Raw genomic sequence first — 43,176 nt, 5'->3', positions numbered from 1 at the left:
GACCGCCGTCGACTTCGCGCGTCACGGTTGCCTTGCCATCACCGATCTCGATCTTCGAGGCGAAGGTTGCCTGCGCGGTGCCAAGCAGTGCCGCCAGCATCTGGCCGGTCTGGTTGGAATCGTCATCGATCGCCTGCTTGCCAACGATGACAAGACCCGGCTGTTCGGCGTCGGCGACGCCCTTCAGGATCTTGGCAACGGCGAGCGGCTCGACGGCATCGTCGGTCTCGACCAGGATCGCCCGGTCCGCGCCCATGGCAAGCGCCGTGCGCAGCGTCTCTTCAGACTTGGCAGGACCGATCGACACGACAACGACTTCCTCGGCCTTGCCGGCTTCCTTCAGCCGCAGCGCCTCCTCCACCGAGATCTCGTCGAACGGGTTCATCGACATCTTCACATTCGCGAGCTCGACGCCTGTGCCATCCGGCTTCACGCGGATCTTCACGTTGTAGTCAACCACCCGCTTCACGGGGACGAGAATTTTCATGGGGTCCTTCCTTCGGTAGATGATTCACGCGCTATGTCAGGCGACGATCTTTAGCGTAAATGTAGTGATGGAGTGGGCCTCGCCCGCGTGAGTTAGCTCAGCCGCAGGATCGATGACAAGCAGTGGTGTATTCATCATGATACCAAGCATGTCTTCTCCTTCCCGAAGCTCTTCAATCAGAAGACGTCGGCGTCGAGTGCCATCACAGTGGCCGCGCCGCTGCGAACGGCCGCGTCGAGCGCCAGGGTCTGCGGAAGCAGCCGGGAGGCGAAGAAGCGGGCAAGCGAAAGCTTGCGTTGCTTCAGCCAACTGCTCGCACCAACGGAGGCTGCGGCTTTCGAGGCCATGCGCACCCAAAGCCAGCCGAATGAGACGAGCGCGAAAAAGCGCAGGTAGTCGGTGGCGGCGGCTCCGGCCTCTTCCAGATCGGCATCTTTGGCCAACAGGTATTCGGTCAGCTTTTCCAACCGGGCAAGAGCCTCGCCGACAGCGGCGCTCACCATCTCGAGTTCGGCCGGTACAGCGGGTGCCGTCAGATCGCCACGGATCAGCTTGAAGAAGCGCCGCGGCAGGTCTCCGTCTTCCATCGGCAACTTGCGTCCGACGAGGTCCATGGCCTGCACGCCGTTGGTGCCTTCGTAGATCTGGGTGATGCGCGCGTCGCGCACATACTGCTCCATGTCCCATTCGCGGATATAGCCGTGACCGCCAAAAACCTGTTGCGACAGGACGGCCGTCTCGAAACCGAAATCAGTAAATGCAGCCTTGACCACCGGTGTCAGCAGCGCCACGAATCCGTCGGCGTTTTGGCGGACCGTCTCATCGGGATGGCGCGCGCCGATGTCCATCTGCATGGCGGTCCAGATTCCAAGAGCCCGACCCGCGTCCGTCAAAGCGCGCCCGGTGAGCAGCATTTTTCGCACGTCGGCATGATCGATGATCGGTACGGGACCGCACCCGCCGTCAGCGGACCGGCCCTGAAGTCGTTCGCGGGCATAGGCGACCGCCTTCTGATTGGCGGCTTCACCAACGCCAAGGCCCTGAATGCCGACGAAGAGGCGCTCGGCATTCATCATCGTGAACATGGCGTTCAATCCGCGCCCTGCTTCGCCGACCAGCCAGCCGATAGCGCCGTCATAGTTCATGACGCAAGTGGGCTGGGCATGAATGCCCATCTTGTGCTCCAGGGACCCGACCGACATACGGTTGCGTTCGCCAAGCGAGCCGTCTTCGTTGACGAGGAATTTGGGCGCGAGAAAAAGGCTGATGCCCTTCACGCCCTTGGGCGCATCAGGCAGGCGGGCGAGGACGAGATGGATGATGTTGCCACCGAAATCCTGATCGCCTGAGGAGATGAAGATCTTCGTGCCCCTGATGGCATAAGAGCCGTTGTCGAGCGGCTCGGCACGGCTTGCGAGCAGGCCGAGGTCGGTTCCAGCCGAGGATTCAGTCAGAGCCATGGCGCCGGTCCATTCTCCGGAGATCATCTTGGGCAGATACTTCTGCTTCAGTTCCTCGCTGCCGTGGTGGGCGATCGCCTCGACCGCGCCACGCGTAAGGCCGGGGAACAGACCGAAGGAGAGGTTTGCAGAGGATAACATCTCGTCAAACAGGATCTGCAGCGCGCGCGGCAGCCCCTGGCCACCAAATTCAGGATCACCGGAAAGCCCGCCCCACCCGGCCTCGACAAAGGCCTGGTATGCATCGGCAAAGCCTTTCGGCGTGGTCACCAATCCGTTTTCAACATGGCAGCCTTCCTCGTCGCCGGAACGGTTGAGCGGTTCGAGCACTTCGGCGCAGAACTTCCCGGCTTCCTCGAGCACGCTTGTTGCCAGATCTGTGTCGACTTCCTCAAAGCCGGGAAGGGCTGTTATCTGCGCGTTGAAGTCGAAAACCTCGCCGAGCAGGAATGATATGTCTTCGATAGGGGGAATGTAGCCAACCATAGGGGTTCCTTGCTTCCTTTCAGTTGCGCAGCGGCTTGCCGGTCGCAAGCATATGCTTGACGCGATCCCGGGTTGCGGGCGTTGCGAATAGTTCGCTGAAGGCATCGCGCTCTAGTGCGATGACCTCGTCTTCCGTGAGCGGCTTTAAGGGATCGGCGGAGGGGCCGCCGGTCAGCACATTGGCGAGCGCGCGGCCCACCACTCTGTCATGGGCAGTGATGCGTCCCGCCAGCGCCTCGACCTCGACGATGTTGTGGATCGCGAAGGTCCCGGAGGGTCCGGACATGACGATCGACGGCGCTTCCGGCGCGACATAGTTTTGCGCCAGTGCCAGCGCCTTCGCCTTGGCATCGGCTAGCAGACGACTGCGGTTCATGGTGATGCCGTCGGACGACTTCAGGAACCCAAGCTTTCGGGCCTCCAAGGCGCTCGCCGAGGTCTTGGCCGCGGAGATCAGGTTGAAGGCGGCGATCGCCGGCGCGACGGTGCCGCGCATGAAGGCAGTCGAGGCCGACAGGCGCAGCATCATTTCCTTGCATCCGCCCCAGCCGGGAATGAGTCCGATCCGAGTCTCCACCAGACCGATCGAAAGCTCGGCATGGGCTTGGATGGCGTCGCAATGCAGCAGAATCTCGCAGCCACCGCCGAGCGCCAGGCCCGCCGCCGCGCCGACGACGGGGAAGGGGGCATATTTTATTGCCTTAAAGGTGCGATGGCCGAGGTCGATGAAGGCCGAGAGCGCTTCGCTTCCGCCCTTCTCAACCGTTTCTAGGAAGATGCGCAGATCCGCGCCCGCGCTGAACACGGGCGCGTCGCTGCCTATGACCAGCGCGCGGAAATCGGCCTTGCAGCGTTCCAGGGACTCGCCGATCGCATCGAGCAGGGCCGGGCTGCAGGTGTTCATCTTGGTGCGGAATTCCAGGCAGGCGACGCCATCGCCGATGTCCCAGAGGCTCGCGGCCTCCCAGGACTCCAACGGCTTATGGCCGAGCCGGAGATCGGCGAGAAGAAGCGCGCCCTCGCTCTGCGCTACGGGCTCGATGCTGCCGTTCGGCAGGAGGTTGCAGCGACCACCATCGACCACCGAATAGAAGCCGCCCTTTTCCGCGGCGAGCGCCAGATAGGATGGAGCGGCGATGCCCCGGCCTTCGAGCCGCGCTTTCAGCCAGCCGGCGCCGAGGCGGTCGATCAGTTCGAAGGGACCGAGCTTCCAGCCGTAGCCGGTGCGCATCGCTTCGTCCACGGCCTCTGGCGTGTCGGCGATCTCGGGCACGAGAGACGCGGCATAGGCGAGCGACTTTTCCATGACGACCGCCGCATAGCGCCCGCCGAGGCCGGGATGCTCCATCAGGGCGCGCGGATCACCGCCCGAGGCATCGAGGCTTTTGGAGGAAATCGGCTTCTGCGGACGGTATTCGCCGGTCTTCAGATCCGTCGCATCGCGCGACTTGCGGTCGGGCGACAGGCGCACGAAACCGGCGCCGCTTTTACGCCCGAGGCGGTTTTCGGCAATCATTCTTGCAATAAGCGCTGGCTCTGCATCATAGTCCTTCATCGCATCGCTGGCAGGTGTGGCGTTCTGCAGGCTGCGGATAATCGTCGGCATCAGGTCGATACCAACGAGGTCCAGAAGCCCGAAGATGCCGGTGGAGGGGATGCCGAAGGGCTTGCTGATGATTGCATCCGCTTCCTCGACGTCAAGGCCGAGGTCGAAGGCTTCGTTCTGCGCAACCAGCATCCAGTAGTTGCCAATGCGGTTGCCGATGAAGCCGGGCGTGTCCTTGCAGGTGACGACGCTCTTGCCCAATTCGCGGTCCCCGAAATCGCGGATCGTCGCAGTTACCTCGGGCTTCGTCGCATGGCCCGACACCAGTTCCAGCAGCCGCATAGTGCGTGGGGGATTGAAAAAGTGGGTGATCAGGAAGTCTGCGGCAAACTTCTCCGGCAGACCCGCGGTCAGCGCTTGAAGGGGAATGGTCGAGGTGTTGGAGGAGACGATCGAACCGGCCTTCCTCAGCTCGTCGACGGCGCGGTAAAGAGGCTGCTTAATATCGATTTTTTCGGCGACAGCCTCGATGATCCAGTCCGCATCCGCGACAAGCCCCAGATCGTCGATGGTGGAGCCGGTACGGATACGTTCGGCAAAGGCGGGGTCCGTGAAGCCGCCAACTTTAAGCTGGCGGGCCACGCCGCCTTCGGCAAATTTCTTCTCGATGTCGAGCAGCACGACGTCGAGCCCCGTATTGGCGAGATGAGCGGCAATGCCTGAGCCCATGACGCCCGCCCCGATGACGGCAGCTTTCTCGATCGTGGCCATCATTACGCCGCCTCCAGTACCATGGCGATGCCTTGACCGCCGCCGATGCACTGGGTGGCGAGCGCATGGCGGCCGCCCTCCCGTTTCAGAAGGAGGGACGCCTTGCCGACCAGGCGCGCGCCTGTCGCGCCGAGCGGATGACCGAGCGCGATTGCCCCGCCATCGCGGTTGAGGCGAGCCGGATCGATATCGAGATCGCGGCAGCAGGCGAGCACCTGAACGGCGAAGGCCTCGTTCATTTCGATCACGTCTAGGTCGACCGCCGAAATGCCGGCGCGCTTCAGCGCCTTGCGGCTCGCCTCGACCGGTCCGATGCCCATGATCTCTGGCGCGCAGCCGGAAATCGCATAACCGGAGATGCGGGCGAGCGGCGCGAGGTTATGGCGCTTTACGAAGGCTTCCGAGCAGACGAGCGTGGCGGATGCGCCATCGGTTAGGGGAGAGGAATTACCCGCTGTGACCGAGCCGCCAGCCTTGAAGGCGGTCTTCAGGCCCGCGAGCTTTTCCGCGTCTGTCGCGCGCGGGCAACCGTCGATGGCTACATCCCCCACCGGCGTGATCTCGGCGACAAGCCGGCCGGCGGCGCGGGCTGCGATCGTCTTGGTCTGGCTTTCCAGCGAATAGGCGTCCTGCTCCTCGCGCGAAATGCCGTAGCGGTCAGCAAGGTTCTCGGCGGTCAGGCCCATGTTCAGGAAGGCAATGCGCTGGACGTCGCTCCAGGCCGGGTTCGGCAGGGGGTTAAAGCCCATCATGGGCACGCGGCTCATGCTCTCGACCCCGCCGGCGACAAACGCCTCGCCGGCGTCCATGGCAATCGCGCCGGCGGCCATCTGAACCGCTTGCATGGACGATCCGCACCAGCGGTTGACGGTCGAGCCGCCGACCGACTGCGGCAGGCCTGCGATGAGAGCCGCGCACCGGGCTATGTTGAAACCCTGCTCGCCTTCCGGGAAGGCGCACCCGAGATTGACGTCTTCGATCTCGGCCGGATCGATGCTGCAGCGGCCGATCAGCGCCTTGACGACGCTTGCCGCCAGATCGTCCGGGCGGACGCTAGCAAGCGCGCCGCGATGGGCGAGTGCAAAGGGGCTCCGTAGGTAGTCGACGATGTAGATCGCGGTCATAGTTCTTTTCCTATGCGTGACGAACACGTCACATGTGGGGATGTTTAGGCCACCGCCTTCGGCAGGACCCAGATGGAGTTATGCGGCGGATCGTTGATGTCGCAGGTCTTGCACTGCACGCATCTCTGTCGGCTCGAGGCCAAAGCGGCAAGCTTCGACAAGCGGCAGCCGCCGGCCTCCCATTCCTCGGGGTGACGAAGTTAAGTGGGGGACACGTCGATTGCTCGGACCACGCTCGGGCGTTTCAGCATCTGGTCGTAGAAACCGCCCAACGCCCGTGGCAGATCGATGTCCAGAGCTTTGGCCCAGTATGTGACATAAAACAGCGCAGCGTCGGCCACACCGGGCCGGGGGCCCGAGAGCCAAGAGGTCTTGCCCAACAGAGCGGAGACGTGGTCCAGACCGTCTGTCGCCACCTGAAGTCCATGTACGCGCAATTCTTCCTGAGCGGACGCAGACGAAACGAATTTGCCAGGCATGAGGGCTCGTGCAAAGCCGCACATGTGAATAGTGCCCACGATAAACTCCATCACCTCCGTCACCTGCGCCGCAGCGTCGGGATCGTCCGGAAGGAGCCCAGACTGGGGGAACCGCCATGCAAGCCAGAGCGCGATGGCCTGGAACTCGGTCAGCACCGTCCCGTCGTCACGGAGCAGGGCGGGCACCTTGCCCTTGGGATTGACTGCCAGGAAGGCATCGTCACGCTGCTGGCCGGATGACAGATCGATCGCCGAGACCTGGTGGGGGACGCCGATTTCCTCGAGGAGAATCCGGATACCCAGCGAGCAGGATCTGGGAGCGTGAAAAAGTTGCATAAAACTGACCTTTGTTTCGGAAGGTGATGCGATCGCGTGGATTAGGCCTGCGCCAGACTGAAGGCGAACTCGGTTTCCCAGGCCGCGAGTTCGGTAAGTTTCCATTCGCGCGGAGCCATCGGGAAGTGCCTGTGCCACGGGCGCGCCTCGCACATGTTCAGTTCCGGGATGAACACGTCCATGTCGGTGTAGAGCTCGATCAGCACCTGGTCGGGGTCATAGTGATAGCTGGCAATGTTGTGACCGGCGGTATGACGCGTCGGGCCCCATTTCACCGGAAGACCGCGCTCGGCCAACAGATCGCCTGCCATCGCGTGGCTGGCGTTGCCCTTGAGCTGGAAGGCTATGTGATGGACCCGCTGGTCCGGCATGCTCACCAGATTGACGACGTGGTGCTCGCGATTACAGGTGATGAAATTTGAGATGCCCGCAATCGTATCGGTGAACCAGAAGCCTAGGAAATCCATGAAGAACGCCTTCAGCTTCGGGCCGTCAGGCGAGATCACCGCCACATGTCCGAGCCGGAGGGGCGACACGCCGGTACGCTTGAAGCCGGCCGCGGGAGCATCAATGTCGGTATAAAGCTGCAGCGTGGTGCCGGGAACTGGCTCGACCTCGACCAGTTCGCGGATGCCCGGCTGACTGTCGGACTTGATCTGGGCGCCCAGGCCGAAGGCGCGCAGCTCGGCCACCAGCTCTCTGAGTTCGGTGCCGGGGTTGAGCTGGAAGCCGAGATGGCCCATCGCCTTGTGCTGCGCCTTGCGCAGGACGACGTTGTGGTGCTCGTAGCCGATGGACAGATAGCTCTCTCCATCGTGACCGGTCGCGGTCTCGCTCATGCCGATGGTTTCTGCATAGTGATCCCTGGCGCGCATGACGTCGGGCGTTTCAAGCGCGACGTAGCCCAGTTGGAACACTCTCGGGGCGAATTGTTTGTGCACGGTTTTCTCCATTTAGTAGGATTATGTTTGGCGCCCGCCGGAGCGCGGGTTGATGTCGGTTCCGCGATACCGGAGGTACCGGACCTGGTTGCCCAAGGACCCATGTCGCAGTGACGACGAGATCCACGCGGGAGCGGTTGCGTGGGATGGTTTGAAAATCCCAGCGTCTGCCGCGCCAGCTCCGGTCAAAACGTGTATCCGACCTTGACGGCGGCGCTGACGACGTCGTTGTCCTTGAAATTTCCGAACGAACCTGAAGCATCGCCGAACTGGTAATAGGTGACGGCGCTGGTTATCTTTACCCTGTCCCTGGTATAGATCGCGCCAAGGGTCGCGCCCCACAATCCGTCCGTTGCATCGATTGGCGCGTCGGCCGATATGCCGGTCTTGGGCTCGTAGGTCAGGGCGGTGAACCCCGCCCAGTTCTCGCTGAACACTTGTACCACGCCCAGTCTGTAGGTCGTCGTGTCGTTGAAGTGGGTGAGCGACCCCAGAGGATAGCCTGGCGGTCTGATCGTGGTTTTACTCCATTCGGCCCAGCGGACCGACGCGAAGAGGAGCGTCGAAAGACCGATGGGGGCCTGGAGATCGACGTTGACCGATTGCGGCGTCTCGACGCTCGTCCTCCCTGCGTAGGCGCCGGACGTGTCCAGATCGTAGTCGATTGCGGAATTGTACGTGACGGCGATCCGGATATGGGCTTCGGGAATTTCGAAGGCGCCCCCGACCACGTAGCCGACCGCCCAGGTGTCCTCAAACTCTATGTTGGCGAAGCCGGCGGGCAAGCCGGCTGCAAAGACCGAAATGTCCGTATTGCCGCCGAGGCGCTGGAGCCTGGGACCGCCGAACACGCTGAATCGATCCGTAAGTTTGTAGCGTAGCAAGCCCGTAATCGCGATCGACTCGACTTCCCCCGACAGGCCGGACAGCGGTCCGCGATCATACTCGAGTTTGCGCCCGTAGGGGTTGTCGACGATGACGGCCCCCGAGAACTGCTCGTTGATGTCGGCCTTGAAGGCGCCATTGTAAAACGGAAGCGTGGGCGCAGTGTCGCCCGAAGCAAACGGCGGTCCGGCGGCGGTGATTTGTCCGGCCACATCCGCACTGCCGAGGCCGAGCCCGAATTCGGCGTAGCGCCCCGTTTCGAAAAGGACGTCGTTCGGCTGCCCCAGAATATCGAAGCCTCCCGCAATCGCGGGTGTGACGGAAAGACAGCCGAAAAATCCGATCAGCAATTTAGTAGTCTTCATGCAGGTCTCCCTCCTCAGAGACGTCCGCCGTTATGCAAAGCCCACGGAAAGGGCGTTTCTCGCCTTTGCCGCACGCACTGCGCTGCCCCTCCACCCGTCCGCCTCGAGAGTGATCGGACCAGGCCGCGACCTTCGAGGTCTGGTGACCCGGTGGCGTGCGCGTCCTGGTCCGGCTGGATCATGCGTCCACGACTTGGAGCAAGTGCCCGCCAAAATCGACGGCGCCGTCGTCCGTGCGCATTTCGGCGCGCATGACGTCGCCCGGCGCGAGGTAGCGCGCGTGTGCGGTCGCCTCCTCGGCGAGCGCACCCTTCCGCTCCGAATCCTTGAAGAGCTTGGTCGTCAGAATCTGGGCGAGGGCGGCGCTGGCTTGCAGGATCACGCCGCCTGGCGTCCCGGTCAGCACGAGATCGCCCGCAGACAGGTCCATCAGGGACGCAATGTCGTTGAGGCAGGTTTCCGGCCGAAAGACGAAGTCACGGGTATGGGCCGACTGCCGAAGTTCGTCGTTCAGCCATAGACGGATCTCGATCCTGTCGAGCAGGTCAGCGACCTCGTCCGGCTCCGGAACGACCAGCCAGGGACCGCAGGGGCAGAAGGTGCGGGCGCTTTTGCCGCGGAACCACTGCAGGAAGGCTTCGCCGAACATCACGTCGCGGGCCGACACGTCGTTGCACAAGACCAGTCCGCCGATGAAATCGCCGAGGTTCTCTCTGGTGACTAGATCGCCTGCTCGCAAGGGTCGTTTGAGTACGAGCCCGAGTTCCACTTCATAGTCGAGCATTTGAACTCCGTCAGGCCGTATAACGGGATCGAACGCTCCCGACAGCGAGGATGCGGCCTTCATGAAGAGCAGATTTTTCTGGCTTGGCGCATGCCCTGATTCAATCGCGTGATCTGCGTAGTTCAGACCTTGGCAGATGATCTGCGCCGGCGCGGTGACGGGGCTGAGAATTTTTGCCGAGGAGATCGGGAGACGTTGGACGCCCGCGCGCGTCCTGAGCTCGGCGGCAGAGAGGCGAAGGATGTCGGCGGTCGAGACGAAGGTGCCCTCGAGCGGTGCGATCTCGTCTCCATCTACAATCCCCCACAAGGGGTCGCCGCCCGTCGTAAATCGGGACAATCTAACTACCATTTTTCATTTCCTTTGTTTGGAAGAGCGCTTCGAAGGCGGTTCGAGCATCCGCTCAGGGTGCCCTTGACGGTCGAACAGGGTCAGGCGCGGTCGTCGCCCTTGAGGTCCCCGTATCGCGCGCGATAATTCTCGATCGTGTCCATCGCGCCGCAGAACTCGACGTTGTGCCAGTCTGGATCGTAGAGGTAGCAGGCCACGTTGCCGCCGGTTTCGCCGTCTCCCAGGTGGGGATCGCTGTTATGGCGGACCGGACCGTAGTTCAACTGGAATCCGTCGGCCTGCCGCTGCTTGGCAAAGTCCAGGACATCCTCCAGTTGGTTTCCTTTCACCTCGAGCGCAAAATGGAAGAAGCTCATGCCAGAAGGGACGGTAATCCTGCCGGAGGGGTCGTGTTCCTCGACGAGCACGAGGCATTCCTCGTGGTCGGTCGCACTCATGTAGCAACAGCGAACGCGCCAGCCTTCCTTGAACGGATGCGGTTCCGGCTCACAGGTGCGGGCATGGACCATGCCGGCGACTTGCTCGTACCAGGCCCGGCTTCGCGCGATGTCGCGCACGTAGATCGAAAGCTGCCCCATGTGAGCGACGAGCGAAGGCTTGAAGACGCCGTAGTCTTCGGTCTTGTTGGAGAACCGTCGCCTCGTGAGCGTCGGCCACAACAGCACCATTTCACGAAACCATTTCCGCTTCAGCAAGCCCGCAAAACGCAGCTTGAATGGCGGAAGGACGTTCGGGGGAACGAAAGCGGCGTTGCTCATCTGCTGGTCTCCTCGATGATCTCGATCCAATGCTTGTCCGGGTCCTGCACGCAAAAGGCGCGCGACACTGGGCGTGCGGAGGCGAGCATGCGCCCTTCGCGGATCGGCAAGCCCATGCGACGTGCGCGGCTTCCGACGGCGTCGAACGCTCGTGCGTCCTTCACCGCCAGCGCAAAGTGCAGCATGGATTTATTGTCCATCTTCAGCTTGTGGTGCTTCACCAGGCAGATGTCGTGATGGTGGAAGCCGAAGGAGAAGAAATGCATCTCCTGCTGCGACAAACGCATTGCGGCGCTGCTGTCCGGATGGTTGAGAGCGGAGAACTGCAAGTCGAAGAGCTTGATGTAGAAGGCCTTTGAGCGCTCCAGTTCGGTGACGTAGAAGACGTGGTGCTGAAGGTTGGTGACGGGGATCCGAGCTGGCGCGTTCATGACTGGTTTCCTGACTGCTGGAACTGGGCTTTGAAGGCATAGCGAACGAGCTTTTCGTGGAGAGGGGCTGGGTCGCCCTCGGTTGCAATTCTTGCAAGCACTCCGAGCCGGGCGTCTTGAACGACGGATAGTGATGTGAGCGCGATGCCGGAGGCTTCCGCCTCCTGTCGCACCACGTCCTCGATCTCGAGCATTGACAAAGCCGGTTTGAAGATCTTGCCCACGGGTGTGACGGGCATCGAGGAAAGAATCCGGACGGATTTGGGATGCGCCGCGCGCTCGGGGATACGGTCGACGGCATGGGCAAGTAGGTCCGCTTCCGATGCCACCATCGCCGGCTTCAACTGAACATAGAGGATCGGCAGTTCACCGGCGCGCGCATCGGGCCGTCCCACTGCCGCGGCGAGTTGTACCGCCGGGTGATCCTGCACCGCATTTTCGATCAGCTTGGGATCGATGTTGTGGCCGCCGCGGATGATCAGCTCCTTCTTGCGACCCGTCAGCCAGAAGTAGCCGTCCGCGTCCTGGCGGGCGAGATCGCCCGTGTTCAGCCAGCGCTCGCCATCAATTTCGATCCAGAGACCCTTGTTGTGCTCGGCATTGATGTAGCCGGCAAAGACGTTCGGACCTCGGATCGCGAGCACGCCGACCTCTTCCGTCTCGGCGAACCCGACGAACGTGCCGGAATCATCAAGTCGGACCGACGCCATTTGCTGGTAGGGGAGGCGTAGGCCGATCGAGCCGATGCGCCGCTCGCCCTCCGGCGGATTGACGCTTGAAACACAAGCACCTTCGGTCAGGCCGTAGGCCTCCAGAATGCGGATTCCAATCGTGTTTTCGAACGTGCGGAACAGTTCCACGGGCATCGGAGCCGCTCCGCAAAAGCCGTAGCCGACACTTGAAATGTCGCGGCCACCGACCGGGACTTGCAGCAGCGCCGAAAATACTGTGGGAACGCCCGAAAAGGCCGCGATCCGATAGTGTTCGACCATCTCCCAAAAGGAAGGAACCACTCCTTCGCCGCGATAGCCGTACGGCGTGCCCAAAACGACATGTCCGCCTTGCGACCACGGCATTAGGCCGGTCACCAGTTGCCCGTTGACGTGGAAGAGTGGCAGGCCGCAGAAAATCGTCTTGCCCGGCGCCAACGCATCTCCTGTCATGGCTTGTGTTGACCAGGCGTCGAACACCTCGGACTGATGCGTGCGTGCGGCAATCTTGGGCAGTCCGGTCGTACCGCCTGTGCAGAAGTACGAAGAGATATCTTCTGGCCCGGGCGTGTCGAAGGTCAACCCTTCGCCACTCTCCACTGCCATTTGCTCACGCAGGTTGAGAATTGGGATGGACACTCCGTCGACGCCCACGGTTGATGACCCTGCCTCAGACGCTTCGTCGGTACCGTGGCGGAGATAAGGTGCGAGACCGACGGTCAGAATTCCTTGCAGGTCCGGCACGGTCGCGGCCGCCTTTAGCGCCTTCTGCCAGATATCAAACCCCGAAAAGGGCTCCAGAGTGACGAGCCACTTCGCCCTGCCGGCAGCAAGCAGCTCGGAGATCTGTGCCGCTTCAAGCAGCGGGTTGACTGCGAACGCGATGCCCGCAACCTCGCTCCCCCAGATCACGAAATGCGTTTCTGGCAGATTGGGGAGCACGAAGGCGACGACGTCGTCGCGGCCGACACCTAGCCGACGGAGTGCGTTGGCCGTCTTCGTGATGTCGGCCAGGAGCTCGGCATGCGTCCAGACGAAGGGCTCACGGAAGTCGTCAGAGCGTAAAAAGAAGGACAGGGCAGGCTGATCCGGCGCCACGGCGGCGCCGCGCGCCAGCATCTCGTAGGTGCTTGCCGGGAGGGCACGCTCGGGCAGCGGGAACTGCTCGAACGCCTCGACGTCGGGCAAGGCGACAATGGGACGGCCGAAGCCCCCGGGGTTGGTTGCAAGCATGGTGATCTTCCTCCCTATAAGGTCAGCGCGGGCGCGCCAGGCAGCAAGCCCGATTCAGCGGTGCGACCTGCTCCGGCTCGATCTCGAGCGCCCTGGATATCAACTTCGCAGTGTCGGATCCGTAATCTCGCGTCGCCCTTTCAGCAGGGATCACGCTTGTACGGACTGCTGAAAAACGGCTGCAGGTCATCATCGTCAGCATGGAAGAGCTCCATTCCGGAGAGCCTCGACGCTGAAGGAAATCAACTCTTCGGGCGTAATGAGCGAGCGCCTCAGATGGAACGTCTTGATGGCTTTCGGTTCCCAGAGTGCGGCAACCGACGTGCAGAGGCATTCGGCGGCGCGAAGACTGTCCTGCTGGCGAAATTCCCGTGCCCGGACACCCGCGTCGACCAATTCGGCGACGATGCTTCTCATGCGGGTGACGTGTGCTTCAAAGGCGGGCCAGTGTTCGTCATCGGCGACCGTGAGCAGCTCGAAGAGCTTTTCCTCATCCCGCATGAGGGCGAGAAAACCCCGATGAAGTCCGCACATGAACTCGCGAAGCGTCGCCGCGCCAGACTTCTTGTCGGAGCTCGATGGCGTGGCCGGAAATGTGTCCTCTAGCACGCGCGCAACCAGCGCATCGTACAATGCCAGCTTGGACGGAAAGAACCTGTAGACATTCGCCGGCGACATGCCGAGGTGGCTCGCGATGTCGCATACGTTCGTCTTGGCGGATCCGTGGATCGCGCACAATTTCTCCGCTGCTCCGAGAATGCGGGCTACGCTTATTTCCCGGGGCTCCTGTCGTCTTAATCGGCGGGAGGTCATGCCAGGGCGGTAGTGATCGCTCTCAAGCATCATCTCCTCCACGAGAATCCGTGCGGGAATGACCAGCCAACCTCAGCTCGCCGAGGTAGACGCTCTCAGATAGAACGCAGTCGCGCCAGACGCCGCCAAGGGCGTGGGTGACGTCGATGCGAAAGGTGGCGCCATCCCCGGCCAGCTTGTTGAAGCGAAAGTCGCCGAAACCATCGGTGGCCGTCTTCGCGAGGATCGTGCCGCCCTGGGACAAGGTCACATCCGCCGCCTCGACGCATTCTATGGTGCCGCCGAAGTCGGCGCTGACGCTTCCGCCGATGAAGCAAGTCTCCCACCGTTCCAGTCCCCGGTACCAGACGCGGGGTTTGGTCCCGAGGTTGGGCTTGAGCACCTTGAGTCCTTCCGCTTCCGCCATTTTCTTCATCGCGGCGTCATCCAGCTTCACCGCTTCGAAGACGTCCGTCGGGCAGGACTGCTGACAGCGGGGCTTGTCCCACCCCTGATCCAGAAGGTGGGCGTCGAACAACCATGTCTGAGGCACCTGTTGCTCTTCATTCCAGACGATCGCGCCATACGGGCAGGAACTGACGATGTCCTTTCGGCCGCGCGACTTCACCGGATCGATGATGACGATGCCGTCATCGCGCTTGCGGATGGCGTCGCCGGCGCGGCGAATGCAGGGCGCGTCGTCGCAGTGATTGCACATCACTGGCAGGTAGGTGGTCTCCACCATGGGCGCACTCCCCTGCGCACGGCGCAGGATGCGGATGGGGCTCGCGCCGACGGCGGCGGCCGGCGCCGCGTAGCCCGGGAAGTCGTTGCCGACGTGTTCATCCCGGTTGGCGATAACGCAGTTGTAGCAGTTCTCGCAGCGGCCGACGTTGATGATAAGATTCCACTTGCTCACAAGACTTCCTCCTGGGCCGCACGCGCCATCTTGAAGGCCTCGGCGTTCCGCCACTTCTCGATCTGCACGAGGCACGAGTTGGGGGCCATGCTGCTGGTCCCGCGGGTCTGCGATCTGTCCGGCGTCAGGGTGTTCAGGCAGCCCCCGATCTCGACGGTCTCCCCTTCAACGTCGATGAGCTGAAATTCCGCGCTCGCCTCGTAGGATTTGACGACGCCTGGGGTGACCAGGGGAGAAATGTCGGCGGCACAGATGACGGCGCCCCGAACGTTGAAGATTTTTACAAGGTCGTGATGGCGGATGCCCCGGGCCGCGGCGTCGGCCGTGTTGACGCGTAGCAGCCAGAAGCGATGGCCAGCTATCAGGGCGCGATGGTCGTCCACCTGGTTGACCGCGCTGTTCTTGCCGTCCATGCTGGTGTGGAAGCTGTAGCGGCTGTGCGTCGCGATCATCTGCAGTGGATAGCGTTCCGAAAGCTCGGCGCTGCGTCCTTCCCAGGACGGAATGTAACGGTTGACCGCCGGCCGGTCCGGATTGTCCGTCGTGTGCCGCTTGAATATCTCGGGCACGAATTCCAGTTTGCCGCTCGGCGTTTGCAGGCCCATGCCGAACTGCTCGGCATACTGGGACGGCATCGGCGCAGGTTCGGGCAGGTCCTTGCGCCGACCCTCGGCGAACCAGCGCATATCGACGGGCTGGCGCAGCTCCGGCTTTTCCGGCGGCACGACGTAGTAGCCCTTGCGACAGAACTTCTTCCAGGAGACGTGATCGGGCAGATCCGACGAATCGAAGACGCGCTTGACCCAGTCGAGCTCGCTGCAGCCCTCGGTGAAGACGGCGCCGAGGCCCAGCCGGGTCAGTATTGCGGTAAAAATCTCGTAGTCGGACTTCGACTCGCCCAGTGGCTCTATGCATTTGTGCTGGAGGGTGACGACGCGATGGTTGACGACGTTGACGCCGTGATGAGCGTAGCCTCCGGAGTTCGCCCATTCTCCGATGTCCCAGCGCTCAAGCGACGTACAGGCCGGGAGGATGACGTCGGCGAACTGGGCCTCGCCCTCCATCCAGATGGACTGGTTCACCACGAACTCGATGCTCTCGTGCCGGTAGGCGTCCACCCAGCGCCCGGACCGCGTCACCGTGCTGAGCGACGATCCGCCGTAGCGGTAGATCATGTGGATCGGCGAGTAGCCTGGCATCGGATAGGTGAACGGCGCGAACTGCGCCTCCTGAGCCATGCCGTCCCACAGGTAGCCGGTGGCCTTGCCCTCGATGATTGCGTCAGGCATTTGCTGGCGGGGCACCATCTGCTTGACGGGGTTCATCGTCAGGATGTGCGGCATGCGCTGATAGTTGTTCACGGCATTGCCGGTAAAGGCGAGGTCGCCGGATATCCCCCCATCCGCATAGCCTGGGAAATAGAAATGCAGGTCGTGCGGGATGCCGATCTCGAGGTTGCCGAAATTTATGCCAGGCTTGCCCCAGCCCTGCATCGCCATCATCATGATCATGCACCGAGCCCATTGCGCACCCGTCGCGCCGCGGCCTGCGCCGCCGAAGCCGGTGCCGGTCATGCCGACGGCTAGGTAGACCTTCCTGCCGCCCCATTTGCGGGCCAGGGCGCGCACATCCTTGGCAGGGATGCCGGTCTCGGACTCCTGCCATTCAGGTGTCTTGGGGACGCCGTCGGTCTCGCCGAGCAGGTAGGCCTTCCATTCGTCGAAGCCGGTGGTGCGGGTGGCGACATAGTCCCTGTCATAGAGGCCTTCCGTGGCCCAGACATACATGATCGCCTGGGCGAGGGCCGCGTCGGTCTGCGGCCGGACGGAAAACCAGCGTCCGCCAAACAACTGGGCTGTCGGATTGCAATGCGGATCGATATGAACGAATTCGATGCCCAGTTCCTTCGCCCAAAGGCGACGCGTCGTGCCCTCGAATCCTGCGTAAGCCCCGTTGGTGCTTTCGGGATCGCTGGACCAGAAGACGATCATCTCGGCTTCCTTGAGGCAATCCTCGATGCCGCCATAGCCCGCCGGCACGCCGACACGCATCGAATTGCCGAAATGGTGCATGGCGCCCCAGTACCAGCCCTCCCAACTGTCCGGATTGGCGGCGACCCGCGTGAACCCAATCAGATTGGCGAACCGCATCAGCGAGCTGAGATAGTAGCCGACGTTGCCCCACTGGTGGTGGGACGACATGGGGAAGGTGATGGCACCCGGCCCATGGACGCGCTTCTGCCGGTTTATCTCCTTGGCGACGATGTCCAGCGCTTCGTCCCAGGTGATCCGCACGTAGCCGGATTTGCCACGGTTTTGGGGATTGCGTTCGCCATCGGGATCGAAATCCACTCGCTTCATGGGATGAAGGATTCGCTTGTCCGAATAGACCAGGGATTTCATTGTCAGTGCGTGGGGCGCCACCAGCGCCCGACGGGGCGGACTGAACTTGCGGCCGCGCGCCTCGATCATCCAGGTTGATGGATCGGTCGCGTCGAATTCGAGGGGGGTGACCCGTAGAATGCGGCCATCCTTGACGTAGACGAACAGGGGGCCGCCATTGGTGCAGGTGGTGTACCTTAGGCTGCCGTCGGACATTGGCATTCCCATGGACAGACCGGCGGTCTCGCTCATGTTGAGGGTCTGCGTGAACCAGACGACCAACTCGTCCGGCCCGGTGGTCACAACCTTGAAGTTCTTGGCCGCGTGGATGATCTCGCCCTGGTCGCGATTGGGCAGCAGGAGTTTCAAGGCGGTCGCCACGTCCTTGAAGGACATGGCCACCTCGGCCTCGTCAGCCGCAGACGACCGGGAGCGGAACCTGCCGTTCCGGATTTCCAAGATGCGGCCAATGGTGCCGTCCTGCAGCCCTATCCATGCGACGATGTCGCGCTGCTTCAACCGTTCCCGAAACGCGGGATTACGGGAGGCCGTGAGGTTCATCACCTTCGGCAGGGCGACAAGGATGGCCCTGAGGAGCTGCCGGTTCATCGTAGATCTTATGGCTGACATATCGTGCCGGTCCTCGAGTCGTAACGTTTGATCTGGAGGCGAAGAAGGAAGAGGCCGATCGCTAATCGCGATGGCCGCCGCTTCGTCGATGGTGCTCCTCCGATCCCATCTTTCAATTTGAACTTCTATGTCAGAATGACTATAAGGTCAATTTGAAAATTATAGATCTGTTGATCTAACGACGTGGCCGCCCGTATCGGCAGGCATTGACGACGCGGGCGGCGCCACTAGGATCGTCGGGAGATTCCGGCGTCGCCCGGAGCATAGTGGAAATTCAGCCGGGGCCGTCTTCGGGGAGGGCGGGTCTGGTGCGCTGGCAAGGAGCGGAAATGGCACGAGTCAATCTTGAGCGTCGGGCGGCGATCGGCGAGGCGAAGCGCGCCCGCACGCGCGCGGCGATCCTTGAAGCCGCGCGGGCCTGCTATGCCGCCCCGGAGCCAGTCTCGGCGACGGTGGATGCCGTGACCCAGGCCGCAGGGGTGGCGAAAGGAACCTTTTATCTGCATTTTCGGGACCTTCCGGCGCTGGAGGCGGAGCTGGGCGAGACGCTGATCGCGGAGTTGAGCGAACGTCTGGAGCCGGCCCGCCTGGCGGTCGTAAACCCGCTGACCCGCATGGCAACCGCCGTCACCATACTGCTTCGCGACCTGGCCGCAGCGCCAGCGCAAGCCCGTCTCGCCGCCCGCGCGGCCGTCATGCTGCCGGACGTTGCCAAGGCGGTGCAGGCTCGGCTGCGAGGGGACCTAGCCGACGCCCAGGCGGCCGGCCTGCTGGCGGTCGGATCCGTCGATCTCGCCGTCCGCATCGTCGTCGCGCTTGTCGAGCAGGCTTCATCGCTTTTCAGCACTAGCCGGATCGATGCGACGGCCATCCCGGACATTGTGCGCGCGGTCTTGCGCGCGATGGGATGCCCGCCGGGCGACGCGGCAAACCGGACAAACGAGGCGGCACTCAACGCCGACGCCTTTGCCCAGCGAACATCCGCAGTCACCGGCGTGGTTTCGTGAGGGGCAATGCCGTTGTCGGCACGGCATACCGACCGTCCAATTCATAGCGCCAAACTGCTGGTGGAACTGCCAAGCCGGAAAGGCTCCCTACAGGTCGAACGTTCCGAGAACCGCGGACGCATTGCCAATGAACCGGATACCTTGCCGACTTCGTTCGCATCTGTCCGCAAATAACGGTCTCGTTTCACGACGGGCTTGCCGGTATTTTCCCGGACCCTTTGCACGTAACGAAGGATTGGGCGGTGGCGGCACTCGCCGGACGCGGCGCCCCAATGTGACGCGGTTCGAGGTCGTTTTGCCGGCGATCTCGACGGGCATCGGTTTCGGCGACGGGCCGACGATCATTGCTTGACGGGCGAAACCATGGACACGGCTACAGTAGATGAACTTGACGAAGGTACATTATTTTCACGCAGGTAGAGAGCATCCGCCGTGCGACGCCGGCAGTCTTTCCGAGGTCATCCATGCTGACGAAGCCGAAGCCGCGCTGCAGGAACAAACGCCTGGCGGCCTCGATAATGGCCTCCCGCGACCATCCAGGCCGACCTTTCGGGCCGACTTCGGTTGGACTACTGCCAGAGTGCATAGTACTCCCTCTGCACCAATGAGTGCATCCCCATCCACTGCACCCGCTGGTGCATCGCAAGGCGGAAGTTCATCGTATCAGAGAACGCCGAGGCCCTCGCAATATCAGCGCTCGAGCTACCGGTAGCGTATCTGGTTCCAGCGATGCCCGAGAAGCGAGAGAATGATGATCAGGCCGTAGAAGAATTGCACGTAGAAGCCGCTAAGACCTGCAGCCACGACGCCGGTCTGGATAGATGCGACGGTGAGCGCGCCGATTGCACCGCCCATCACGGTTCCGACACCGCCCCACGCAGGCGTGCCACCGACGAAGACGGAGGTGAGCACAGGCAGGAGATAGCCGTCGCCGGCGGTAGGCCACCACGTCAAGTTGATCATGGTGGAGAAAGTTCCGCCGATCGCGGCGCCGACCCCCATGAACACGAAGAGCCTGACGCGCACGCGTTTCACGTTGATCCCCATCTGCCTGGCACTGTCTGGGTTGTCGCCGACGGCCTTGACGTGAGCTCCGAAGCGGTGCCGGTTGTAGAGGAGGGTCGCGAAGATCACAAAGCCGACCGCCCAAAGGATCTGGACCGGTACATCGAGGATCACACTAGAGAACAACTTGTAGGACAGGCTATTGCCAAGTGTGACAAGGGCTATCGATCTGCCTTCGTTCACTATCTGAATGAGCCCGCGCAGAAGAAAGTTCATGCCGAGCGTAGCGATGAGCGAGGAAAGGCCGGCGTAGACGACCAGCATCCCGATGCAGAACCCGAGAACCAGCCCTGTCAGGATGGCGGCCACCATCGCTATCAAGGGGTCGAAGCCGGCCTGCACCAACAGCGCAAATGCCCACGACGCGAATCCCATCACCGCCGGGAAGGAGAGGTCGATCTCGCCGCCTGCTACAACGAAAACGAGAGGCACCACGACGAAAAGCGCCACTGGCAATGTGGTGAGAACCGAGCTGTAGATCGACCAGGTCGTGAAAACGGCGGGATTGGCGGCAACGAAGATCGACATCATCACCAGAAACACCGCGAGAGTGCCGAGCGCTGCCCGATGCTCAAAAACGAAGCGGCGGAGCCACTGTCCGGAGAACTGACGCCACCCCTTCTCGACTTCGGAGTCTTCCCCCGTCGGGCTCCTCGGTGGGCTCTTGTCCGCCTGATCCGTCAGGGCGCTGGCCCACCTGGACCCGCGGCGGGGCAATTGAACGTCGGTTGCAGGGTGCGCGACGTGTTCCATGAAGCCAATCAGTTCTTGGACCGACTTCACCTCGGAACGGTCCGTCTCGAGCACGATCTTGCCGCGATCGAGCACGGCGAAGCGGTCGGCGATGTCGAAGACGTGGTGGATGCTGTGGTCGATGAAGATGATCGAGTGGCCGCTTGCTCGCACCTGCCGTACGTAGTGGAAGACTTTCGCAGTCTCGGTCAGCGAGAGGGCCGTGGTCGGCTCGTCGAGAACGATGAGATCCACCTGCTTGTACATGGCGCGTGCGATGGCGACGCCTTGGCGCTCGCCGCCGGAGAGCTGCCCGACAATAGAGTGCGGTGTAAAGGCTTTCGAGGTGAAGCCGATCTCCCGCATGAGCCGATCCGCCTCGGCGAACTGCCGCTTCGCCTTGAGCCACCCGAACATTCCAACAAGTTCGCGGCCCATGAAGACGTTGTCGATGATCGATTGCTGGAGCGCGAGGGCCTGGTCCTGAAACACCGTTTCGATACCCACCTCGCGCGACCGCGCCGCATTCCATCCGTAAACTGGGCTTCCGCGCACGCTGATCTCGCCGCTCGTCGGCTTTACGACACCCGCGAGGATCTTGATCAGCGTGGACTTGCCGGCGCCATTGTCGCCAATGAGGCCGAGGACTTCGGCCTTGTCGACATAAAGATCGACGCCGCCGAGAGCGTCGACGCTGCCGTACCTCTTCTTGATGTTGCGGAACTCGATCAGGTGCTCCGCCATAAAAACATCTCCTTTCGAAGGCCCTCCGCACTGGGGCTCGCTATTCGCCAGCTGCTCTCAGCGCAGCGCTTGCTTGGCGAGTTCGGCCACGATCTTGTAGTTCTCCGGTGTGACGAAACCGGCTCCGGTGTCGAGGTTCATCGGCGCGAGGCCGAGCTTGACTTGTTGGCAGAGGCTGAGGATCGGCAGGTAGCCTTGCAGGAAGGGCTGTTGGTCGGCGGTCAGTTGCACCCAGCCGTTCTTGAAACCTTCGACGATCTGCGGGCTGGTGTCGAAGCCGAAGACGAAAATCTCGCCGGGCTTCTTGCCGGCCGCCTGCATGAAGGTCGGAATATTGCCCAGCATTTGGCCGCCGCCGCCGCCGAGCAGCTTGGTGTCGGGATTGTTGAGCAGCGCGGCGGTGATCACCGGGATGGCGAGGTTGGGGTCCGACGCCCACTCACCAGACGGCGGCCCACTGATCTGGACGACGTTGACGCCGGCCTCAGTAAGGGCCGCGACCGTCCCGCGCTCCCGCGCGCCGCGATTCTCGTTGTCGAACACGCCTTCCATGATCGCCTTGTCGCCGGGTTTCATCCCGGCAAGCTTGACGGCCTCGGTTCCGAGTGCCCGCCCTTGCGCTTCCTGCTGGGCTCCGACATAGCCCCCTCCGAACGCGGCGACGACCTTAGGCACCGGAACGTTCTGGTACATCATCTTGATACCGGCTTTATGGGCCGCCTCGGCGAGCGGCATGATCGCCGCGTCGCCGGGGTGTCCCATCATGGCGATGCCGTCCGGCTTGACCGCCACCGCTTCGCGCAGTTGCTGGACCATCTTCTCGCTGCTCCAGCCCGAGAAGATGTAGTCGACCTTAGGCCCTAGATCCGCCTCGGCCCGCTTGGCGCCATTGTAGACGATGGTGCCGAAAGCGTCGCCCTCGGAGCCGCCTACGAAGAAGCGGATGTGGACGTCCTTGCACCAGTTGTCTTCGAGCGCGTGCGCCGGGATTGGACTGATGATACCCAGCAGGGTGGCCGCGCAGGTCGCGATGAACAATCGTTGGAACTGGGTAGGGACGATCCTCATGTTAGCTCCTAATCATCGTATTGGTTATTTCATCGTCTTCTCCGCTTCGTTCGTGGGACATCGGGTCACCATCTGCGAGGGCGGCAAGTACCTCATCCAAACGGCAGCTACGGCGGAACCGGCTGCCCCATTCCCACGGGTTGCGGCAACTCTTAAAAACAGCGGACCCGCGGACTGACTAGAGGACGGACATCGCAGTCGAGCCAGCCGTCACCGAGGCCGGCAGCGAGGCGCGTGACACGGACCCGATTGGTGGATGCCGACCCACCGGGTGATCCTACCGCCGCAAATGACTATATCATATGGCGAGACCAAGATCGAAAGCTTTACTTTCTCCCTCTCCGGCGATGTTGCGCAACCTCGTCGTTTCGGCGCCGACCCCGTCCGGGATTACCAATCTCTTTCTGTTCAAACCCTTCTTCCATCGCTTGTTCGCCGGGTGCGGGAACACTTCGAGGGCACCCGTCAGGGAACAGAAGGGCCGCCGGCACCATCCATGACCGAAAAAGATCGTGGAAGTGACTGTGACGACCCAGGACGGAGAACAGTTTCTCGTGGCATCACGAATGCAAAGCAGGCGCTGTCTCTTTCCGATGGAATAGACGTCTCGGTCTCCCATCCCGATCGCGACTCCGGAAGAACCGAGGAGTTTATCGATAGGGAAGAACTCCGGACCCTGGCGGAGCCATGGATGGAATCAGTGGGCATCCGGTTCCCGGCCCCCATAAGTGCAGACGCCGTGGATCGTTCGAATGAAGCGAAGGCGGCTACTCGAACCGTGTTGCAGGAAATCGTTGCATCGGCAAGCGAGGCCGGCTGGGCGACGCGGTAGTCACGTCGCTCTCATTGAGGCGGCGAAATCGCTCACGGATGCTAACCGACCCGATCCAGAGCCGGCGGGCGATCCCGATGGCAGCGACGCAGTCGGGAACAGATCGGACATGGCGAACAGTTCGATTAATCTGTTTGTCCGGCCATCGGGCGGAACTGAGCGACGTTATTGGGAAGGCGCGATGATCATCCATGCTGCGGACCGAGGTTGTTGTCAGCCAGGTCGACAGGCCGGCTGCCAGCTACAAGGCGGTAGAATATCGCTCCTTTCCCTTGATCACCGCGACGAGACGCCTCTCGCTATCAAGCTGCTCACGCTGAAAGACGGCCGATGATTTAACCTTTCCACAAAAACTCCTATGATCGGGTCGATAGGTGCCCTCCAGCCAATTCTGCTCGGCCGGCCTCGCCGAAATCCATGAGAAAGTTCATTGCGCCGGAACGCGCGAGATCCCGCATTTCAGAGAGCGAGTGGTTAGGGGTCAGATAGGTTTCGACGATCCTCTCCATCGCCATTTCCGCGGCATCCACGACCGGTCGCGATGCAATCAGACGCATTTGAGCGACCAACGCGTAGAGCAGCACGAGATCTGAGACGTCGTCCTTTTGATGGCTGACGGCATCGCCATAGAGGCGCGTGGCTTCGGCGATGAAATCTGAAAAGAGCTTTTCGCGCTTGGCAGCCTCGACCTCACGTTGCTTTTCCTTCATCTGTGATCGTTGCGTCGCCCAGGCCGTTGCGAACGAGGCCAGGCCGCCGATCGCGACGCCGGCGAGCCCCACCAGGGCAGAAATGTATGCGTCCATGAGAATTCTCCTATCGGAAGAACGCGGCGTGCACCGGACAGGGAAGATGACGAGCGCGCTCACCGACAAGCTCCGTACCTAGCGGACTCGTCCTCGGTCCTTCGACCCCGTCAGCGGAGGACCGACCCAGACGCCCTCCGGCACCGAGGGGATGCTGTTCACCAGCCCCTCGAGCATTCCCTGCAGGACGTTCTCGGTCAGCTCCTCCAGCTTGTCGCCCGGGCCGACGAGGCGGTCCACCAGTAGCAACGTCAGACCATGCATCTGGGACCAAAAAACAAGAATCGCCCCATCGATCGTGCGGGAACTGGACTCGGTGCCTGCGATCGGCCGCCCGAGGGCGCCGTCGGAAATCGCGTCAACTATCAGGGCTTTCATGTTGTAGGCCGCGGTTCTCTCGATCACGGGCCGTCCATCGTCTTGACCGGAGAGGTAGCCGCCGAACATCAATCTATAGAGCGCCGGATTGTCGACGCCGCCGCAGACATATGCGCGCGCCATGGCTGCCAGCCTCTTGCGGGGGGTGTCGAGCTCCCTCGTCGCCTCAGCCATCCGCTTCGCTAGCAGTTCGAACCCCACCGCCGAGACGGCCGCGAGCAGTTCACGCTTGTCGGCGAAGTGCTTGTACGGGGCGTTGTGGCTGACGCCTGCACGACGAGCGAGTTCCCGAAGCGAAAACTCCGTGGTCTGAGATTCGCTGAGGACGTCGAGCGCGGCATCCACAATGGCCCTGTGCAGGTCGCCATGATGGTACGGGCGCTGCTCTGTGCTGGAAATGTTTTTGGTCATACCGCGTCCAATAGCCTTTCAAGTTGCTCCTGTCAACATATTTGGCGGTGACGTTAAAATTGGCCTCTGTTCGAAAAGCTGTCGTCGCCTTGATGGCGCGATGCGCCGCTTGAAATTACGTCACTCACAGCCTCAGTCTTCTTTCGCACCTGACTTCCCTTCCACCTTTCGCCTTCCCGCAGGGTCCATGGAGACACCATGGGATAACGAGATTGAACGAGTGTATAATTGCCGTAGAGGGATCCCCCGACTACGATGATTTTCGATGACAAAGGAGCTTGATAGTGCCGTTGTCGACGCCAGGGGCCCGTTAGACCGGCGAGATCCCGAAGAGAAACCCGGTGCTTTAGGTTCCGTCCCAAAACTTCGACCGCCTTGTCTACGATCGGCCGATGCAGACCACCGTGATCCGGCGTGCCTGTCCCTGTCTTCTGGAGGTTGTCTAGTCGCCAGCCTGGATTGGAAAGCTGCGTGATAAGGCCACGCAAGACACCAATGTTGCCGTCGTCAACTTTTCGCCGTTTTTGCTAAATAAGTGGGCGCCGTCAACTTTGAACGACCGTTGCCCAGACCAGATTGGAGTTTTCCATGAATCGCGAAGAACACAGCGTAGCAGTGTCCGAATCCAGCACGAGCGCCAGCGCATGGGGCCTGCGCTACCCCGGCTTTGTCATGAGCGCGGGCGGCAAGAACGAGGTCAAGGAATTCACTGGCATGTGGCCTCTCAAACCTGGCTTCGACCTGAAGCAGATCACCGACACGCTGGTGCCTGGCGGCTTGCTGGTCCCGCCCGGAGCATCGTTTGCGCCGATGACCACCAAGCTTGGACTGATCCGCACGGCGCGCTGGTTTGTTGGTACGAGCGGGGAATTCGGCCCGACGCTCTACTTCATTTCGCAGTTCGACGGCTCGCTCGACAAGTACTTCGACGACTTCGTGCTCAACGGCGTCGAAAACCTGGCGAAGGTGTGGGGTCAGTGCATCGGCTGCCCGACCCCTCCGAATGCAACGGCGCGCGACGTCGTCGAATATATTGCACGCGGCCAGATCAAGACCCTCGCCTGCTACGACGTAGCCCCGAGCCTCAGCATCGGCCAGATCTACAAGGCTGCCGACTGGTACGAAAAGACCCAGAGGTTCCAGCGAGCGGTTGCAAAAGGCGACGGAACGCTCGAGGAGCAGGTCAACGCGTTCATCAAGGAGTTGGCAGAACCTTACGTGGAGGTTGAGAGCGCCGCGATCATCGACACCGAGGCAGAGCGCGAATGGCAGTACGGGGACGTCGCCGAGCGGCTCCAGAAGTACACGGCTTCAGAATAGCAGGCCGCTCCGGCTTGCCACTCCAGCTTTTGGATCGACCTCGGGTTTCGTTACCAAGGTCGATCGCCACCCGAACTTCGGCCATCGAGTATCGCGACGATGACAATACTTGCTTCCGTAAAGAGCCTGACGTCTGCCGACCTGAAAGACAATCTGCACGACATTCAGGACAACATAGTTACCCCTATCCTCATGCGCTTCGGGCGCCACATCTTCATCAAGTTCAACGACGGGGCGAAGTCGCGAGCATGGCTGCGCAACATGTTCCAACGCGTCAATGCGCGCCAACAGGAGCATGGCACGCGATTCACGATCAACATCGGGTTCACCCATCAAGGTCTGAAGGCGCTGGGACTTTCCGAACGGGCGCTCGCCAGTTTCCCGGAAGCATTCCGCCTCGGCATGGGGCAACGTGCAGGTGTCGTGGGAGACGTCGGACCCCACGCGCCGGAACATTGGGAGGGCGGCCTTGGAGGGCCAGACATCCACGCGATGGTGTGGCTCCGAACCGATTCCGACCAAGGTAGGGAAGAGGCGACAGATATCCTTCGCCAGGAATTCGAAGCGACCGGCGGAGTCTCGATTCGATTCATTCAGGACACCATGGCGCTCGCGCATGAAAGCGGTATCGGGTCCGAAGGCGAACATTTCGGTTTTGCCGACCCGATCTCCCAACCGCCGATCGAGGGCGCGGATTTGCCTTCTTATCCTGGCGATGGCGTATTGGAGAGCGACGGCACGTGGCGCTCGCTGAAGCCGGGAGAATTCCTGCTCGGCTATGAGGACGAGGTCGGACCCCGCGGCACGATGATGTCCGAACCATTCGAACTGCGGCTGAACGGAACGTACATGGTGTTCCGAAAGCTCTATCAGGACGTCGCAGCGTTCCGTCGATACCTGGCGACCGCCGCGCTGTCGCTCTATGGCAGCGACGACCAGTTACACCGGGACCTGGTGGCGGCCAAACTGATGGGCCGGTGGCCCAGCGGCTGTCCGATCGACCTGTCGCCGGAGAAGGATGATCCGGCCATCGCCGCCGACCCTGACCGGCGCAATGATTTCACCTATGCCGGCGACGACCAGGGTCTGCGGTGCCCGCTTGGATCGCACCTGCGTCGCAGCAATCCTCGTGCCACGCCCCTCAAACGGGCGACTGCCGTAAGGCGCCACCGACTGCTTCGGCGCGGCGTCGAATACGGCCCGCATCTCGAGGATGGCGCCCTTGAGGACGATGGGATCGATCGCGGCCTGATCAACCTGTTCATCCAGGCTGACATCGAAAGACAATTCGAGTTCGTCCAGGCCGAATGGATGAAGGGTGGCGAGTTCCTTGGACTCGATCCCGCCGAGCACGACCCGATCAACGGCGTCGGTGGCGAGGGATCGCAAATGTCGGTGCCAGGCGCCAAGCGCCCATTTCTGTTCGACCTCCCCACCTTCGTCACGGTGAAGGGCGGCGAATACCTGTTCGTGCCGGGGCTGAACGCGCTCGCGGGCATCATCGAACAGAAATTCTGATCCATCGAAAGAGGCGAATACAATGTCAGATCATTTCAGCGGCCCCGCGGTCATGGACGATCCAGCGGTGGACATCACCGATTTCTACGCCTTTCCCAGCCCGGAACGCCCAGGAAATCTCGTCCTCATCATGAATGCGTTTCCCATGGCCACATCGCAGTCCTTCTTCAGCGATGTCGTGACGTATCGTTTCCGGCTGCGACCGCTGACCCGCTCGGGCATGGGCTTCGTTCACGGTCCGGCGGAACATACGATCGACGTGCGTTTCAGCGACGTGCCGGACGGGACGTCGGTTCAGAAAGGAACGATCCTCACATCGGATGGTCGCGAGGCGGGTTTCGTCACTGGCGAGCCATCGGAACTCGAGGGAATGCGGGTCTACGCCGGACTGGTTAGCGACCCGTTCTTCATGGATGTCGAGGCTACCATCCGCACGGACCTTTCCGGCAAGCTGTCCTTCCGCGCCAAGGGGACGAACACCGTCGAGTTTCGCGATGTCCTGACCATCGTCGTCGAGGTGCCGTTCGCTCCAATCCTTGAAGGACTGGACGACAATACTTTGATTGGAGCCGTTGCGGAAACGCTTGTCGCACGCCGCGCCAAGCCGATCCGGCTCGAACGTGTCGGCAGGCCGGAAATCAAGAACGTCATGCTGGCGAACGCGACACGTGATCCGAAGGGGGTCGAGCTGCGGGACCTCTACAACAGGGAGGACGCCTTCTTCCTCTCCAAGGAATACCGGCCCCTATACGAGGCGCGGGTCGGTGCAACGCTTTCATTTTTCGACGGTCTCGACGCCGAGATCGCTTGGCCGCCTTTAGCGGACGGACGACATCCCATGCGCGATCTGCTCATCGACGACTATCTGGTCCTGGATCTCGCTCATCCCTTCGGGACAGGCAATTTCCTGGAGATCGAACGGGCGGCGCTCGGGGGCCGCCAGCACACCAGCGCCGGCGGCCGCTGGCTGGATGACGACATCCTGGACGAGATGCTCACGTTGTTCGTGAACGGCGGGCGTGGCGAGCGGCTGGGCGACGGGGTCGACGGTCCGACCAGTCCGGCCGGGCCGGCCTTTCCTTTCGTGCGTCAAGCCAACCAGCGGACTGACCTTCCGATACCCGCATTTGTGGAGAAATGAACATGGACAACATGAAAGACAATGGAAGTGTCACCGACTGGTTCCTGGAGCATCCGGTGATGTCGACGCTGAGGCCCAGCTATCCGCGTGGGCCATGGCACTACAAGGACATGCACCAGCTCATCGTCACCTACGAGAGCACCGCGGAGGCCGTACGCGCGGTCGTCCCCAGACCTCTCGAACCCGCAGAGGGCAACCGCGTCACCATAGAGTGGCGGAACATGACCGAGGTCAGCGGGTTCGGGCCGTACGTCGAGATCGGCCATTCGGTGGCCTGCACCTTCGAGGGCAAGCCGGTCATCTACGTCTTCCAGGCTTTCCTCAACAGCGAGTCCCCGACGCTCGCCGGGCGGGAGATCCTCGGCTTCCCGAAGCGTCATGGGGAGCCCGAGCTCAAGGCCGTCCGGGAGGTACTGACCGGGACCCTGTCCTATGGCGGCACCCAGGTCGCGCTTGCAACCATGCCGTACCGCATGGTGGACCTGTCCGATCGCCTGGCCGAGATCGAGCAGGAACTGCAGACGACGCAACTCGTGCTGAAGCTGCTTCCCGACGTCGACGCTCGCACGCCGAAGGTCGCCCAGCTCGTCAAGGTCAATCTCTACGATGTCCGGTTGAAGGGCGCATGGGGCGGCCCTGCAGAACTGTTCATGGTCCCGCACGTCGGCTGCCCGGTCGCCGCGCTTCCGGTCGTGCGCGTTCTCGAAGGCCGCCAGCACCTCTGGGACATGACGCTCAACGACGGTGAAGTCGTCCACGACTACCTTGAGGCCAGAGCGCGATGAAGGTGCGCGGAGAGCGACTGCCAAGGCAGCGCTCGTCGTCCGCTTCCCCCAGATACTCCAATCGCAAAAGGAAACCAAATGATTGCCAATGTTGACCCCAACAGCCTGCGTCGTGGCGAACCGCTCGGCACCGATGCCGTGGCCCAGCTCTTTACCGAGGCGCGGACCCACAACGCCTTCCACGAGTTTCCCGTTCCTGACGCGCTTCTGCGTGACGCGCTCGACCTCGCCAAGATGGGGCCGACCTCGGCGAACCAGCAGCCTCTGCGCGTGCTTTTCCTGACCTCGACGGCAGCCAAGGAGCGGCTGCGTCCGGCGCTCATGCCCAGCAATGTCGATAAGACCACGGGCGCACCGGTCGTCGCCATCACGGGCTATGATCTGAAGTTTTACGAACTCCTGCCGTTTCTTCTCCCGCACGCCGATGCGAAGAGCTGGTTCGCCGACAACCCGGACCTCGCTGCCCGCAGTGCTGCTCAAAACGGCACCCTTCAGGTCGCGTACTTCATTCTTGCGCTGCGCGCCGTGGGCCTGGATGCGGGGCCGATCACGGGCTTTGACCCAGCCAAGGTCGAGCAAGAGTTCTTTCCCGACGGCAACATCAAGGCGAACGTCATTATCAACATCGGCTACGGCAATGACGCCAAGCTGTTTCCTCGCAACCCGCGGCTCTCGTTCCACGAGATGGCGACAATCCTCTGAAGCTTGCAACCTAAAGGGAACCCGGACGCAGGATCCGATCCCTATGCGGTAACCATTCCACACATCAAGGAGAAGTGAATATGGACATGTTGAAGGGCAAGGGCGCCGTCGTGACCGGCGCCGCATCCGGCATCGGCAAAGCCATCGCGACGGCATTTGTCGAAGCGGGCGCGAGCGTGGTGCTTTGCGATCTCAATGCGAAGGCGCTCGATGAGGCGACCCGTGCGCTCGGCGAGCGCTCCATTGGCCGGGTCGTCGACGTTTCGGACGAGGATCAGGTCGAAGGCGCACTGCGGGCGGCCCACGACACGTTCGGGTCCCTGGACGTCGTTGTCAATTGCGCCGGCTTTGGCGCGATCACTCCGCTTACCGAACTCTCCGCCGAAAAGTGGAGGGCAGTTCATGCCGTGACGCTCGGCGGGGTCTTCTTCGGCGTCAAGCATGGGGCCCGGATCATGATCGAACAGGGACGGCCGGGTGTCATCATCAACATCTCCTCGGTGAACGCACGCCAGCCCGGCGAAGGTCAGGCGGCCTACTGCGCCGCGAAGGCCGGGGTGGACATGATCACCCGGTGCGGCGCGCTGGAACTCGGTGGCCGAGGCATTCGCGTCGTTGGCATCGCGCCAGGTCTCGTGGAAACGCCACTGACTAGGAAGGAACTCGAGGATCCCGCCATGCGCGACCTGTTCCTGAGCGTCATTCCGATGAACCGCGTCGTGGCAGCGGAAGAAATCGCCGCGGCTGCCGTGTTTCTCGCGTCCGACAGCGCACGATCGATCAATGGCGATACGATCGCGATCGACGGGGGCTCGCTGACTCGGGGGTATCCGGCGCTGCTGACCGGCGTAAAAAGTCACGCGGCATGATGATCGATCGCGGGCGCTATACAAGCGGGCGCATCGCTCTCTCCAACCTGTCGACCTCGATCGACGGGTTGGAGCGGGACCGCGTCGCGGGCGCAACCTTCGGGAATTTGCAGGTGTTGTCGAAGCTGCTGTTTCTTCGCGGCGATCTGCTTGGCCGTATCGCAGATCACGACCGTGCGGAATCAGTCGCCGACGAGGCGGTCGGCCTTGCGCCACGATCGCCCGCGGCGATCTATCTTCGAGCGCGGATAGCGGAACGGTTCCACCGCTTTTCCGAGGCCAAGGCACTCCTCGACCAGGCGCTCGCCAGCGGGCACGCGAAGTTGGAGATCGATGCCGGTCGGGCGGCGCTGTTCCAGGCTGTGGGACGGTACGACGAGGCGCTTGTGCTGCGGGAAAGGATCGCCGAGCACGATCCTCGGATTGATACCCTTGGAAGCCTCGCGACGTTGCTGGAGGAAATGGATCAATGGGGCGCCGCCGAAAGGTACTACGCGGCCGCGCTCGACGTCGACGATGGCGTTTCACCTCTTCCATGCGGGCAACTTCTCTTTCAAAGAGGAGTTCTGGCGTTGCGCCGCGGCGAACTCGATCGAGCGGACGCGTTCTTCGCAGAGCTCGAAGCCGTGGTGCCGGCGCACGTACCCGGACGGGGGCACAGGGCCGAAGTCGCTCTCGCCCGCGGGCAGTTGGACGTCGCCGAAGCACTCGTCGAGCCGCTGCTCGAGATCTCCGACGATCCTGAGTATCGGGCGGTCTACGCAGAGATCCTCGCCGCTCGCGGCCGCCGTACCGCCACGCAAATCGACCTTGTTGCGGAATCCTACGAGCGCCTGCTCGCACGGTGGCCTGAAGCGTACGCCGACCACGCTGCGACGTTCTTCATCGGAATCGGCAACCGGCCGAAACGAGGTCTCGAGTTGGCCCTGATCAATTTCAAACTTCGCGATACGCCCAGATCGCGACGGTTGCATGCTAGGGCGCGGCGCGCCGCCGAGCAGGCCGAATGCTTCGTGGGGCCACGACAATGAACGCTGAAAGACAGTCTACGAGGAACTGCAGATCGCGGTGGAGGATCGTAGTCGTCGGCGCGGGTTTCGCAGGCCTCGCCGTCGTCCGCGCACTGCGCGACAGCAACGCCGACATCACACTTGTCGACCGCAACAATCACCACCTGTTTCAACCGTTCCTCTTCCAGGTCGCCACCTCGATCCTCGAACCCGCGGAAATCGCCACGCCGATCCGATCGCTTCTGCGAGAGATGCCGAACGTCCGGGTGGAAATGCGGGAGGCGAAGCGCATCGACCTGTCCCGCCGGGCTGTCGTCATGAACGAAGGCGACGATATAGCCTATGACATCTTGGTGGTCGCGACGGGCGCGAAGACAAGCTATTTTGGCCACGAGGAGGAGTGGGCGCCGCACGCGCTTGGACTGAAGTCGCTCGGCGACGCCGTCGCCGCACGCAATCGACTTCTAAAGGCGTTCGAGCGCGCCGAATTGGAGCCTGATCCTGAAAAGCAGGCGCGCGACATGACGGTGGTCATCGTAGGCGGTGGGCCGACAGGCGTGGCGATCACAGGTACGATCAGCGAGTTTACTCGAAGGACGCTCGCATCGGACTTTCGAAATATCGACCTCGGCAAGGCGCGCGTCGTTCTGATCCACTCGGGATCAAGATTGCTGCCGGCATTCAGCGAGCAACACTCGGCCTATGCGGCCCGCGCGCTGGAAGACCAAGGGGTCGAGGTGAAGCTGGGCGTTCCCGTAACTCACTTGGACGCAGCGGGTGTTGTCGTCGGCGACGAGCATATCGCGGCCGCGACGGTGTTGTGGTGTACAGGGGTCCAGGGAGTGGCGCTAGCCCGCACGCTCGGGGCGCATGTCAAACCCGACGGAAAGGTTGCGGTCCTGAATGATCTCTCCGTGCCGGGGCATCCCGAGTGCTTTGTAATCGGCGATGCGGCCCATGTTATCGGCCCCGACGGTCGCCCGATGCCGGGACTGGCGTCGGTTGCGCAGGATCAGGGACGATACGTCGGCAGGCTCATCGCCGCCCGGCTTGCAAAAACCGCCCATTCCAAGCCTTACGAATGCTTCACGCCGAGCAAGCTGGCGACCATCTCCCGCCACGTCGGCGTTGCGGAGTTTCGCGGCCGCTCGATCATCGGCTTTCCAGCGTGGTTGTTGTGGGGACTGCTGCATCTTCGAACTCTGTCTGGCGGCGGTCATGCAAGGCTGTCGATCCTGGGGAACTGGGTGCGCCTTCTAACCACCTACCGCCGCAGCGGACGGCTGATCGTAGAGCCGTCCGAGCTGGGAGCCGATCGGGGAGGGCACGGGCCCGCAATCAACGAAATCGCCGAAGACACTGCCATCTGGAGAAGATAGATGTCGAATCCGTCCACATCGTCCGACAAACTGCAGCCACACGACCCTGACCAAGGTGCCAGGCCTTCGGGCACCCACCAGATCGTCGTCGTCGGCGGCGGAATCGCCGGACTTGAAATTGCCTCGAAATTGCCGGGAAGCACACGCAACGCCTCCATCGCCGTGACGCTGGTCGACAGGGAGCCTGCCTATGTGTGGAAGCCGATGCTGCATACGATCGCCGCCGGTACCACCGACGTCTCGCAGCAGGAAACCTCCTACATCTCCCAAGCCCGCAACCGACATTTCGTGTTCGAGACGGGAGAGCTCAAGGGCATCGACCGGAAAGAGCGGAAGCTTCATCTGAAGCCCTTGGAAATCGAGGGTCGCTCCATCTTGCCGGAGCGCGCGATTTCCTATGATACGCTGATCCTAGCGACGGGCAGCGAGGCGAACGACTTCGGAACGCCAGGCGTGCGCGATCACTGCCTCACGATCGACAGCCGTTCCCAGGCGATGAAATTCAATCGCGAGGTGATGGCTCACATGCTCGAAGCGCTGGCCGCCAAGAGCAGCTTGCACATCGCGGTGGTCGGAGGCGGCGCCACAGGAGTCGAACTCGCCGCAGAGCTTGTCCAGCTTGCAGATACCTCTGCCTACTACGGCGCAGCAGGACTGCGCGACCAGGTCAAGGTGACGCTGATCGAGAGCGGGCCGAACCTGTTGGGTGCGTTTCCCAATCGGGTGGCGATCGCCGCCCGCGAGCGTATCGAGAAACTCGGCGTCACCGTCCTGACAGGCGCGCGCGTCGTCGCTGCAGAAGCCGGTTGCCTTCGACTGGCGGACGGAACACAGATCGACGCCGGGCTGAAGGTATGGGCGGCCGGTGTGAAGGCTTCGGACGCCTGCGCCTCTTTCGACGGGCTCGAAGTGACGCGCAACAACCAAATCGTGGTGCGACCTACGCTGCAGACGACGCGGGATCCCGGGATCTTTGCCGTCGGGGACTGTTCCAGTCTTTCCGTGGGAGATCCCGGCAGGCCGCTACCGCCGGCGGCACAAGTCGCGCATCAGCAGGCTTCGCATTTGATCCGCCATCTTCCTGGCTGGCTGGAAGGGAAAGACATGCCATCGTTCTCCTACAGGGACTTCGGTTCGATCGTATCGCTAGGCGGCTACGGCGCCTATGGCTCGCTTGGACAATTTGGACTGTTCACGGGCGGCTTCCTACGTGGGCGCGTGGCACAACTTGGTCACGTTCTCCTCTACCGCAGCCATCAGTCGCGGTTGCACGGATTCTGGCGTGGCGGGCTGATATGGCTCGCGGACATGATCAACTCGCATGTCCGAGCGCGCATTCGATTGCCCGACCGATGATGGGCGCCGTGGCCGGATCCGTGCCACGTTGGCCGCGCTCCCTGACCGCTATGCGAATTGGACCGCCCGAAAGGCTACGACATGACCCCCTTCTTTCTGACGACCCTTCTGGCCTCCGGGCTCTTTGCAGGCTTTGTTCACGTGGTCTGCGGGCCCGATCACCTTGCAGCCATTGCGCCGTATGCCGTCGACGCCAAAGCTGGTGCATGGCGCACAGGGATTCGATGGGGGGTAGGGCACAGCGCCGGGGTCATGGGCGTTGGGCTGCTCGCGCTTGTGTTGCGGGGCGCTCTGTCCATTGACGTCGTCTCCGCCTGGAGCGAGCGTTTCGTGGGCGTCATGCTCTGCGGTATCGGCATCTGGGGACTACGCACAGCATTTGCCGACCAGGCCGAAACCCATTCCGACGGGTATCATCCGCATGGTCACAAGCATCCGGCCTTCGCTGTCGGCACGGTGCACGGACTGGCTGGCAGTTCTCACTTGCTAGGCATTGTGCCGGCGCTGGCATTGCCCACGACTACCGAAGCGGCGGCATATCTCCTCGTCTTCGGTCTTGGCACGATCACAGCGATGGCGACTTTTTCAACCTTCATCGGCTGGTTCGCAAGTCGTCCCAGCGCCCGAAGTGCCAGAGTGCAATGCGGCCTCATGTCGACGTTCTCGATGTTCGCGATCATCGTCGGAGGCGTGTGGTTTTGCCAGGGCATTTGAGCATCCCATTCCTTGGGCGCCGAAAGCTCAAGCGCGAAGAAAACAGCTACTGGCGGGAACCCTCATCCGGCCTGCCTGCCAACGAATCTTTAATCACAGAGGAAATGAACATGAGAGTTTGCAATGGCTCGGACCGAATCCTATTGAAAAGCCTACACTGTTCAGTCGCGGCGGACCCAACTGTCGTTGGCAAAAGCGGGCGAGGTCTGAATGCGATACTTCGAAATGCCGTCCAAGCCGTCGCGATCGTCGTGAGCGTAGGATTCGCTGCGCTGCCGACAGCCCGCGCAGATGAGCCGGTCAAGCCGGCGATCAGCGAGGAGGCCAAGACCGCCGTTTCGCAAATGGGAAAGACGCTACTCGCAAGGGACCTTTCGATCACCGCGAAAACGATCAGGGTTTATTTGGATCAGTCCGGACAGCCGCTTCACATTTTTCATACAATGAAAATCTCCGTGCGCCGGCCCGACCGGATCGCCGTCGAATTTATCGGCGATGACGGAAAGCACAATCTGTTCTACGACGGAAAGACCGCCTCGCTCTTTTATCCCGACAGCAAAAAATACGGGACGACCCCCGCGTCGGGCGACATACCGTCCGCGCTTGACTTGGTTGCAGATAAGCTCGACTTCGATTTTCCGCTGGGTGCACTTTTTGCAGCTTCTCCGGACAAAATCCTATTAGGCGATGCCATGGCCGCCTGGCAGGTCGGGACGGCCGAGGTCGACGGCATCGAGTGCAGGCATCTGTTCTTCTCTCAGAAGTCCGGTATCGATCTGGAATTGTGGGTCGAGAAGAACACCGCGGCGACGCCACATCGCCTGATCGTCACCTATCCGTTGCTGCAGGGCCAACCCCGGTTCATCGCAGAATTCACGAGCTGGAAGACCCAGCCCCCTTTGTCCGACGCCGAATTCACCTTTGACCCTCCCGCCGGGGCGAAAAAGATCGATTCGACACCCGACGTCGCGTCGGAAAAGGAAGGCGGCAAGTGATGAACCGTCTGAAGTGCACCAGCCTTGCTTTTATCGCTTTAACTGCCATTACGTCGGACGTTGCCTTCGGTCAGTTTGCGCCACCGCCCGGCGGTCCGCCCAGTCTGCCAATGGGCGGGCCACCGCGTTTCCCGTCGGGAGGGCCGGGCGGGGCGCCGCGTCCGCAGGTGGGCCGAACACCGCGTCCGCCGATGGCGAGTCACGGTCGGCCACCGATGAGCGCGCAGAGCCGTCCTCCAGTGAAGCCAAGAACTCGTATGCCAGATGTCGGCGGCGCAAAGGGGCGATTGGCGGAAGGGCCCGGCCGCGGAGGAAGCAACGCGTCCGGAAATATCCGCAACACGGTGAACTCGGGCGGCAACGTCGTTGGGAACCGCGCCTTCATGAACTCCGGGGGCAATATCGTCGCGAAGGACTCAGGCAACCTCACCGTCAACAACTCAGGCGATCTCAAGGTTTCGGGCAACGGCAACGGATACTTTGGCCGTGGATACTATGGTGGTGGAGACCGCGGTGTCGGCGACTATGGTGACGGGGAGTATGGCGGCGGAGACTACGGGCGCGGATACTATCGCCGCGGAGCCTACGTTCTGGGCGGGTACGCGGCTGGGCTCGTCACCGGTGCGGCAGCCGCGTCGAGCACCGGCGGAACGACCTACTCTTCCTATGGAGATCACTCGGGATCCGCCACGGGTTCCTCCGGCGCGGCGTATTCTAATTCGTCTCACGGCAGCGCAGGCTCCGCGAGCGCGGCGTCGTCGGGTTCGTCCAGGGGCTCTTCGAGTTCGTCTCACACCAGGTCTTCGGGTCCTTCTGGCGAAGTATCTGCGACCTCTTCCGATCAAGTCCGCTCGGCTCCGTCCGATGGCGGCAGGGGCGGTGGTCCGAACCAGGGCGGCGGCAACGGCCGCTCCTCCTCTTTGAATCCTCTGATCGTGGGTCTGTTTGAGAGCCTGCCGCCGGGGGGCACGGCTTGGACCTCGGAGGATGCCGTCGGTTGGCTTCAGGCTGCGGCCGCCAATTTACGGATCATCTATGGGATTCAGGGAAATATCTCGGTCACGGGCGACGTCCCACCATCGGATTACAATCGCGTGCCTCGCGGGAACTAGAACCAACCTTGGCACGGTGAAGGTTACAGGCCGGACGGTCGCACGACTCGTCCGGCCGTTGCCCCGCATGGGAAACTGGATTCCCTGGCGGCAACGACGGTGTCGATATGCTAGCTCACCGCCGAGGAGGTCTATAACTTGGTCGATCCGCTAGACGGCAACCAAGCGAGTCTCTGGGCTTTGCCGGATCGTTTTAGAAGCAACACGCCTGTCGCGTAGATGCGGCGGCGAAGCAAGGAGGGAACATCGTCCTGATGTTCCAATCGAACCCTCGAGTCCTTGGCGACGCCGAACACCGGCGAAATTATCCGTCGTCTCCGCAAAGGAAACTTTGCGACGCCTTCCATCTCGTTCGGTGTCGATATGCTGCGACCTCAATTTTCTCGGCCGAGTATATTGAGGGCGTCTTGCAATCTAAGGGCGGCCAGCGCTTTCGTGGCCTCGTCGGCGGGCCATCCGGCCTCCATAGCCGCCGACAGCAGGGTGGCCTCGGTGTGAAGCTCCAGTCTCTCATAGAGGGGCTCAAGCGCCTCTCGGGCGGTGACAACATGCTCGTCTGGAGGCGTGATAGGAGTCGGAGGTACCGTCGGCATTCTGCGTCCCTTCCTAACGGTTTTGCAACCTGATTGGCCATGGTTCCAACGTCTGGTGAATGGCTGCCGACGCCGGTGCGAACATGATCAATTTGGGGAGCCAGCACTCATAAGCAAAAGGTAAAACAAAGTTTGCAAGTCCGCCATGATACTTGTGTATGCGCAAATTATACGGATGCAGCACGCAGGCGGCTGCCACGGAGTTATGCGGAATTAGATCCCATGGGGGTGCGCCGGGAGACCGGCAAGGAGTAGATGGTGAAAGTCCATTACGATGAAGGTGTAGCGAACCACGTCGGCCCCGAGCCGTGCGCAGGCATCCTCATATAAGCAACTGCCGAAGGCGTCTCATCGTAAAGTAGCGGATTGCGGTCTGATTTCTGGCAGCGGGCCTCGATGAAGGACTCCTACACCGCCGTATAAGCCGTCTCCTCCTCTTCGCTACCCGATCCTTCCTAAAGATCAATAGCAGGTCGCGCCACGTCCTGTTACGGTCAGGATACTTTCTCCCGCGCGGCAACGTCATCTAGCTCACGAAGGCGCTCATCAGGCCGATGCCTGCATCAAGAACAGACTTGAGGCGGTTCACCAGCGATGCGTGGCCGGCGAGCCGATAGGCCGGACCGTTCGCCTCTTCGTTGCTCCTCGTTCTTCCAAAGGATTGAGTCCATGACACACGAACTCCACCGCATCCAGATCGAGCTGGTCCCATTGACGCTGTTTCCCAGCGCATATGGGGAAGCTGGCCCTTGCGCTCCGGGTTCTCCGCTCCACACGCCGCCAGCTATTTCATCTTGGCCGACTGCGGACCTGGAAGCTCATTTGATGACGTTCTCCGTCATGCCACGCGAAACGATCAAGTCTCCCTGGGGACAAGCTTTTCAAGCCTGGAGATCTGCCTTCACCTTATACGTTGCTGGAACCCAGTTCGGTCTCTTGTGCCACTCCGTCGAGCTTCTCCGTCTTTTACACGACTTCGGGGATCTCCGCCCACCAGTGATTTCCGTGACCATGCATTGAGTCCGAAGCCGCGTCCTGGGTACGGAATTTAGGACCCTCGATCTTGGCGCCCAGCACTTCTAGCTGATGCAGACAGGTCGACGCTCTCCAACGCCTCGTCCAGTTTTCGCAAGCGCGATTGCGCACCGGCCCGATGGGGCATCGTGAAGGTGGATCAGTTCGGGGCACGCTGTTGTCCGCGATGAAAGAGAGGACCTTCCAAAGGCTGTTACGCTTCGCAGAGTCCTGCCTGGCTCGAGAGCCTCAACCAGTTGTTGGTCATACGCAGTCTTTCAACATTGCGGTTTGGACAGCAGACTTTGCGCCATGGGTTTCGTCTGGTTCGAGAGGCAGGGTGAACAGAAATATTGCCCCGCCTGATCCACTGGCGGTGGCCCACATCCGCCCCCCGTGCGCCTCGATGATCGAGCGGCAGATCGCCAGGCCCATGCCCATGCCGCTGGATTTGGTCGTGAAGAAAGCCTCGAAAAGACGATCCACTGTTTGCGGGTCAAGACCTGGACCCTTGTCGCGCACCCCGACGACAACGGTTCCTGAGGCTTCTGCCTCGGTGCTGATCAAAAGTTCGCGCTCTTCCTCATCGATGTCGCTCATCGCCTCGATTGCGTTCATGATCAGGTTCAGGATCACCTGTTGTAGCTGGACCCGATCTCCTTCCACCAAGGGCAGGCCCGTCGCGAATTCTGTCTGCAGCGTGACGCCTTGTCGTAGCACCTCACTGCCGGTCAGGGCGATCACGTGACGAATGGCTTCATTGAGGTCGAAGCGCTCCTTGCGGGGCGGCTCCTTCTTGATCAAGGCACGGATCCGGCCGATGACGTCGCTGGCCCGATTGGCGTTCTCGACGATCCGGTCCAGGGCCTGCGTCACCTCCTCCAGATCGGGCGGATGGGTGCCTAGCCAGCGCAACGCCGCCTGGGCGTTGGTGAGCGATGCGGCGAGCGGCTGGTTGATTTCATGGGCGATGGAGGCTGTGAGCTGGCCCATTGTGGCGACGCGATTTGCATGGGCCAGTTGCCCCTGCGCCTGGCGCAAGGCTTCCTCGCTCTTCCGTAATCCCTCTTCGGCCTGTCGCCGCTCCGTCAGATCGAGGACGAAAGAGACACCGTCTTTGCTGCTTTCTTCTAGCAGCGCACCTCCGATCAGCACGGGCAGACGGGTGCCATCTTTCCGAAAGTATTCCTTCTCGAACGGTTGGACCGCCCCCACCATCTTCAGCTCCGCGACGGTCCGTGCGTCGCGGTCGCGCCATTCGTCTGGCGTCAGGTCCGTCCAGGATAGCCGACCCGAGGCAAGGTCCTCTCGATCGTATCCCACCATGCTGAGGAACGCGTCATTGGCTTCAAGAATACGACCTTCGATATCCCAGATGACGATACCGATGATGTTGGCGTTGACGAGACGACTGATCTTGGCTTCGCGTTCGGCGAGATCGCGGTACAACCGGGTATTCTCCAGTGAGATTGCTGCCTGCGAGGCGAGCAGCTTCAACACCGCGATCCGGGCTGGCGCGAAGACACGAGGGGCGAGGGTGTTCTCAAGGTAGAGTACCCCTGTCAGTTGGCCCTGATTGAGCAACGGCGCACAGACAATTGAACGAGCATGGTGCTGACAAACATATGGGTCCGCGGCGAATTGATTCTGAACCGCTGCGTCGTCGAGGACCACGGTTTCGTTCGTGCGCGTCACGTAGCGAAGGAGTGATTGTGGCAGCGTAGACTCCGTGACGATCTCGTCGAGCATCTGCACAGCGACCGTTTCACCGCAAGTCGTGGCCTCCGCCGCGATCCGCGACTCGCCGCCACGCGGCAGGATCAGCAGGCCGCGCTCGGCGCCCGCGTGCTCAACGGCGGTGCGCAAAACTATGTCGATCAGCTTTTGAAGGACAATCTCGCCCGACACGGCCTGCGAGATTTTGATTACGGTCGCTAGATCGAGTTGCTCGACCGGCGCGCCCATGGTGCTCGTTGGAGCGGGCGGGCGTTCTTCCCCTCTGAGGTCAGGATAGAGCTGGTCGAGTTGCCTCACCTTGCCATCGGCGCCCCAGCGTAGATAGCAGGCTCGCGCGTTGCGGAGATAGAGACGAGCGAACTCGTCGAAGCCCCCTTGCGCATAAAACCGGGCGGCGAGTTCATATGCGAGGGCTTCATGATGAAGGAAACCGTTGGCGCGCGCTGATCGGATCGCTTGCTCGTATAGGCGCACCGCGTCGATTTCTCGGCCTTCAAGACGAGCTATCTCGGCGCCGACAAGTGCGGCGCGGTTCTCGAAATTCTCAGGGCAATTCTCCGCATAGATCTCAAGCTGTCGGTGGTGGAAAACCAGGGTCTCCTTATGCCGCGCCCGCTGGTCCGCCCCCTCATAGCCGCAGCACGCGGCGCGGGCGAGGGCGCCGTAGAAATGATGCTCCGGGGTTTCTTCGAAATGTCCCACCGATGTCCATGGCAGCCGCTGGGCCCTCAACGAGGCATCAACGGCCGCCTCATAGTCGCCCGCGAAGTATCGGGCCTGGAGTTTTCTGACGAAGTAGCAGGTTTCCGCAAGATTCGGATTTTCGAGAAACCGGCGTTCGATCTCAAGTTCGGCAAATCCGTCGTCGTCGAAGGACCCGAATTTCCGGGTCAACCCGCGCAATGTCCGGACGAGCCAGAGCTGCGCGTTGGCGAGATCTACGACGAACTGGAATCGCGCTTTCTGCGCAAATGCGAGCCCGGTCTCCGCCTGGCGTTGCACTTCCAAAAGCGGATCTCCCGCCGCCAGCATGTTCGAATTCAAACTGACATAGCTGTATCCGGCAAAGGTGAGGTCGCCGCTCTGGTTGGCAATTTCAAGCGCTCGCCGCAAGATGTCCCGACCGGTCCGGACATGTCTCGTCCACGGCAGGACGTGAGCCCCGAAGTCTTTATAAGTCCTTGCCTGAAAACGCTTCAGGTCGTGTGTCTCCACAATCTGGCAGCCTAGCTGACCGAAGCGGAACCCGGCCTCGTAGTCCCCGAACCGCGGCCCGGCAATATAGCCGAGCGATACATAGTGGTAGCACGAGCCGTCGGTGTTGCCTCGCTCCAGGCTCAGATTCACGGCCAGGCATATTGCCATGCATGCCAAGTTCGCATCCGTATGCCATACCGCCCCGACGAGCCGAGTGAGAATATCCAATGCCGTGGAAGACGCCGGGTCGCTCATCAGTGGCAGTTCGATGAGCGTGTCGATCTCGCGGCTCCCAAGCTGCGACCAGATCCGGTCGTATTCTCGCTGCACCTCCGCGTCGTCCGGATGCGGCGACCAGTCGACGCCGAGATACTGCCTCAGGTAATCGAGACCGACGTCTGCCGAGCGGCTGGTCTGCCCGAGCGCAGCATAAAGATCGATGCGCAGGAAGGCGACAGCAGCCTGGTCGTCAGAGCAACCAGCACGACTGGAAAGCTGGGCTAGCCGGCGCTCCGCATCCGGCAGCGCGCCAAGGAGGAACTCGCACTCGGCCCGGTTCAGCTCAAGCGCGAACGCCAGTTGGTGCTGCCGCTCCCAGCGGTCCCCCGAAAGCATCATGGTGCCAGCAACGAAATAGTTCAGAGCGGAGACGTATGCCGTCGAGGCCTTGGCGCGCTTGCCTGCCAGCAGATTGAACTCTGCCAGTTGCTCGCGCTCCTCAGCCGAGGTGATTAGTGCGGCTCCGCGATTGAGCTGGCTGACAATCTCGAAGACATGATCGTCAATCCCCTCCGGCGTAGTATTCGCCGCAAGCAACCTCCC

General features: G+C 61.8%; 36 protein-coding genes (1 of these 36 cut by a window edge). 14 read left to right on the top strand and 22 right to left on the bottom strand.

Annotation, left to right across the window (positions count from 1 at the left end):
- The 15 genes from RGCCGE502_RS20910 to RGCCGE502_RS20840 form a co-directional block, all read right to left on the bottom strand.
- Positions 1–487 (bottom strand): electron transfer flavoprotein subunit beta/FixA family protein (locus tag RGCCGE502_RS20910; protein ID WP_016556186.1); only part of this gene is annotated, 487 nt, incomplete at its 3' end.
- 176 nt (positions 488–663) lie between these two features.
- The gene (locus RGCCGE502_RS20905) at positions 664–2,433 is read right to left on the bottom strand and encodes an acyl-CoA dehydrogenase C-terminal domain-containing protein (RefSeq protein ID WP_016556185.1); all 1,770 of its coding nucleotides are present in this window, start codon (positions 2,431–2,433) and stop codon (positions 664–666) included.
- Between the two features lie 19 nt (positions 2,434–2,452).
- Entirely contained in the window at positions 2,453–4,750 is a 2,298-nt protein-coding gene (locus RGCCGE502_RS20900) for a 3-hydroxyacyl-CoA dehydrogenase/enoyl-CoA hydratase family protein (protein ID WP_040675311.1), read from the bottom strand.
- A 2-nt stretch (positions 4,751–4,752) separates the two neighbouring features.
- Complete coding sequence (locus tag RGCCGE502_RS20895; RefSeq protein ID WP_016556183.1) at positions 4,753–5,874, bottom strand: thiolase family protein; 1,122 nt, start codon at positions 5,872–5,874, stop codon at positions 4,753–4,755.
- 44 nt (positions 5,875–5,918) lie between these two features.
- The gene (locus tag RGCCGE502_RS39120; protein WP_369333332.1) at positions 5,919–6,017 is read right to left on the bottom strand and encodes a 4Fe-4S dicluster domain-containing protein; all 99 of its coding nucleotides are present in this window, start codon (positions 6,015–6,017) and stop codon (positions 5,919–5,921) included.
- A 57-nt stretch (positions 6,018–6,074) separates the two neighbouring features.
- Complete coding sequence (locus RGCCGE502_RS20890) at positions 6,075–6,689, bottom strand: glutathione S-transferase family protein (protein WP_016556182.1); 615 nt, start codon at positions 6,687–6,689, stop codon at positions 6,075–6,077.
- Between the two features lie 41 nt (positions 6,690–6,730).
- Positions 6,731–7,630: a VOC family protein gene (locus RGCCGE502_RS20885; protein WP_141652391.1), complete on the bottom strand. Its 900-nt coding sequence runs from the start codon at positions 7,628–7,630 to the stop codon at positions 6,731–6,733.
- A 185-nt stretch (positions 7,631–7,815) separates the two neighbouring features.
- The gene (locus tag RGCCGE502_RS20880) at positions 7,816–8,880 is read right to left on the bottom strand and encodes an OmpP1/FadL family transporter (protein WP_016556180.1); all 1,065 of its coding nucleotides are present in this window, start codon (positions 8,878–8,880) and stop codon (positions 7,816–7,818) included.
- Positions 8,881–9,058: 178 nt separating this feature from the next.
- Entirely contained in the window at positions 9,059–10,015 is a 957-nt protein-coding gene (locus RGCCGE502_RS20875) for a fumarylacetoacetate hydrolase family protein (protein WP_040675248.1), read from the bottom strand.
- A gap of 80 nt (positions 10,016–10,095) precedes the next feature.
- Positions 10,096–10,773 (bottom strand): VOC family protein, encoded by a 678-nt coding sequence (locus tag RGCCGE502_RS20870; RefSeq protein WP_016556178.1) that lies wholly within the window; start codon positions 10,771–10,773, stop codon positions 10,096–10,098.
- Complete coding sequence (locus RGCCGE502_RS20865) at positions 10,770–11,204, bottom strand: VOC family protein (RefSeq protein ID WP_016556177.1); 435 nt, start codon at positions 11,202–11,204, stop codon at positions 10,770–10,772. Before RGCCGE502_RS20865 ends, RGCCGE502_RS20870 begins: the two co-directional genes overlap by 4 nt.
- Complete coding sequence (locus RGCCGE502_RS20860) at positions 11,201–13,147, bottom strand: acyl-CoA synthetase (protein WP_016556176.1); 1,947 nt, start codon at positions 13,145–13,147, stop codon at positions 11,201–11,203. The genes RGCCGE502_RS20865 and RGCCGE502_RS20860 overlap by 4 nt, the downstream gene beginning before the upstream one ends.
- Positions 13,148–13,342: 195 nt before the next feature.
- Entirely contained in the window at positions 13,343–13,990 is a 648-nt protein-coding gene (locus RGCCGE502_RS20850) for a TetR/AcrR family transcriptional regulator (RefSeq protein WP_244441762.1), read from the bottom strand.
- Positions 13,983–14,858 (bottom strand): 4Fe-4S dicluster domain-containing protein, encoded by an 876-nt coding sequence (locus RGCCGE502_RS20845; RefSeq protein WP_016556174.1) that lies wholly within the window; start codon positions 14,856–14,858, stop codon positions 13,983–13,985. The genes RGCCGE502_RS20850 and RGCCGE502_RS20845 overlap by 8 nt, the downstream gene beginning before the upstream one ends.
- A complete protein-coding gene (locus tag RGCCGE502_RS20840; RefSeq protein ID WP_016556173.1) occupies positions 14,855–17,848 on the bottom strand; it encodes a molybdopterin-dependent oxidoreductase in 2,994 nt (997 codons plus the stop codon). Before RGCCGE502_RS20840 ends, RGCCGE502_RS20845 begins: the two co-directional genes overlap by 4 nt.
- A gap of 350 nt (positions 17,849–18,198) precedes the next feature.
- On the opposite strand from RGCCGE502_RS20840, the gene RGCCGE502_RS20835 reads away from it, so the two are divergent.
- Complete coding sequence (locus RGCCGE502_RS20835) at positions 18,199–18,876, top strand: TetR/AcrR family transcriptional regulator (protein WP_016556172.1); 678 nt, start codon at positions 18,199–18,201, stop codon at positions 18,874–18,876.
- Between the two features lie 373 nt (positions 18,877–19,249).
- On the opposite strand, the gene RGCCGE502_RS20830 is transcribed toward RGCCGE502_RS20835, so the two are convergent.
- The 3 genes from RGCCGE502_RS20830 to RGCCGE502_RS20815 all read right to left on the bottom strand — a co-directional run bounded on the left by RGCCGE502_RS20830 (position 19,250) and on the right by RGCCGE502_RS20815 (position 22,485).
- Positions 19,250–19,462 (bottom strand): helix-turn-helix domain-containing protein, encoded by a 213-nt coding sequence (locus RGCCGE502_RS20830; protein ID WP_016556171.1) that lies wholly within the window; start codon positions 19,460–19,462, stop codon positions 19,250–19,252.
- Between the two features lie 116 nt (positions 19,463–19,578).
- The gene (locus tag RGCCGE502_RS38165) at positions 19,579–21,417 is read right to left on the bottom strand and encodes an ABC transporter permease subunit (RefSeq protein ID WP_016556170.1); all 1,839 of its coding nucleotides are present in this window, start codon (positions 21,415–21,417) and stop codon (positions 19,579–19,581) included.
- A gap of 57 nt (positions 21,418–21,474) precedes the next feature.
- Positions 21,475–22,485, bottom strand: coding sequence for a substrate-binding domain-containing protein (locus tag RGCCGE502_RS20815; RefSeq protein WP_016556169.1), 1,011 nt, complete (start codon positions 22,483–22,485; stop codon positions 21,475–21,477).
- 256 nt (positions 22,486–22,741) lie between these two features.
- On the opposite strand from RGCCGE502_RS20815, the gene RGCCGE502_RS38160 reads away from it, so the two are divergent.
- Positions 22,742–23,317: a hypothetical protein gene (locus RGCCGE502_RS38160; RefSeq protein WP_244441761.1), complete on the top strand. Its 576-nt coding sequence runs from the start codon at positions 22,742–22,744 to the stop codon at positions 23,315–23,317.
- Positions 23,318–23,673: 356 nt separating this feature from the next.
- Here the strand turns inward: RGCCGE502_RS38160 and RGCCGE502_RS20805 are convergent, their stop codons facing one another.
- Positions 23,674–24,123 (bottom strand): hypothetical protein, encoded by a 450-nt coding sequence (locus tag RGCCGE502_RS20805; RefSeq protein ID WP_016556167.1) that lies wholly within the window; start codon positions 24,121–24,123, stop codon positions 23,674–23,676.
- A 78-nt stretch (positions 24,124–24,201) separates the two neighbouring features.
- The gene (locus RGCCGE502_RS20800) at positions 24,202–24,912 is read right to left on the bottom strand and encodes a TetR/AcrR family transcriptional regulator (RefSeq protein ID WP_016556166.1); all 711 of its coding nucleotides are present in this window, start codon (positions 24,910–24,912) and stop codon (positions 24,202–24,204) included.
- Between the two features lie 588 nt (positions 24,913–25,500).
- Here RGCCGE502_RS20800 and RGCCGE502_RS20795 point away from each other — a divergent pair.
- The 12 genes from RGCCGE502_RS20795 to RGCCGE502_RS38155 all read left to right on the top strand — a co-directional run bounded on the left by RGCCGE502_RS20795 (position 25,501) and on the right by RGCCGE502_RS38155 (position 37,813).
- Positions 25,501–26,232: a hypothetical protein gene (locus tag RGCCGE502_RS20795; RefSeq protein WP_016556165.1), complete on the top strand. Its 732-nt coding sequence runs from the start codon at positions 25,501–25,503 to the stop codon at positions 26,230–26,232.
- A 99-nt stretch (positions 26,233–26,331) separates the two neighbouring features.
- On the top strand, positions 26,332–27,750 hold the full coding sequence (locus tag RGCCGE502_RS20790; protein ID WP_016556164.1) for a Dyp-type peroxidase: 1,419 nt from the start codon (positions 26,332–26,334) through the stop codon (positions 27,748–27,750).
- A gap of 22 nt (positions 27,751–27,772) precedes the next feature.
- Complete coding sequence (locus RGCCGE502_RS20785) at positions 27,773–28,891, top strand: DUF4331 family protein (RefSeq protein ID WP_016556163.1); 1,119 nt, start codon at positions 27,773–27,775, stop codon at positions 28,889–28,891.
- Between the two features lie 2 nt (positions 28,892–28,893).
- The gene (locus RGCCGE502_RS20780) at positions 28,894–29,676 is read left to right on the top strand and encodes an acetoacetate decarboxylase (protein WP_019280218.1); all 783 of its coding nucleotides are present in this window, start codon (positions 28,894–28,896) and stop codon (positions 29,674–29,676) included.
- Between the two features lie 78 nt (positions 29,677–29,754).
- Positions 29,755–30,378, top strand: a complete 624-nt coding sequence (locus tag RGCCGE502_RS20775; protein ID WP_016556161.1) for a malonic semialdehyde reductase — start codon at positions 29,755–29,757, stop codon at positions 30,376–30,378.
- An 80-nt stretch (positions 30,379–30,458) separates the two neighbouring features.
- The gene (locus tag RGCCGE502_RS20770) at positions 30,459–31,247 is read left to right on the top strand and encodes an SDR family NAD(P)-dependent oxidoreductase (RefSeq protein WP_016556160.1); all 789 of its coding nucleotides are present in this window, start codon (positions 30,459–30,461) and stop codon (positions 31,245–31,247) included.
- On the top strand, positions 31,244–32,278 hold the full coding sequence (locus RGCCGE502_RS20765) for a tetratricopeptide repeat protein (protein WP_016556159.1): 1,035 nt from the start codon (positions 31,244–31,246) through the stop codon (positions 32,276–32,278). Before RGCCGE502_RS20770 ends, RGCCGE502_RS20765 begins: the two co-directional genes overlap by 4 nt.
- Positions 32,275–33,636 carry an NAD(P)/FAD-dependent oxidoreductase gene (locus tag RGCCGE502_RS20760; RefSeq protein ID WP_016556158.1) on the top strand — a complete coding sequence of 454 codons (1,362 nt, stop codon included), beginning with the start codon at positions 32,275–32,277 and terminating at the stop codon, positions 33,634–33,636. Before RGCCGE502_RS20765 ends, RGCCGE502_RS20760 begins: the two co-directional genes overlap by 4 nt.
- On the top strand, positions 33,637–34,992 hold the full coding sequence (locus tag RGCCGE502_RS20755) for an NAD(P)/FAD-dependent oxidoreductase (RefSeq protein ID WP_016556157.1): 1,356 nt from the start codon (positions 33,637–33,639) through the stop codon (positions 34,990–34,992).
- A gap of 81 nt (positions 34,993–35,073) precedes the next feature.
- Positions 35,074–35,706, top strand: a complete 633-nt coding sequence (locus tag RGCCGE502_RS20750; protein WP_016556156.1) for a nickel transporter — start codon at positions 35,074–35,076, stop codon at positions 35,704–35,706.
- The gene (locus tag RGCCGE502_RS38970) at positions 35,634–36,701 is read left to right on the top strand and encodes a DUF2092 domain-containing protein (protein ID WP_341875042.1); all 1,068 of its coding nucleotides are present in this window, start codon (positions 35,634–35,636) and stop codon (positions 36,699–36,701) included. Before RGCCGE502_RS20750 ends, RGCCGE502_RS38970 begins: the two co-directional genes overlap by 73 nt.
- Before the next feature lie 257 nt (positions 36,702–36,958).
- Entirely contained in the window at positions 36,959–37,813 is an 855-nt protein-coding gene (locus tag RGCCGE502_RS38155) for a hypothetical protein (protein ID WP_016556154.1), read from the top strand.
- Positions 37,814–38,187: 374 nt separating this feature from the next.
- Here the strand turns inward: RGCCGE502_RS38155 and RGCCGE502_RS20735 are convergent, their stop codons facing one another.
- Positions 38,188–38,406 carry a hypothetical protein gene (locus RGCCGE502_RS20735; protein WP_016556153.1) on the bottom strand — a complete coding sequence of 73 codons (219 nt, stop codon included), beginning with the start codon at positions 38,404–38,406 and terminating at the stop codon, positions 38,188–38,190.
- Positions 38,407–39,684: 1,278 nt separating this feature from the next.
- Positions 39,685–43,176: the 3' portion of a trifunctional serine/threonine-protein kinase/ATP-binding protein/sensor histidine kinase gene (locus tag RGCCGE502_RS20730; RefSeq protein ID WP_016556152.1), read on the bottom strand. The gene runs 2,052 nt beyond the window's last position; 3,492 of the gene's 5,544 nt are visible here — the last part of the coding sequence; its start codon lies beyond the right edge, outside the window; its stop codon occupies positions 39,685–39,687.

This window comes from Rhizobium grahamii CCGE 502 (genome assembly GCF_000298315.2).
Lineage (GTDB): Bacteria > Pseudomonadota > Alphaproteobacteria > Rhizobiales > Rhizobiaceae > Rhizobium > Rhizobium grahamii.
The sequence above is the reverse complement of the archived record's forward strand: the minus strand, read 5'-3'. Positions and strand labels throughout refer to the sequence as shown.

Coding starts and splice junctions, on each gene's coding strand:
- RGCCGE502_RS20905 (WP_016556185.1), bottom strand. CDS start 2,433: ATGGTTGGCTACATTCCCCCTATCGAAGACATATCATTCCTGCTCGGC.
- RGCCGE502_RS20900 (WP_040675311.1), bottom strand. CDS start 4,750: ATGGCCACGATCGAGAAAGCTGCCGTCATCGGGGCGGGCGTCATGGGC.
- RGCCGE502_RS20895 (WP_016556183.1), bottom strand. CDS start 5,874: ATGACCGCGATCTACATCGTCGACTACCTACGGAGCCCCTTTGCACTC.
- RGCCGE502_RS20890 (WP_016556182.1), bottom strand. CDS start 6,689: ATGCAACTTTTTCACGCTCCCAGATCCTGCTCGCTGGGTATCCGGATT.
- RGCCGE502_RS20880 (WP_016556180.1), bottom strand. CDS start 8,880: ATGAAGACTACTAAATTGCTGATCGGATTTTTCGGCTGTCTTTCCGTC.
- RGCCGE502_RS20875 (WP_040675248.1), bottom strand. CDS start 10,015: ATGGTAGTTAGATTGTCCCGATTTACGACGGGCGGCGACCCCTTGTGG.
- RGCCGE502_RS20870 (WP_016556178.1), bottom strand. CDS start 10,773: ATGAGCAACGCCGCTTTCGTTCCCCCGAACGTCCTTCCGCCATTCAAG.
- RGCCGE502_RS20865 (WP_016556177.1), bottom strand. CDS start 11,204: ATGAACGCGCCAGCTCGGATCCCCGTCACCAACCTTCAGCACCACGTC.
- RGCCGE502_RS20860 (WP_016556176.1), bottom strand. CDS start 13,147: ATGCTTGCAACCAACCCCGGGGGCTTCGGCCGTCCCATTGTCGCCTTG.
- RGCCGE502_RS20850 (WP_244441762.1), bottom strand. CDS start 13,990: ATGCTTGAGAGCGATCACTACCGCCCTGGCATGACCTCCCGCCGATTA.
- RGCCGE502_RS20840 (WP_016556173.1), bottom strand. CDS start 17,848: ATGAACCGGCAGCTCCTCAGGGCCATCCTTGTCGCCCTGCCGAAGGTG.
- RGCCGE502_RS20835 (WP_016556172.1), top strand. CDS start 18,199: ATGGCACGAGTCAATCTTGAGCGTCGGGCGGCGATCGGCGAGGCGAAG.
- RGCCGE502_RS20830 (WP_016556171.1), bottom strand. CDS start 19,462: ATGCACTCTGGCAGTAGTCCAACCGAAGTCGGCCCGAAAGGTCGGCCT.
- RGCCGE502_RS38165 (WP_016556170.1), bottom strand. CDS start 21,417: ATGGCGGAGCACCTGATCGAGTTCCGCAACATCAAGAAGAGGTACGGC.
- RGCCGE502_RS20815 (WP_016556169.1), bottom strand. CDS start 22,485: ATGAGGATCGTCCCTACCCAGTTCCAACGATTGTTCATCGCGACCTGC.
- RGCCGE502_RS38160 (WP_244441761.1), top strand. CDS start 22,742: ATGCCGACCCACCGGGTGATCCTACCGCCGCAAATGACTATATCATAT.
- RGCCGE502_RS20805 (WP_016556167.1), bottom strand. CDS start 24,123: ATGGACGCATACATTTCTGCCCTGGTGGGGCTCGCCGGCGTCGCGATC.
- RGCCGE502_RS20800 (WP_016556166.1), bottom strand. CDS start 24,912: ATGACCAAAAACATTTCCAGCACAGAGCAGCGCCCGTACCATCATGGC.
- RGCCGE502_RS20795 (WP_016556165.1), top strand. CDS start 25,501: ATGAATCGCGAAGAACACAGCGTAGCAGTGTCCGAATCCAGCACGAGC.
- RGCCGE502_RS20790 (WP_016556164.1), top strand. CDS start 26,332: ATGACAATACTTGCTTCCGTAAAGAGCCTGACGTCTGCCGACCTGAAA.
- RGCCGE502_RS20785 (WP_016556163.1), top strand. CDS start 27,773: ATGTCAGATCATTTCAGCGGCCCCGCGGTCATGGACGATCCAGCGGTG.
- RGCCGE502_RS20780 (WP_019280218.1), top strand. CDS start 28,894: ATGGACAACATGAAAGACAATGGAAGTGTCACCGACTGGTTCCTGGAG.
- RGCCGE502_RS20775 (WP_016556161.1), top strand. CDS start 29,755: ATGATTGCCAATGTTGACCCCAACAGCCTGCGTCGTGGCGAACCGCTC.
- RGCCGE502_RS20770 (WP_016556160.1), top strand. CDS start 30,459: ATGGACATGTTGAAGGGCAAGGGCGCCGTCGTGACCGGCGCCGCATCC.
- RGCCGE502_RS20765 (WP_016556159.1), top strand. CDS start 31,244: ATGATGATCGATCGCGGGCGCTATACAAGCGGGCGCATCGCTCTCTCC.
- RGCCGE502_RS20760 (WP_016556158.1), top strand. CDS start 32,275: ATGAACGCTGAAAGACAGTCTACGAGGAACTGCAGATCGCGGTGGAGG.
- RGCCGE502_RS20755 (WP_016556157.1), top strand. CDS start 33,637: ATGTCGAATCCGTCCACATCGTCCGACAAACTGCAGCCACACGACCCT.
- RGCCGE502_RS20750 (WP_016556156.1), top strand. CDS start 35,074: ATGACCCCCTTCTTTCTGACGACCCTTCTGGCCTCCGGGCTCTTTGCA.
- RGCCGE502_RS38970 (WP_341875042.1), top strand. CDS start 35,634: ATGCGGCCTCATGTCGACGTTCTCGATGTTCGCGATCATCGTCGGAGG.
- RGCCGE502_RS38155 (WP_016556154.1), top strand. CDS start 36,959: ATGCCAGATGTCGGCGGCGCAAAGGGGCGATTGGCGGAAGGGCCCGGC.
- RGCCGE502_RS20735 (WP_016556153.1), bottom strand. CDS start 38,406: ATGCCGACGGTACCTCCGACTCCTATCACGCCTCCAGACGAGCATGTT.